Origin of the sequence: Campylobacter sp. CNRCH_2013_0855, from assembly GCF_025773025.1 — a bacterium.
Taxonomy (GTDB): domain Bacteria; phylum Campylobacterota; class Campylobacteria; order Campylobacterales; family Campylobacteraceae; genus Campylobacter_D; species Campylobacter_D jejuni_C.
Window position 1 is genome coordinate 1 of the sequence record NZ_JAKMTE010000011.1, and the last position, 46,100, is coordinate 46,100.

The 46,100-nt window shown below is 28.6% G+C and carries 47 protein-coding genes and 1 tRNA gene; 21 read left to right on the top strand and 27 right to left on the bottom strand.

The window, feature by feature from the left end:
- From L8X40_RS06540 to L8X40_RS06550, 3 genes are all read right to left on the bottom strand, one after another.
- The coding region (locus L8X40_RS06540; protein WP_263667561.1) for a lytic transglycosylase domain-containing protein at nt 1–571 on the bottom strand (571 nt) is incomplete at its 3' end.
- A gap of 68 nt (nt 572–639) precedes the next feature.
- The gene (gene recJ / locus L8X40_RS06545) at nt 640–2,211 is read right to left on the bottom strand and encodes a single-stranded-DNA-specific exonuclease RecJ (protein ID WP_263667562.1); all 1,572 of its coding nucleotides are present in this window, start codon (nt 2,209–2,211) and stop codon (nt 640–642) included.
- Nucleotides 2,201–3,838 (bottom strand): CTP synthase, encoded by a 1,638-nt coding sequence (locus tag L8X40_RS06550; RefSeq protein WP_087699096.1) that lies wholly within the window; start codon nt 3,836–3,838, stop codon nt 2,201–2,203. The genes recJ and L8X40_RS06550 overlap by 11 nt, the downstream gene beginning before the upstream one ends.
- Before the next feature lie 99 nt (nt 3,839–3,937).
- On the opposite strand from L8X40_RS06550, the gene thyX reads away from it, so the two are divergent.
- Entirely contained in the window at nt 3,938–4,570 is a 633-nt protein-coding gene (thyX, locus tag L8X40_RS06555; protein ID WP_087699097.1) for an FAD-dependent thymidylate synthase, read from the top strand.
- A 14-nt stretch (nt 4,571–4,584) separates the two neighbouring features.
- Here thyX and L8X40_RS06560 read toward each other — a convergent pair whose 3' ends face one another.
- From L8X40_RS06560 to dnaA, 13 genes are all read right to left on the bottom strand, one after another.
- The gene (locus tag L8X40_RS06560) at nt 4,585–4,794 is read right to left on the bottom strand and encodes an alkylphosphonate utilization protein (RefSeq protein WP_039617052.1); all 210 of its coding nucleotides are present in this window, start codon (nt 4,792–4,794) and stop codon (nt 4,585–4,587) included.
- A 9-nt stretch (nt 4,795–4,803) separates the two neighbouring features.
- Complete coding sequence (locus L8X40_RS06565) at nt 4,804–5,445, bottom strand: porin family protein (RefSeq protein WP_263667563.1); 642 nt, start codon at nt 5,443–5,445, stop codon at nt 4,804–4,806.
- A gap of 53 nt (nt 5,446–5,498) precedes the next feature.
- Nucleotides 5,499–5,885 (bottom strand): preQ(1) synthase, encoded by a 387-nt coding sequence (gene queF, locus L8X40_RS06570; protein WP_039617048.1) that lies wholly within the window; start codon nt 5,883–5,885, stop codon nt 5,499–5,501.
- A gap of 44 nt (nt 5,886–5,929) precedes the next feature.
- Nucleotides 5,930–6,682, bottom strand: coding sequence for an urease accessory protein UreD (locus tag L8X40_RS06575; protein ID WP_263667564.1), 753 nt, complete (start codon nt 6,680–6,682; stop codon nt 5,930–5,932).
- 1 nt (nt 6,683) lies between these two features.
- On the bottom strand, nt 6,684–7,283 hold the full coding sequence (gene ureG, locus L8X40_RS06580; RefSeq protein WP_263667565.1) for an urease accessory protein UreG: 600 nt from the start codon (nt 7,281–7,283) through the stop codon (nt 6,684–6,686).
- Nucleotides 7,284–7,293: 10 nt separating this feature from the next.
- A complete protein-coding gene (locus L8X40_RS06585) occupies nt 7,294–7,962 on the bottom strand; it encodes an urease accessory protein UreF (RefSeq protein ID WP_263667566.1) in 669 nt (222 codons plus the stop codon).
- A gap of 2 nt (nt 7,963–7,964) precedes the next feature.
- Nucleotides 7,965–8,432: an urease accessory protein UreE gene (locus tag L8X40_RS06590; RefSeq protein WP_052243344.1), complete on the bottom strand. Its 468-nt coding sequence runs from the start codon at nt 8,430–8,432 to the stop codon at nt 7,965–7,967.
- A complete protein-coding gene (gene ureC, locus L8X40_RS06595; RefSeq protein ID WP_261545340.1) occupies nt 8,432–10,129 on the bottom strand; it encodes an urease subunit alpha in 1,698 nt (565 codons plus the stop codon). The genes L8X40_RS06590 and ureC overlap by 1 nt, the downstream gene beginning before the upstream one ends.
- Nucleotides 10,126–10,797, bottom strand: coding sequence for an urease subunit beta (gene ureB, locus L8X40_RS06600; protein ID WP_039617037.1), 672 nt, complete (start codon nt 10,795–10,797; stop codon nt 10,126–10,128). Before ureB ends, ureC begins: the two co-directional genes overlap by 4 nt.
- 47 nt (nt 10,798–10,844) lie before the next feature.
- A complete protein-coding gene (locus L8X40_RS06605; protein WP_214100504.1) occupies nt 10,845–11,372 on the bottom strand; it encodes a zeta toxin family protein in 528 nt (175 codons plus the stop codon).
- A gap of 7 nt (nt 11,373–11,379) precedes the next feature.
- Entirely contained in the window at nt 11,380–13,698 is a 2,319-nt protein-coding gene (gene gyrB / locus L8X40_RS06610; RefSeq protein ID WP_115644741.1) for a DNA topoisomerase (ATP-hydrolyzing) subunit B, read from the bottom strand.
- Nucleotides 13,699–13,707: 9 nt separating this feature from the next.
- Nucleotides 13,708–14,775, bottom strand: a complete 1,068-nt coding sequence (dnaN, locus tag L8X40_RS06615) for a DNA polymerase III subunit beta (protein ID WP_039617031.1) — start codon at nt 14,773–14,775, stop codon at nt 13,708–13,710.
- A 132-nt stretch (nt 14,776–14,907) separates the two neighbouring features.
- The gene (gene dnaA, locus L8X40_RS06620; protein ID WP_214125671.1) at nt 14,908–16,236 is read right to left on the bottom strand and encodes a chromosomal replication initiator protein DnaA; all 1,329 of its coding nucleotides are present in this window, start codon (nt 16,234–16,236) and stop codon (nt 14,908–14,910) included.
- A 122-nt stretch (nt 16,237–16,358) separates the two neighbouring features.
- Here dnaA and ruvC point away from each other — a divergent pair, with 122 nt between their 5' ends.
- Entirely contained in the window at nt 16,359–16,835 is a 477-nt protein-coding gene (gene ruvC / locus L8X40_RS06625) for a crossover junction endodeoxyribonuclease RuvC (protein ID WP_039627288.1), read from the top strand.
- A gap of 2 nt (nt 16,836–16,837) precedes the next feature.
- On the opposite strand, the gene L8X40_RS06630 is transcribed toward ruvC, so the two are convergent.
- Nucleotides 16,838–17,470, bottom strand: a complete 633-nt coding sequence (locus L8X40_RS06630) for a hypothetical protein (RefSeq protein ID WP_087699106.1) — start codon at nt 17,468–17,470, stop codon at nt 16,838–16,840.
- Nucleotides 17,471–17,590: 120 nt separating this feature from the next.
- Here L8X40_RS06630 and L8X40_RS06635 point away from each other — a divergent pair, with 120 nt between their 5' ends.
- From L8X40_RS06635 to L8X40_RS06660, 6 genes are all read left to right on the top strand, one after another.
- Nucleotides 17,591–18,211: a DUF305 domain-containing protein gene (locus tag L8X40_RS06635; RefSeq protein ID WP_087699107.1), complete on the top strand. Its 621-nt coding sequence runs from the start codon at nt 17,591–17,593 to the stop codon at nt 18,209–18,211.
- A 452-nt stretch (nt 18,212–18,663) separates the two neighbouring features.
- Nucleotides 18,664–19,830, top strand: a complete 1,167-nt coding sequence (locus L8X40_RS06640; protein ID WP_263667567.1) for a DNA cytosine methyltransferase — start codon at nt 18,664–18,666, stop codon at nt 19,828–19,830.
- Nucleotides 19,831–19,842: 12 nt separating this feature from the next.
- Nucleotides 19,843–21,312, top strand: coding sequence for a DNA cytosine methyltransferase (locus tag L8X40_RS06645; RefSeq protein ID WP_263667568.1), 1,470 nt, complete (start codon nt 19,843–19,845; stop codon nt 21,310–21,312).
- Between the two features lie 55 nt (nt 21,313–21,367).
- Nucleotides 21,368–21,994, top strand: a complete 627-nt coding sequence (locus L8X40_RS06650; protein ID WP_114640746.1) for a hypothetical protein — start codon at nt 21,368–21,370, stop codon at nt 21,992–21,994.
- Entirely contained in the window at nt 21,991–23,250 is a 1,260-nt protein-coding gene (locus tag L8X40_RS06655; protein WP_263667569.1) for an McrB family protein, read from the top strand. Before L8X40_RS06650 ends, L8X40_RS06655 begins: the two co-directional genes overlap by 4 nt.
- Nucleotides 23,243–24,448 carry an LlaJI family restriction endonuclease gene (locus L8X40_RS06660; RefSeq protein WP_263667570.1) on the top strand — a complete coding sequence of 402 codons (1,206 nt, stop codon included), beginning with the start codon at nt 23,243–23,245 and terminating at the stop codon, nt 24,446–24,448. The genes L8X40_RS06655 and L8X40_RS06660 overlap by 8 nt, the downstream gene beginning before the upstream one ends.
- On the opposite strand, the gene L8X40_RS06665 is transcribed toward L8X40_RS06660, so the two are convergent.
- The 4 genes from L8X40_RS06665 to L8X40_RS06680 all read right to left on the bottom strand — a co-directional run bounded on the left by L8X40_RS06665 (nt 24,429) and on the right by L8X40_RS06680 (nt 27,225).
- Entirely contained in the window at nt 24,429–24,566 is a 138-nt protein-coding gene (locus L8X40_RS06665) for a hypothetical protein (RefSeq protein WP_232017389.1), read from the bottom strand. The two genes, L8X40_RS06660 and L8X40_RS06665, sit on opposite strands and share 20 nt — an antisense overlap.
- A 175-nt stretch (nt 24,567–24,741) precedes the next feature.
- Nucleotides 24,742–24,817, bottom strand: a tRNA-Val gene (locus tag L8X40_RS06670).
- Nucleotides 24,818–24,862: 45 nt separating this feature from the next.
- Entirely contained in the window at nt 24,863–26,053 is a 1,191-nt protein-coding gene (locus tag L8X40_RS06675) for a replication-associated recombination protein A (RefSeq protein ID WP_261545331.1), read from the bottom strand.
- Entirely contained in the window at nt 26,050–27,225 is a 1,176-nt protein-coding gene (locus L8X40_RS06680) for a DUF945 family protein (RefSeq protein ID WP_214100499.1), read from the bottom strand. The genes L8X40_RS06675 and L8X40_RS06680 overlap by 4 nt, the downstream gene beginning before the upstream one ends.
- 131 nt (nt 27,226–27,356) lie before the next feature.
- Here L8X40_RS06680 and glmM point away from each other — a divergent pair, with 131 nt between their 5' ends.
- From glmM to hemJ, 3 genes are read left to right on the top strand one after another with little or no spacing between them, the layout of a single operon-like run.
- A complete protein-coding gene (glmM, locus tag L8X40_RS06685) occupies nt 27,357–28,694 on the top strand; it encodes a phosphoglucosamine mutase (protein WP_039629248.1) in 1,338 nt (445 codons plus the stop codon).
- A complete protein-coding gene (lspA, locus tag L8X40_RS06690; protein ID WP_263667571.1) occupies nt 28,687–29,142 on the top strand; it encodes a signal peptidase II in 456 nt (151 codons plus the stop codon). The genes glmM and lspA overlap by 8 nt, the downstream gene beginning before the upstream one ends.
- A complete protein-coding gene (gene hemJ, locus L8X40_RS06695; RefSeq protein WP_039619499.1) occupies nt 29,136–29,585 on the top strand; it encodes a protoporphyrinogen oxidase HemJ in 450 nt (149 codons plus the stop codon). Before lspA ends, hemJ begins: the two co-directional genes overlap by 7 nt.
- A 25-nt stretch (nt 29,586–29,610) precedes the next feature.
- Here the strand turns inward: hemJ and L8X40_RS06700 are convergent, their stop codons facing one another.
- A complete protein-coding gene (locus tag L8X40_RS06700; RefSeq protein ID WP_261530159.1) occupies nt 29,611–30,948 on the bottom strand; it encodes a coproporphyrinogen III oxidase family protein in 1,338 nt (445 codons plus the stop codon).
- Nucleotides 30,949–31,022: 74 nt separating this feature from the next.
- On the opposite strand from L8X40_RS06700, the gene L8X40_RS06705 reads away from it, so the two are divergent.
- Nucleotides 31,023–31,214, top strand: a complete 192-nt coding sequence (locus tag L8X40_RS06705; RefSeq protein ID WP_039619495.1) for a mini-MOMP protein — start codon at nt 31,023–31,025, stop codon at nt 31,212–31,214.
- Between the two features lie 18 nt (nt 31,215–31,232).
- Here L8X40_RS06705 and L8X40_RS06710 read toward each other — a convergent pair whose 3' ends face one another.
- The 5 genes from L8X40_RS06710 to ccoG form a co-directional block, all read right to left on the bottom strand.
- Nucleotides 31,233–32,675 carry an efflux transporter outer membrane subunit gene (locus L8X40_RS06710; RefSeq protein WP_263667572.1) on the bottom strand — a complete coding sequence of 481 codons (1,443 nt, stop codon included), beginning with the start codon at nt 32,673–32,675 and terminating at the stop codon, nt 31,233–31,235.
- The gene (locus L8X40_RS06715; RefSeq protein WP_263667573.1) at nt 32,668–35,790 is read right to left on the bottom strand and encodes an efflux RND transporter permease subunit; all 3,123 of its coding nucleotides are present in this window, start codon (nt 35,788–35,790) and stop codon (nt 32,668–32,670) included. Before L8X40_RS06715 ends, L8X40_RS06710 begins: the two co-directional genes overlap by 8 nt.
- A complete protein-coding gene (locus L8X40_RS06720; protein WP_263667574.1) occupies nt 35,790–36,887 on the bottom strand; it encodes an efflux RND transporter periplasmic adaptor subunit in 1,098 nt (365 codons plus the stop codon). Before L8X40_RS06720 ends, L8X40_RS06715 begins: the two co-directional genes overlap by 1 nt.
- Nucleotides 36,888–36,973: 86 nt before the next feature.
- On the bottom strand, nt 36,974–37,597 hold the full coding sequence (locus tag L8X40_RS06725) for a TetR/AcrR family transcriptional regulator (RefSeq protein WP_263667575.1): 624 nt from the start codon (nt 37,595–37,597) through the stop codon (nt 36,974–36,976).
- Between the two features lies 1 nt (nt 37,598).
- On the bottom strand, nt 37,599–38,972 hold the full coding sequence (gene ccoG, locus L8X40_RS06730; RefSeq protein WP_263667576.1) for a cytochrome c oxidase accessory protein CcoG: 1,374 nt from the start codon (nt 38,970–38,972) through the stop codon (nt 37,599–37,601).
- A 185-nt stretch (nt 38,973–39,157) separates the two neighbouring features.
- On the opposite strand from ccoG, the gene rpsU reads away from it, so the two are divergent.
- From rpsU to L8X40_RS06775, 9 genes are all read left to right on the top strand, one after another.
- Nucleotides 39,158–39,370: a 30S ribosomal protein S21 gene (gene rpsU, locus L8X40_RS06735; protein ID WP_002780697.1), complete on the top strand. Its 213-nt coding sequence runs from the start codon at nt 39,158–39,160 to the stop codon at nt 39,368–39,370.
- A 42-nt stretch (nt 39,371–39,412) separates the two neighbouring features.
- Nucleotides 39,413–40,018 carry a LysE family transporter gene (locus L8X40_RS06740; RefSeq protein ID WP_087699121.1) on the top strand — a complete coding sequence of 202 codons (606 nt, stop codon included), beginning with the start codon at nt 39,413–39,415 and terminating at the stop codon, nt 40,016–40,018.
- A gap of 72 nt (nt 40,019–40,090) precedes the next feature.
- Nucleotides 40,091–40,708, top strand: a complete 618-nt coding sequence (locus L8X40_RS06745; RefSeq protein ID WP_039619476.1) for a UPF0323 family lipoprotein — start codon at nt 40,091–40,093, stop codon at nt 40,706–40,708.
- A 9-nt stretch (nt 40,709–40,717) separates the two neighbouring features.
- Complete coding sequence (locus L8X40_RS06750) at nt 40,718–41,890, top strand: glutathionylspermidine synthase family protein (RefSeq protein WP_214136253.1); 1,173 nt, start codon at nt 40,718–40,720, stop codon at nt 41,888–41,890.
- A complete protein-coding gene (locus tag L8X40_RS06755) occupies nt 41,890–42,822 on the top strand; it encodes a D-2-hydroxyacid dehydrogenase (RefSeq protein ID WP_214100495.1) in 933 nt (310 codons plus the stop codon). Before L8X40_RS06750 ends, L8X40_RS06755 begins: the two co-directional genes overlap by 1 nt.
- A complete protein-coding gene (locus L8X40_RS06760) occupies nt 42,812–43,303 on the top strand; it encodes a YajQ family cyclic di-GMP-binding protein (RefSeq protein ID WP_087699127.1) in 492 nt (163 codons plus the stop codon). Before L8X40_RS06755 ends, L8X40_RS06760 begins: the two co-directional genes overlap by 11 nt.
- The gene (locus tag L8X40_RS06765) at nt 43,300–43,779 is read left to right on the top strand and encodes a hypothetical protein (RefSeq protein ID WP_087699129.1); all 480 of its coding nucleotides are present in this window, start codon (nt 43,300–43,302) and stop codon (nt 43,777–43,779) included. Before L8X40_RS06760 ends, L8X40_RS06765 begins: the two co-directional genes overlap by 4 nt.
- Nucleotides 43,780–43,787: 8 nt before the next feature.
- A complete protein-coding gene (locus tag L8X40_RS06770; protein ID WP_087699131.1) occupies nt 43,788–45,500 on the top strand; it encodes an ATP-binding protein in 1,713 nt (570 codons plus the stop codon).
- Nucleotides 45,501–45,562: 62 nt separating this feature from the next.
- Nucleotides 45,563–45,982 (top strand): PepSY-like domain-containing protein, encoded by a 420-nt coding sequence (locus L8X40_RS06775; RefSeq protein WP_087699133.1) that lies wholly within the window; start codon nt 45,563–45,565, stop codon nt 45,980–45,982.
- The last annotated feature ends 118 nt before the right edge of the window (nt 45,983–46,100 follow it).

Genomic DNA, 46,100 nt, shown 5'->3' on the forward strand with positions numbered 1-46,100 from the left:
TTTTTGCTAATAAAACTCTATATTGTTCTTTATCTACATTTATCAAAAGAGAAGCAAGCTTAAAGGCTCTAAATTTTTCCATTACAAAAAGATCTTTACTGTCCTTTAAAACTATAGCAACTAAATTTTTCATTACTTTATCAAGCCAAATATTTTTATATTTATCATTTGCTGAATGGTATCTTCCAATGGCATTCCAACTAAAACCATGCTTTTGTATAATCTCATGAAGCAATCTTGCTGCTGTGTCAATATTTACACTAGATTTTACAATCTCTTTTTCACCAATTCCATAGCGTTTTAAATGAATACTATTAATTTGCATTAAACCATAATCTCTTGTTTGATTTTTATTTTTACCGATGATATTATGCTTATATGCAGCATTTTCTGTTAAAGCTATAGCCTTAAGTAAAGCCATGGGTATATTATATTTTCTAGCTGCAGCTTTAAAATCCCTGTCGTATTTATAAAAATTTTCAGGTATATAAGTATCGCCTATAAAAATTTTTGTATCAAAAGCAAAAGTAAAATTAAAAAACACTGCTAATAATAAAATCTTTTTTAACATTTTACTCCTTTGTAGTATTTATGCTATAGCAAATTTATAAATAAAAAATATGTGAATAAGTTAATAAATTATCTAAGAATTTCTTTAATAGTAAGTTGAGGAGTAATTAAACCTCTAAAGTTATTTTTTGAAACACTAGCTATAAAATCGATGTTTTCCCCAATTTCTGGCTCATAGTCAAAGTTAAAAAATAAAGCCTCTAAAGTTTTATTTCCTTGTGTTAAAATAAGCTTCATATGATTTTCCTCTTTACCAAGTCTTCTTTTATTTTTTACAAAAAGCTTATCAAATTTAAAATAAGGTCTTGGGTTTTTATGTCCAAAAGGTTCAAAAAAATCTAATATTTCTAAAAGCTCAAAATCAACTTCATTTGGATCAATACTACCCAAAACTTCATCTGTATTGTAAAAATCATCTTTAGGAATATTTTGACAAATTTCATAAAGCTTATTTTTAAAAACACTAAATTTTTCAAGCTCAACTAAAATTCCAGCTGCACCTTTATGTCCACCATAGCTTAAAACAAATTCTTTAGCTTGCTCTATAATATTTAAAATATCTATCCTACCTACGCTTCTAACGCTAGCTTTAGCCTTTTGTTCACATTCTGAAAAAACAAAGGCTGGCTTATTAAAATGCTTTGCTAAACGACTTGCAACTATACCCAAAACACCCTCATGCCAGTTTTGTCCATTAACAATAATCACAGGATCATTTTCATCAACTTGTTCTAAACACTGCTTAAAAAGCTCGCGTTCTTCATCTTTACGGCTATTATTATAAGTAATGATTTGCTCTAAATAACCCATAACCTCATCGATATTTTTAGAATGCAAAAATTTATAAGAAATAATCGCATCATCCATTCTACCTGCACTATTAATCAAAGGTGCAATTAAAAAACTAATATTATCAAGCTCAAATTTATCCTTACCAAAATACTGCTTAATCGCTTTAAATGCCACTCGTTTTGAATCATTAATGCACTCTATGCCTTTCCTAACTAAGGCTCTATTTAAGTCTCTAAGCTCCATCATATCTGCGATAATTGCGATAGATAAAAGCTCTATAAATTTACACATATTATAATTAATCTTACACACTTCTTTTATCGCAGCGACTAAATACCAAGCCACTTGAGCCCCACAAATTTCAATATCAGGAAATTCACAATCTTGTTGTTTAGGATTGATAATCGCATAAGCTTTTGGTAAAGTAGCTGGAGGCATATGATGATCAGTAATGATTAAATCAATTCCTTTTTGCAAACAAAGCTCTGCTGCATCAAATGCTGCTATACCATTATCTACAGTGATGATTAAATCTACCCCATCAAGTTCATTGATAATTTCTTCATTTAGACCATATCCATCTTTAAAACGATTTGGAATTTTTACTACATAATCAAAACCAATATCATCAAAAAATTCAGATAAAATCACACAAGAAATTACCCCATCTACATCATAATCCCCAACAATAGCAAGCTTTTGATTTTTCTCAATCGCTTCTTTAATACGTAAAGCACCCTTATAGACATCTTTTAAACAAGATGGCATAGGTAAATCACAAAGCTTTACATGCGTATCGTTAATAAAACGCTGATGTAAAATTTCTTTTATTTTGGCTTTATTTAGCATGATTTGTTAAAGATGCCTTGATAAAAGAAAAAATAGCTGGATTAACTCTAACTAAGCGTGAAGTGAATTCAGGATGAAACTGCACTGCCAAGAAAAATGGATGATCTTTAAGCTCCACAGCCTCAACCAAACCTTCATTTTCCCCGCTTATAATAAGCCCGTTTTTCTCAAACATTTCTTTATATTTTGGATTAGCTTCATAGCGGTGGCGGTGGCGTTCTTTTACGCTTTTTTGATTATCATAAACCTTACTTAAAAGTGTATTTGGCTTAATATGACACTCATAAGCTCCAAGACGCATAGTTCCACCAAGTGGAGTTTTACTTGTTCTAATTTGCTTTTCTCCACTTGCGTCAATAAATTCATCAATCAAAAAGATGATAGGATTTTTACAATTTGGATTAAATTCATGAGAATTTGCATCTTCTAGTTTTAAAACATTGCGTGCAAATTCCACTAAAGAAAGCTGCATACCCAAACAAATTCCTAAAAATGGAATTTTATTTTCTCTTGCATATTGTATGGCTTTGATTTTTCCTTCTACCCCACGATAACCAAAACCACCTGCTACTAAAATCCCACTTACATCTTTAAAGCTTTCTTCGATATTTGCATTTTCTAATTTTTCACTATCGATCCATTTTAAATTTACTCTCGCATCAAGTGCTGCACCTGCATGGATAATGGCCTCTGTTAAACTTTTATAGCTTTCTTTTAAATCTACATATTTTCCTACAAAAGCAATGCTAAGTTCATTACTTGGAGCGATGACTCTTTTTACTAAAGAATCCCATTCGTTCATATTTGGCTTTAAATTTTGAAGATCTAATAAACTTGCAATAGAGTTTAAAATATCTTGTTTTAAGAAATTTAGTGGAATTTGATAAATACTAGCTGCGTCCACACTTTCTATAACACAGTTTTTTTCAACTCCACATGAAATTGCGATTTTATCTTTTAACTCTCTATCTAAAGATTTTTCACTTCTACAAATAATCATATCAGGGCTTATACCTATACGGCGTAATTCTCCCACGCTATGTTGAGTTGGTTTTGTTTTAAGCTCTCCTGCTGCTTTGATAAATGGCACTAAAGTCAAATGAATATTAATAGCATTGTATTTACCCACTTCAAGCTTTAAAGCTCTAATGGCTTCTAAAAATGGTAAGCCTTCTATATCTCCTACTGTACCACCTATTTCAACAATTAAAATATCTTTATCAACTCCAGCCTTTTTAATGCGATCTTTTATCTCATCAACTATATGAGGAATTACTTGTATGGTTTTTCCTAAGTAATCTCCTCTTCTTTCTTTTTCTATAACACTTTGATAAACTCTTCCTGTAGTAAAGTTATTATCCTGAGATAAACTCTCATTTAAAAACCTCTCATAATGTCCTAAGTCTAAATCTGTCTCAGCTCCATCATCTGTAACAAAAACTTCCCCATGCTCTAAAGGACTCATCGTACCAGGATCTACATTAATATAAGGATCTGCTTTTAAAATACTTACTTTTAAACCTGAATTTTTTAAAATAGTAGCTATAGAAGCTGCTGCTATACCTTTTCCTAATGAGCTTAAAACACCGCCGGTTACAAAAATATACTTAGTTTGTTTTAATTTCATAAAATAGCCTTATTTCTTTTTTTGAAATTATAACGAATAAAAAATTTTATTTTTATAAACATTTGTGTAAAATTCAATTATTTTTGAAGGAATTTTTCGATGAAAGTCACATTATTAAATCATACTCCACTTTCTGTATGCTCTCATGCAACAAGAACATGTTGGCAAAGTTTTGACAAAGGCGATTGTGGTGGCGAAAAAGATAAAGAATTAATTGATCGAGTGGGAAATAAATTCAAACATGCTTCAACCTTAGAGCATTTAAACTATACTTTTTATATACAAGGTATTTCAAGAGCATGCTTACAAGAAGTCGCAAGACACCGCCACACCAGTCCTAGTGTCAAAAGCACAAGATATACTTTAAAAGAACTAAGAAATGAAAGTGAATTTAAAGAAAATGACTTTGAAAATGCTAAAAGATACTTGGTATTAACCGGAAATGAAGTGGTAGATAATGCAAGTATCAAAGCTTTAGAAAATCTGCGTTTGATTTTGCAAAATAGTATTAGTTTAGACATAGCAAAATACTGCTTACCAGAAAGCTATAAAACAGAATTAACTTTAACGATTAATGCAAGAAGTTTGCAAAATTTTATTACTCTAAGAAGCTCAAAATCAGCCCTTTGGGAGATAAGACAACTCGCAAATGCTTTATTTGAAAACTTACCTGAGGAACATCAATTTATTTTTAAACATTGTGTTTATCAAGAAGAAAATTCCCAAGATTGATTGGGAATTTTTACTTATATTTTTTTAAGAAATTCAGTTTTTAAAACAATCACACCAAATTTATCTACCTTAGCTTCAATTTCAGTGTCTTTGTTTGTAAGCTTAATATTTTTTATAGTCGTGCCACGCTTTAAAGTAGTACTTGCGCCTTTAACCTTTAAATCTTTAACAACACTTACACTATCACCTGCATTAAGTTCAGTTCCATTTGCATCTTTTGGCATATATTCTCCTTAGAATTTATAAGTATATCCTAGATATAAACCATAATTTGTTTGTTTAGGATCATAAAAATTTGATGAATTAGCAGTGCTGAAATTTCTTGTATCATAATGAGTTTGTTCAGCTTTAAAACCAAACTCAATTTCATTTGCTTGATTTAACTCATACAAAGCACCGATTTTTGCCCCATACGTATAACCATCAAAGTCTTGAGATAAAGATAAGAAACTTGTTTTTAAAGTCATATCCGTTCTTGCATAACCGCCATATACACCTAAAACTGCTCTTGTTTTTTCAAATATTTTTGGAGTAAAATCATAACCAAGCAAAAACTTATGTGTAGTAAATTCTCCATCAATTTTTAATCTTGTAGTGTTGATTACATCACTAAATTCACTTGAATAATTATAAGCACCATAAAGTCTATGATTTTCACTAAAACGATAACCTATTCTTAAACCAAAAACAGGAACATCGCCTTCTAAATCACCATTGATTTTTTTATTATTTTTAGTATGTTCAAGATCAGATTTTACCTTAGTATGAAACCATCCTGCATCAATACCTAAAAGCAAACCTGAATTTTCATCTGCTAAAGCCAAATTTGAAATCAAAGCCACACTTGCAACTAAACTAAGTAATTTTAATTTCATATTTTCCTCCTTTAAAATAAGACTTAATATATCTTTTTATTTTTAATAAAAATTTAATTTTGTGGCACTACTAAATCAGATCTGCATTCAATCACAGTATGCACATTGCCACGAGGATTAAAATCGCCTACTACTTTTATCCATTTTGGATCAAGTTTTTCTTTTAAAGTATTATAAATTTCATTAATACTTGCTTCATGCGAAACATTTCTATACATAAAGGTATTGATATAAAGTTTGATTGCTTTAAGTTCTACTACTAATTTATTTGGAATGTATTCTAAGTAAATTGTAGCAAAATCAGGATATCCACTACGCGGACAACAACACATAAATTCAGGTAAAGTGATTTTAATCACATAATCATTTTTTGCATCATTTGGCCAAACTTCCATATTTTCTACACTAAATTCTTTGATTTCTTTTTCACCATATCGCATTTATAATCCTTAGTTTTTTTAAAACTTTATAATACCACAATATTTTATATTTTATTTTGACAAAATTTAAAAAGCTTATCTTGAAGTAAAAGTAATTTTTCACTTTCATTGCTAAGAATTTTTATACACAAACCCTCATAAAAAAGTTGATTTATATCGTCAAATGAAGCTTTTAATTCTTCATAAAACTCATCGTATCCAAAAAGATAAATACTCAAATAATGCGTATGATTTGCAAAAAAATTTAATTCATTTTCTTTCATATAGGAAGGATTGATTTTAATTTTATCATTTAAAATTAAAATGTTATTTCTATAAATTTGAGTTAAACTCTCATAATTTTTAAAAGCAAATTTTTCATCCATAGCCACTCTACCAAAAATGACAAAATCAACATAAACTAATCTTGAAAAAGAAGCTAGATTGACCTTTGTATTTTGTATAAAATTTGCATTTTCTTGAAGCAAAAGTGGCTTTGGCATATAAAAAAAGCTTGCATTTTCTTCAAGAGTAAAATCAATATTTTTACTTGCAAAAGAATCTTTAGTATCATATACCTTTTCATAACTTTGTGTGAGTATAGCGGTATTTGTACTTTTCTTACATATGATTTCAAAACTTAAATGATCCTCTTTGAAAATTCCAGCACTAGAATTTAAAACATATATACTAGTTAATTTTTTATCATAAAAATTCCTCATAAGCTTAAAAGGAGGTGTGAAAAAAGAATTTTTTATGATAGTTTTTTCATTGATAGTATCTAATGTAAGTTGAAAAACACTCTTTTGAGCAAACAAATCAATCCTTTAAAAGTGTGTATTTTTTAATCCAAGCAATGATTTCATCTAAACCTTCTTTAGTTTGAAGATTGCTCATGATAAAGGGTCTATCTCCACGCATTTTTAAAGTATCTTCTTGCATGATTTTTAAAGAAGCATTCACATAAGGAGCTAAGTCTATTTTATTGATAATCATTAAATCAGATCTACAAATAGCAGGACCACCTTTGCGTGGAATTTTTTCTCCTTGAGCAACATCTATAACAAAGATAAAAAAATCCACAAGTTCGGGTGAAAAAGTCATCGATAAATTATCTCCACCACTTTCTATAAAAATAAGATCTAAATCACTAAAACGCTCTTGTAAAAGTTCAACAGCTTCAAGATTACAAGAAGCATCTTCTCTAATGGCTGTATGAGGACAGCCTCCAGTTTGTACTCCAATGATTCTTTCTTTTTCAAGAATACCTTGTTTGATTAAAAAATTTGCATCTTCATTTGTATAAATATCATTCGTAATCACAGCCAAAGAAAGTTCATCTTTTAAAGCTTGGCATAAATTTAATACCAAAGCTGTTTTACCACTACCTACAGGACCACCTATGCCTATTTTAACCATTATAACCCTTTTAAGAAATATAAATTTTAAATGCTAAATTTTGGTGTTTTATACCCAAATAATCATTTAAGATATTGTGATTTTCACACCAATCATTTAAAGTTAAATTTTGTAATTTAGAAAGAACCTTTTGAAAATCTTGCTGTAGTTGAAAAAGTAAAATCTGCCCTTCATTTTGTGACAAAGGCACAATTTTCACAAGAATATTAATAAAATTACTCATTAAAGCAAATAAAAAACTTTCATACATAAAATCAAGCTCATTATCTTTACAAAATAAAGCATACACAAAAGGATAAATAGGAGTTTGATTTCCTTTAATGTATTGATTTAATAAAGGATTTGATAATCCATAAAGATTGACATTTTTTACAAAGCGTTTAGCTAAAAAAACATAAGCTTGACTTTGTTCTTTTGCAACTATACTTGATAAAAACTTTCTTTGATAAATTAGTAAATTTTTTACATCATTTGCATTTTCATAAGCTATTTTCAAAGCTAAAAGTTCAAAATACAAAATATTAGAATAAAGCTGAGTTTTTAAAACTTTTTTTGCATCTTCTATATTTTTTATATAAGCAAAATTCACATAAGATTCTAAACCAAAAGAATGTGAAAAAGCTCCTATAGGAAAAGAAGAATCACTAATTTGTAAAAGTAAAAAATTTAATTTATTCATCTTTATTCTTTAATAAGTTTAAAATTTGGATCAACTTGGATAAAACTTGGCATATCAAGCATATATTTTGGCTCTAAAATTTCCTCACATTTTTCGTATTTTATATTAAATTTTTCTAAAAACCTTATGATAGAGTTTTGCTCTAAAGTAAGAAGTTTATGATCTTTATAAAATAAATTTAAATGCATATTGCCCACTTGATAACTTATTAAAGCAAGGTTGTATTCATTTTCTATGTGAATTTTTAAAACCTTTTCAGGTTTGATTTTCACTAAAATCAAAAAATCCTCATCATATAAACAATCATTATGATTTAAACCTTTATTATCAGGCATTTTTATAGCGACATCTAGTCCTTTTAAAGTCGTTGTTCTTAATATCTTTTTAAAAGTATCAAACCAACTAAGCTCTAAAAAATCGCATTCTTTATTTAAATCATAATGCGTTATTTTATTTTGAAGTAAAATCATCAAATCATAAAATATTTTCTAGCTAAAGCTAAAGAATCAACACTCTTAGAGCTAATAAGCTCACCATTTATTTTTACTTCATAAGTTTGTGGATTTACTTCTATATCTTGAACTTTATCATTAAATTTCAAATCTTTTTTAGTGATATTTCTACAATTTTTTACCGCAACACATTTTCTTTTTAAACTTAATTTTTCAGGTATATTAGCATCTAAAGAAGCTTTAGAAACAAAATGTAAAGCATTTTCATTTAAATTTGCTCCAAACATTTTTTCATAGATAATAGGCTCAGGCGTTGGGATAGAAGCATTAGCATCGCCTATTTTTGCACCTACTATCAAGCCACCTTTTAAAATAAGCTTTGGTTTTACTCCAAAAAATTTAGGTTGCCAAAGCACTAAATCAGCAAATTTTCCTACTTCAATAGAACCAACATAACTATCAATCCCATGTGCAATAGCAGGATTTATAGTGTATTTTGCTATATAGCGTTTAATGCGGAAATTATCATCTAAATCATTATCTTCTTTTAAGGCACCAAATTCTTTTTTGCATTTATCAGCACTTTGCCATGTTCTTAAAATCACCTCACCTACGCGTCCCATAGCTTGAGAATCACTACTCATAATGCTAAAAACACCCATATCATGAAGTTTATCTTCTGCTGCTATAGTTTCAGGACGAATTCTACTATCTGCAAATTCAACATCTTCTTTGATTTTATTATCTAAATGATGACAAACCATAAGCATATCTAAATGCTCATCAATGGTATTTTTAGTAAAAGGCATAGTAGGATTAGTACTTGCAGGTAAAACATTTTCAAAACCTGCCATTTTAATAATATCAGGAGCATGGCCACCACCTGCACCTTCGGTGTGAAAAGTATGGATAACTCTACCATTAATAGCTTTAATCGTATCTTCTACAAAACCTGCTTCGTTTAAAGTATCTGTATGAATAGCTACTTGTATATCCATTTCATCAGCTATATTTAAACTAGCATCAATCACACTAGAAGTAGCACCCCAATCTTCATGAATTTTTAATCCACATGCACCAGCTATAATTTGCTCTTTTAAAGCATTTTTATTACTTGAATTTCCTTTACCTAAAAAGCCAAAATTCATAGGGTAATTTTGCGTAGCTTTTAACATAGAATGTATATGATAAGCCCCACTTGTGCAAGTTGTAGCATTTGTTCCCTCACTTGGTCCTATACCACCTCCTATCATAGTAGTAACACCACTATATAAGGCACATTCAATTTGAGTTGGGGAAATAAAATGTATATGAGTATCAATACCACCTGCAGTTACTATTAAACCTTCTGCACCAATAATATCTGTATTTGTGCCTATAATTAAGCTAGGATCAACTCCATCTTGTATATCAGGATTACCTGCTTTTCCTATACCTACTATATAGCCATTTTTTATCCCAATATCTGCTTTATAAATACCGGTATAATCAACAATCAAAGCATTAGTTAAAACTAAATCCGGAAAGTCTCCCTCACTCACACTTTGAGCCATACCATCTCTGATATTTTTACCACCACCAAATTTAACTTCTTCACCATATAAAGTATAATCTTTTTCTACTCTTAAAATTAAATCTGTATCTGCTAATCTTACTCTATCATTAGTTGTTGGACCATACATATTTACATAGTCTTTTTTGCTAATCTTAATCAAAGAAATCCTTTCTCTTTTGCTTTTGATAAAGCTTTAGTTTTATTTTCATCATTGATAAAATCATCACAAAGATTATTAAAACCTAAAACCTTTTTTAAACCACCAAATTCTATTAAACTTACTGTTTTTTCTTCACCTGGCTCAAATCTCACACTTGTTCCTGAAGCGATATTTAACCTTTTTCCATAAGCTTTTTCTCTATCAAAAGATAAAAAGCGATTAACTTCAAAGAAATGAAAATGCGAGCCAACTTGTATGGGACGATCACCTTTATTGCTTACTTTGATTTCTATAGAAGTTTTATTTTCATTAAGCACAATAAATTCTGATGATAAAAATATCTCTCCAGCTTTTATTTTATCATCATTTGCTATAGGTTCATGTATAGTAACTAATTTTGTGCCATCTTCAAAAGGAAGTTCTATTTGAATTTCATCAAGCATACTTGCAACACCATCAATCACATCTTCACTTGTAAGTAAAGTTTTTCCTATGCTCATCAATTCACTTACACTTAAATTTTTCCTTGCAAGTTCCATTAATTCATAACATATATAAGCTAAAGCTTCATTGTAATTTAATTTTATTTTTTGCTCTTTTCTATCTTTAGCTATTTTCCCTGCGTAATGAAGCATTAATCGTTGCAATTGCTGCTGAGTAAAATGCATTTTAATCCTTATAATTTTTTAGATATTATATAACTATTTACTTACTTTTAGGCAAAAAATTCTATTGCATTTTTTAATTCAGCTTCATAGTCTTTTTGAATTTCTATGAAAGGAAGATTTAAATTTTCACATTGAGTTTTAAGTTTTTGATGATTTAAAATAAGAGTGTTTATTTCTTCTTTTTCACTAAATAAACGCTTTTCTATAATATTTTCATTTTGATAGATTAATGCATAATTTTGTAAAATATATTCTTTTGAAAAAACGATATAAAGTATTTTAACATCAGAATGATTTTGAAATTTTTGTAGCTTTTTTGGAATAAGATAAATTCCTTCAATGATTAAATTTTGTTTATTTTCTATACAAGTTTGAATTATACCATCTACAATAGGAAATAAAAACTCAGCTATTTTTTCATCCTCATCTACTTTAAAAGGAAAATTTTTCATTCCTTTAATCAAACCCATTTTTAGATGATCTAAACTCAAATAAGGATAAGAAAATTTTTCAAGAAGTTTTTGAGCAAGCAAGGTCTTACCACTATGACCTTGCCCTCCAATTAAAAAAATCATTTAAAGATTAAACATCCAAATGCTTAACATCTTTAGCATGAGCTTGTATATACTCACGGCGTGGTTCTACATCATCGCCCATGAAAAGGTTAAAAGTATCATTTGCTCTTTGAGCATCTTCTATGGTAATCTTTAACAAACGACGATTACTTGGATCCATAGTTGTTTCCCAAAGTTGTTCAGGATTCATCTCACCAAGACCTTTATAGCGTTGTATATAAGCACCTTTTTTAGCATTTTTTTCAACTTCATCTAAAATTTCTAAAATATCTTTATCAAATTTTAAATCTCTATCTTTAATTTTTTGATAAATATAATTTGCCTCTTCATATAAAGGATTAGCAAATAAATCATCATTGATGATAAGCTCTTCTAAACCATTTTCAGTTTGCACATAGACACGAATTTCATTTTCATTGATATATGAATTTAAGATATTGTGATTTTGTTTTTCTAAAAATTCTTTTATAACTTTAAATAATTCTTCATTAGAAGCTTTTATTAAATCAGGATTTTCTATCAAATATCTAATCACTGAAATTACATTAAATCTTTTTTCTAATTCTTTTAAAACACTTCTATAAGCTGCAACGATTTTTAAAAAATCTTTTAAATCATTTAATCCTATACCTTCATAAGTAGAGCTTTCTATACCTGTTTCGATCAAATAATCATTTAAAGCTTTTTCATCTTTTAGATAAATTTCTTTTTTCTGACCTTTTTTATAGCGGTATAAAGGTGGTTGAGCTAAATAAATATGTCCATTTGTTACAAGATCATTCATAAAGCGGAAGAAAAATGTCAAAAGCAAAGTTTGTATGTGAGAACCATCCACATCAGCATCTGTCATAATGATGATTTTATGATATCTTAATTTTTCTATATCAAACTCATCACCGATTCCACAACCAAAAGCTGTGATCATATTTTGAATTTGCTCACTTTTTAAAATTTTATCTAGCCTTGCTTTTTCAACATTGAGTATTTTACCTCTTAAAGGTAAAATCGCTTGGAAAGTTCTTTCTCTACCTTGTTTTGCAGAACCTCCCGCACTATCACCCTCAACTAAATAAATTTCACTTTCACTTGGATCTTTACTTTGACAATCAGCTAATTTTCCTGGTAAAGTCCCTACACTTGAACTTTCTTTTTTTCTTGTTAATTCTCTAGCTTTTTTAGCTGCTTCTCTACCACGAGCTGCCATTAAAGCTTTATTCATAATAGCTTTTGCTTCGATAGGATTTTCTTCAAAGTATTTTGTCAAATACTCAAAAGAAGCCTTAGAAACTATAGGTCTAACATAGCTTGAACCTAATTTTCCTTTAGTTTGTCCTTCAAATTGCGGTTCAGGTACTTTTACACTTACAACTGCTATTAAACCTTCTCTTACATCATCACCTGTGATTTTAGAATCTTTCTCTCTAGCACTAGCATTTGCTTCAATGTAATTACTAATAACACGAGTTAAACCCATTCTAAAACCTGCTTCGTGCGTTCCACCATCTGGAGTTTTAATATTATTTACAAAAGAAAGTAAATTTTCACTATAACTATCATTATAAAGCAATGCTACTTCAACATTTACATCTTCTTCATCTACATTAAAAAATATAGCCTTAGTTAAAGCTTGTTTTTTATTTAAATCTGTAACAAACTGACTTATACCACCTTCAAAATGAAAACTTTCTGCTTTTCCTACGCGGTTATCTTTAAAATTTATAGTAATTTTTGGATTTAAATATGCAAGTTCACGAAACCTTTTAGCTAAAATTTCATAATCAAAATCAGTCACTTCAAAAATTTGGTCATCTGGCCAAAATTCTATGATTGTCCCTGTTTTTTTACTTTTACCTATGGTTTCAAAATTGCTTGTAACTTTACCTTCTGAAAATTCTTGGCGATAAATTTCTCCATCTCTATGCACTGTAGCAACTAATTTTTTTGATAAAGCATTTACAACGCTCACACCAACCCCGTGTAAACCACCTGAAACTTTATAAGTATCTTTATCAAATTTTCCACCTGCATGAAGCACGGTTAAAACTACAGTTAAAGTAGGGATATTTTCAGTAGGGTGAATTCCCACAGGAATTCCTCTACCATTATCACTTACTATACAAGAACCTTCTGTGGTGATTTCTACATTAATCGTATCACAAAAACCTGCCATAGCTTCATCGATAGAATTATCCACTACTTCATAAATCATATGATGAAGACCGCCTATGTTGGTATCACCTATGTACATACCAGGACGTTTTCTAACAGCTTCTAAGCCTTTTAAAACTTTAATATTTCCTGCGCCATAATTTTGATTTTCTTGCATTTATTTTCCTTATAAAATAACTGGCATAATTACAGTTTGTAATTCTTCACTTGAAACTAAAAATGCCATATGAGGTTCATTTATGCTAAGTTTGAATGTTTCACTTTCAATAGAATTTAAAAAGTCAGTGATGAATTTATTTTTAATGCAAAGATTAAATTCCTCATCTATATTAAGTTCCATTTCAAGTTCAGTTTTTGCTTCCATATTATCTAAACTAATACCTTCAAATACAAGTTTATCTTTATGGAAATTTAATTTCATTTTTTCAGTGATTACATTGATTTTTTTCAATGCATCCATAAATTCCTCAGTTTTAAAAATAAATTCTTTTGTGATATTTTTTGGAATTACTCTTTCATAATCAGGGAATTTATCATTAATAAGTTTTGTAAAAAACTCAAAATTATCATTTTTTGCAATCAATATATTTTCATCATAATAAATTTCAATTTTTTCAAAAAAGATTTTTTGCATTTCTAAAATAGCTTTTTTAGGAATGCAAAGGTTAAATTCTTTTTCATTTGTTTTATTTAGTGTAAAAACTGCTAAGCGTTTTGTATCTGTTCCTACAAAGCTGATGTGAGTAGTTTTTATATCAAGTAAAGCACCATTTAAAGAATACTTTGGATTATTTGTATCAACTGCAGGTAGGATTTTTTTCAAAGATCTACTTAAATCACTTGAATCAATATCGAATTTATCTTTTCCTTCAGTGCTTGGAAAATTTGGAAAATCTTCATAATTAAACATAGGAAGTTTATATTTAGTTCCTTTTTGTCTAATAAAAAGGAAATTTTCTATGGTTTCTAAAACTACATCTTCGTTATTTAAACTTTTAATAATATCTAAAATACTTTTAGCATTAGCAGTTGCAAAACCTGCACTTTCAACTTTGATTTTTTTGATTTTATAATTAATACCTATTTCATAATCACTTGCTCTTATGATTAGTTTATCTTCAACTACTTCAAAAAGTAAGTGAGAAGCGATGTTGCTTGAGTCTTTTTTATCTACATAAGAGTTAGTTAAAACTATGGCAGATTCTAGAGTGTTTTTATTAATGCTAATTTTCATTTTTACTTCCTTTGTTTTTTAAATTTATTTTATCATAATAATAAGCAATGTGAAAATGTGAAATGCTTTTTAAAAGTCTTTTTTTATAGAAATTTTACTCGTAGAATAAAATTTTTTGTTTTTCACTTTTATTCACAGGGTGCTTTTTATTTTTGTCAAAATTTTATTTCTTAATTCTTCTACTATGGCTTTTAAGTTTTCATTTTCACTCATTAGTTCTTGAATTTTTTTAATATTATGTGAAATGGCGGTGTGATCTTTCATATTAAAAAATCTAGCAAGTTGAGGCATAGACATAGTTGTAAGTTCTCTTGCTAAATATATCACAACCCTTCTTGCCATAACGATATTTTGTGTTTTTTTGTTTGATTTTATATCATTTGGCTTAAGATTATAGCTTTTTGAAACATCAGCAAGTATATCTTCAACACTGATATTTTCTTTTGTTTCTTTGATGTGGTCTTTCATAAAGCTTTTAACGACTTCTAAAGTGATTTCTTGGTTAAAAAGTCTTGCTTGAGCATTTAAATTTGTAATCATTCCTTCTATTTCTCGGATATTATCTCCCATTGAAGTAGCGATGTAACTTATGACTTCAGACTTGAGATAAATAGCATTAAATTCGCATTTTTTCTTAATAATTGCGATTTTTGTATCAAGCTGAGGTGGAGTGATATCTGCGATGATCCCATTTGCAAAGCGACTTTTTAAGCGTTCTGTTATGCCTTTTAACATATTTGGAGGATTATCACTTGTCATAATGATTTGTCCGAATTTTTCTTTGATTTCATTAAAAGTAAAGAAAAATTCTTCTTGAATTTTATCTGTTTTACCTAAAAACTGCACATCATCAATGAGTAAAACATCGCAATTTTTGTATTTTTCATGAAATTTACTCATGGTTTTATTATTTAAATGCATGGTAAAATCATTGATAAAATTATCACTTGTAGCATAAATAACCTTATATCCATTATCCAAACACACATTTCCTACAGCTTGAAGCAAGTGAGTTTTTCCAAGTCCTGTAGGGCCATAGATAAAGATAGGATTGTATAATTTTCCAAGTTTGCTTTTATCGGTAATGGCTTTGCAGGTCGCATAGGCAAATTGATTAGAATCCCCTACAACAAAGCTTTCAAAAGTAAAAGAAGGATTTAAAATAGTGCTTTGAAATTTAATCTGTGAAATATCTGTAGAAAAATGTTTTTTCTCTACCTTTTGATCATTTGTGATGATTTTAATTTGAGGGTTAATTCCTGTTTTTACTTCATAAAAATAAGCTAGTTTTTGTGCGTATTTTGTTTGTATAAATTTAGCTAAAAAATGATTTGGTGCGATAAATACTAAGATATTATTTTTACTTAACTTTTCACTAAATTGTAAGTGAGAAATGTAAGTATTGTATTCGTTATTGCTAATTTCAGTTTTAAATTCAAGTAAAAAATCTTTTATATTCATTATTTTTCTTATAAATTATGATGTAAAACTTAAAATTCTAGCTTATTTTTTATAAAAAATGGTTAAAATTATTCACATAAAAATTTAAATTTCACATCTATGTGAATAAAAAGGTGAAAAGTTTGAAAGTTTTAGGGATAGATCCTGGTTCTAGGTATTGTGGATATGCTATTGTAGAAAGGATTAATAATAAAAATCAACTCATAGAAGCAGGGCTTATCAAAATCAAACCTAATGATTTGCAGTATCAAATCACAGAATTATGTGAAGGGCTTGATCTAATCTTTAAAAATCATCAATTTGATGAGGTAGCTATAGAAGATATATTTTTTGCTTATAATCCAAAAACGGTTTTAAAATTAGCACAATTTCGTGGAGCTTTGAGTTTAAAAATTTTACAAATTCATGGAGAATTTGCAGAATACACACCTTTACAAGTGAAAAAAACGGTAACAGGTAAAGCAAAAGCTACTAAAGAGCAAGTAGCTTTTATGGTGAAAAGATTGCTTGGAATTTCAAAAGATATTAAGCCACTTGATATTACTGATGCTATTGCAGTGGCCTTAACGCATTTAGCAAATTTGAGAGTAAAAAAGTGATTTTATTTTCCACTACCTATGAAATAAATTTCAACATCATGTAAAAGTTTTTCACATACTGCTGAATCAGTGCTTTTTTCTACTACTAGGTTGATGTGATTTTTGGTATCTCTAAAGCTACCTGCAGATTTTGAATTTTTTAATTCTAATTTTTGATTATCTTTTAGGTATTTGATAGTTATTACAAACTTATGCGCTGCGCTTGCTTCGCCTAGATTAGTTTCTATTAAAACATTCATATTTGATGCTTTTGCTAAAGTTGCTTGGGTTTTATTAATCACTTCTTTCATTCTTCTATTGAGTTCTAAAATTCTTGAAATGAATTTATTATCTATACTTTCAAATGCGATTTTTAGTTTATTCATGATTTCTTGATTAGTAGGCTTATCAGGAGCTACATACACCATATAAAGGCCGTTTTTAATATCTACTTTAGTGCTTTTTGTATCACGCCCACTACCAAAAATTTTAATATAAATGGCATTATCAAGATATACTCTATCTATCATAGGTCCATAAATTTCATATTCTCTTTTTCTTACGATTACTTCTCTTGCGGCTACTTGAATTTTTACTGAACAATCATGAATTATAGGTTCCATTTCTTTTTTTATCTCAAGTAGTTCTCTAAGCATTTTCCATCCTTGTGTATTTTTAAATAAATTATAACAAAAAAAAATTGAATTTTTTTGTTAATTTTAGTTTGTGATATTTTTATATATTTTTGATTTTAAATTAAAAGTTTAAGGAAAAAAATGAAAATAAAAACTATAGTTTCAAGTTTAGTTTTAGCAAGTGCTTTATTTGCTGCAAATTCTCACCATGCTCATCATGGAGTTTCTGGAAGTATTTCATCACAAATCATGATGAGTATGCATGAACCTATGATGAAAAATCCTTTAGTACAAAGCAATGACATAGAAAGAGATTTTTTAGCTAATATGATTCCACATCATCAAGGTGCTATTGATTCATCTAAACTTTTACTAGAACATACTAAAAGTGAAGAGATGAAAAAAATCGCTCAAAATATCATCAAAGCTCAAGAAAAGGAAATCCAAGAATTTCAAGAAATTCTAGATAAAAATCTTTATACAAAAACTCAAATTGATGAAGAAACTTATAAAAAATTCGTTCAAGAAGAAAAAGAGTTAATGCAAAAAATGATGATTTTAATGAGTTCGGTTAAAGAAAGCAAGAACATCAATAAAGACTTTTTAGAAGCGATGATAGCACATCATCAAGGTGCAGTAGATGCTTCAAAACAAATTTTATTTTACTCTAAAGACAAAACTATCACTGATATAGCGAAAAAAATCATCTTAGATCAAGAAAAAGAAATCCAAGAATTTACGAATTTGTTAAAATATATGTAAAAATAGGTAGTTTAGTAAAACTACCTAGATATCATTTTACATTTTCATAGATCATATTAAACATTGTGTTGGCTATTTTGTCTTTAAAATTATTAATTTAAATAACTTTTTAATAGTTTTCAATTAATTGATAATTACAAAACAAATAAATTATAAAATTGATATAATATAATAAATTTATATAGTTTATATTTTTTTATGATTTGTAATGTATAATCACAAAATAATAAAATATAAAATTTGAAATTAGCACAAATTATTTATAAAATTCATAAGTGTATTAAAGTAAGAGCACTAAAAATATTATAAAAAAATTGCAGAAAGTTTATATAGAGTATTTAGAGAAATTTATGAGTCACTTACTATGAAAGTGGTTTGATATATTATCATAATTAAAAGATAATGATATATTGCAAATTATTAAAGAATGAATAAATGGTAAGAATATAATAATGAAAAAAAGAACTTTTATAGATTTATTTGCGGGTGCTGGTGGAATGGCAGAGGGTTTTTATCAAGAGGGTTACACGGCTCTTACTCATATAGAATCTGATAAATATGCTTGTTTAACACTACAAGAAAGAATGAGACATTATGGATATTCTCAAAATGAAATTAATAAAATACAGCCTACTGATATAACAGATAAAAATATTATAGAAATAATAGAGAATAATATCAGTAAAACTACTGGTGTTGATATAATTGTAGGTGGTCCACCTTGTCAATCTTTTTCATCACAAGGCAAGGCAAGAGATCCATTTGGCATGAAAAAAGATCCAAGAAATTATTTATATGAAAATTATCTAAATATATTAAATTACTTTAAACCAAAATTTTTTGTATTTGAAAATGTTAGTGGTATATTATCTACGAAAATTAAAGGTAATTCTATAATAGAAAGCATATTTAATGGTATGAAAGAAAACTATAGAATTATTGAAGATAAAGATGTGATTTTGTTAAATGCAGTTGATTTTGGTGTTCCACAAGATAGAAAAAGAGTTATTATTATAGGTGTAAGAAAAGATTTAAATATTGAACCCAAGAATATTTATGATGATCTTAAAAAAATTACAAAAAAAATAGATAAGACAACTGTGAGAGATGCTATATCTGATTTACCAAAATTAAAACCATCAGAGGGAAAGAAAACTATAGTTTATAATCCAGTAAAAAAATCAAATTATTTAAAGTTAATTAGAACAAATGATTATAAACTCTTGCACGGACATATTGCTAGAAGTAATAATGAATTAGATAGAAAAAGATATCGCCTTATGGCAAAAAACAAATGGAATTTATTAGAATTATATGAAAATGAGCCAAATTTAGTACATACAAAAAAAAGGTTATTTAATAATAGTTATTGTGTTCAATATTATGATGCTCCATCAAAAACAATTATTGCACACTTGCATAAGGATGGTCATCAGTTTATTCATCCTGACTATACACAAGAGAGAAGTCTTACTCCAAGAGAAGCTGCAAGACTACAGAGTTTTCCCGATGATTTTATTTTTCCATGTTCTATTACACAACAATTTAAACAAATTGGTAATGCCGTTCCACCTTTAATGTCTAAATATATAGCTATGATTTTAAAAAAATATTTATAAATGAGGTAAAAAATGTTTTTTAAAAATGTTGCAAACTTAAAAACAGCTCAAGAAAAAAAATATTTTTTGGAAAATATTGAAATAATTAACCGCTTTGCAGAAAAAACAAAAGAATTACATAATCTAAACACCATAGTATTAAAAAATGATGATATATATAAACAATTAGAATATATGGGAATTATCAAAGATGAATATGAAATTGATATTTTAAAAAAGATACTAAAAAAAGATTACAATAGATTGATGAACAGTATTTCTATATATACAAGTAATAAAAACTTTTTTATAGATACTATTGATAAATTTTCAAACAAATATAGAAAATCTTTGCAGGCAAAAAAAACAAATAAATCACCTGCAATTATTGATTTATTTTGCGGTGCAGGTGGTTTTAGTTATGGTTTTAGTAGAATGGGTTATAATATATTAATGGCAAATGATATTGATAAAGATGCTTTAAGAACTTATAGTTTTAATCATCCTGAAGTAAATTCATCTCGTATAATTAATGGTGATATAAGATTAATATCCCAAAATATACACAAATATGTAAAATCTCAAGTAGATATAATTATAGGTGGCCCACCTTGTCAATCTTTTAGTAGTGCTAATCAACAAAGAGTTATAGATGATCCTAGAAATGTTTTGTATAAATACTTTGCAAAATGTGTAAATAATTTAAAACCTAAATTTATAATAATGGAAAATGTGAAGGGCATGCTAAAAGTAGCAAATCAAGTAATAGAAGATTTTGACAAAATAGGTTATATGGTCAAATATAGGTTATATGATGCGACTAATTTTTCTGTTCCACAAAAAAGAATTAGGTTAATTTACATTGGTATTAACAAAGAGTATGCAAGAAAACAAAATTTAGATGTAGATATAATTATGAGTGATATTGAAAATGAAATAATAAAAAATAGAAAATTTGTCTTAAAGGATGCTTTGGATAATATCGATAGCTTGGTTTGTCCAGACAAAAAAAATCAAACAGAAACTGATGACGAATCTGGCTCAAAGATTTCTATTAATAGACACAAAAACAATGAATATTTAAATTTAATAAATGATAGTAATATTTGTTCATTTATATACAATCACAAGGCACGTTTTCAAAATGAAACAAATTTAAAGATATATTCACTATTAAAACAAGGGGAGGATTCTACAGCTGAAACAATAAAAGATATTATGCCTTATTCTATCAGAAGTCATATATTTAAGGACAAATATTTTAAACTGATAGAGAATGAGCCTAGTAGGACAATTACAGCACACTTAAAAATGGATTGTCACTCACACATCCATCCAACTCAAATTAGAGCTATTACACCACGAGAAGCTGCAAGAATTCAAAGTTTCCCTGATGATTATTTGTTTTTTGGACCATACCTAAAAACTTATATGCAAATAGGAAATGCCGTTCCCCCTTTAATGTCAAAGGTATTTGCAAAAGTATTTAAAAAGTATTTATAATAAAATAAGTATTTTTTTATTAGAATACACAAAAATATATTTGTTTGGTTGACCGATGAATACACATTTTATTATTGCAACAAGACAATTAACTGGATATTCAGGTTCTGATTTATACATAAATCTTAGTTCTATAGATACAATTGAAAAGTTATTTAGCAAAGTAAGCAACTCTACAGCATTTACTATTAATGATAAAAAAACATCATATGATAGTAGAAATAGAATTGCATATTTTGAAATATTTGATCCAATTTTAGAAAAATATTTTCAAGTACACATAAAAGACAATAGACATAGAGATGGGCTATGGTTTAGATTAACTAATTATATAAAATATCAAAAAATCACACCAGGTCAATTTTTAGTATTAAGCCTAAATATTAATAAGTGTAATGCAGAAATATCAATATATAGTTTGGAGTTTTACAGATATATTCTTCAAAAACATGAAAAATACTATGTTTTAATGTCAGAAATAAATTCAAATGAAAATTATGATATAGTGGCTGAAAATTATTTAGCAAATTTTAATATATTAAGAACGGATACTTTTATAAATAAATGGCATGGCTCCTTTATTACTTATAAGGCTGATTCTTATTCAAAAAAATATATTGGCATTCCATATGATATTAATTTAAAATGCGATGAATTTAATGAGATTGGAGATATAATATGAATATATGGATTTATGCATTAAAGAATGACATAGAAATTAAAGATATAGAAAACTATAAAAATATTTTGGTAGGCGATATTATTTTTGGCTATATACAAATTATCGAAAGTGGAGGTTTTTTTATTGTAAAAAAACTTGTGAAGAAAGAAGATGGTCAAGTTGAAGAAAATGACATAGAATCAATCAAAGTAGATTTACCATATAGTATTATGTATTGTTGTAAGGGAGGTAGATTTTTATACAAACTACAGAAAAAAGAAATTAATTTCTTGTTAAATGAAAAAATATTTGATGATAGTAAAAATAAAAAAGAAATTGATGAAAACATAAGAGAAAAAGGTGGAGAAAATATCATCTTATATGGTGTGCCAGGTAGTGGTAAAAGTCATACTATAAAAACAAAGTATCCAAATAATGAGTATACCTTTGAAAAATTAGTTTTTCATCCTGACTATTCATATAGTGATTTCATAGGACAGATAATGCCTATTGTAAAAGATAAAATCGTAAGTTATGATTTTATACCTGGACCTTTTACAAATATTTTAAAAAAGGCATATAATGATCCAAGTGGAAAATATGTTTTAGTTATTGATGAAATAAATCGTGGTAACGCTCCTGCAATATTTGGTGAAGTTTTTCAACTACTTGATAGAGATAAGAATGGCAATAGCGATTATGCGATAAACAATGAAAATATAGCAAAGATAGTTTATGGTAAGGACAATATAGAAAAACCTATTAAAATCCCATCAAACTTATGGATAATTGCCACAATGAATACAAGTGATCAAAATGTCTTTACACTTGATACTGCTTTTCAGCGTAGATTTTCTATGCAGTTAGTTAAAAATTCTTTTGATAAAAAAATACAAGAGTTTGAAAGTGAAGAAAAATACAATGAATATAAAAATTTTATAGATAAGAAAATTTTAAATACTGATGTTTCTTGGCAAATATTCTGTAAAACCATAAATTCAGTAATCTCTGACAACGAAAATGATGTTAACTCAATGGAAGACAAAAGACTTGGTGTATTTTTTGTAAGAAATGATGACCTAGAAAGTAAAGAAAAATTTGCTCACAAAGTTTTAAAATACCTTTGGGATGATGTTTTTAAATTTGACAAAGATAAACTTTTTAATAAAAATAAATGTCATACACTAGAAGAAGTCATCGAAAGATTTGTTGACAAAAATGGAAAATCTCAATTTGATATTTTTATCGATGATGTTAAGGCTATGTTGTATGTTTAATTTAAGGGAGCATTGCTTTATAGATAATGAATTAGACGATAATTTTGTTGGTATTAGAAGTAAAGAAAATAAGCTTCAAATTTGCTTTCCATTAGGGATTAACTTAGATTGTGATGACAAGAATATAAGAGCAGATATTAGAAAGCTAATATCTGTACTTTTAAAATTTAATAAATCTCATACAAAATCTTATTTTATAGATAATAAAAATGAACAGATCGAGCAATCATTTCCACTTATTGCGTATAAAAATATCATAGAATATTTTCTTTCTCACGGTTACTATACCGAGCGAGAAAATATCTATCAAACCACTACAAAAGGTAAGATAAACTTTGCTAGAACGATTAATAAAAATCGCCCTAATATCCAAAATAATAATTCTGTAATTTATATGCAGTTTCAAGCTAAAAAAAATCAAGCCAATAAAAATGGGTTAATTACAGCTATAAATAGATATTGTGTTTATGAGGCATTTTGTAAATTTGGTTTTGCTTACAATTCATTTATGCCACCAAAATACAACTTACCAATAGATAAAAATCAATGTCTTTATGTTTTGCAAAGTAAATTAGATAATACATTTGATGATAAAAAACGATTACTTTTTAGTTCTATGAGAGATATGCTTTTGCAAAGCGATAAATCCTTAAAAGAGAGCGAGTTTAAATTTGGAACAACGGTTTTTCATACTATTTGGGAAAAGATGATAGATAGAGCATTTGGTGTTGCAGATAAGGATGGATACTTTCCAAAAACTCAGTGGAAATTAAAATATGCAGATAATAAAGATAATAACTCATTACAACCTGATACTATTATGATTGATGATGACAAAATTTATATATTAGATGCAAAATACTACAAATATGGTGTAAAATTAAAAGGATTGCCACAAAGTAGTGATATAATTAAACAGGTAGCTTATGGCGAATATGCAGAATATCGAACAAAAAATAAGAAGATATGTAATGTTTTTTTGATGCCGTATAACAAACAAAATAATAATTTTGAAGTTAAAATAAATGGTATTTTTGAAAATATTGGAAAAGCTACTATTGAATGGAAAAACAGCAAAAGCTACACGGAAATTCAAGGCCTCTTAGTAGATACTAGATTTTTAATTTATAATTATGATAAGATTGGTTCTACACATAAAGAACAATTAATTACAGCAATTAGCGATATTGGCCACTAGGATATACAAAAATATAAAGCTCTTTTGGATTACCTACAGCTTTTTTGTATCGTTTATCACTAGGTTTTAAATTTCTAATATCTTTATCTTGTAAGCTTTGTTTTGCTATGTTTGCCATTATTTTCCTTTAAAGAACCCTATTAGGTTTTAAGAACCCTAATAATGACCTTAATTAATTGAAAATAATTATAACACAAAAGAAATTAATTGAAATCAAAGATCATTTAGTTTGTTTATATATAGCATTTTGAAAGCATTTTTTGGAAATTAAAGAAATCGAAAGAAATAAAAAATGGTGGCTCCGATTGGACTTGAACCAACGACCACCACCATGTCAAGGTGGTGCTCTACCAACTGAGCTACGGAACCAAAAAATGAAAATTATATAAAAATATTTTTACATTGTGCTTAAAATCACTTTTTAACTTTTTTCATATCATTTAGCCACAAGTCTAGTTGTGCTTCAAAACCTACGCCTTTGCTATGATAAAATTTCAAATCTTTTTCTAGGTATCTTTGCTTAACCCATCCTCCAAAATCATGTGGGTAAAGGTAGTTTTTTCTTTGTGGGTTGTTATTATCAAGGTAAGGAAGTATTTTTAACGCAGGGTTGTTTTGCACATAATTTAGCGCTTCATTTATAGCAAGATAACTTGAATTTGACTTAGGCGAACTTGCTAAAAATACCACACATTGTGCTAAGATGATCCTAGCTTCAGGATAGCCTATGTTTTTTACTGCTATGAGTGTGCTTGTGGCTAGATTAAGTGCTTGAGGGTTTGCATTTGAGATATCTTCACTTGCAAATATCACTAATCTTCTAGCGATGAAATCCGCACTTTCGCCCCCATCAATTAATCTTGCAAGATAATACAAACTCGCATCTACATCACTTCCTCTTAAGCTTTTTATCATAGAACTAGCTAGTTTATAGTGTGTGTCTTTACTTGAAGTGCCATCGCTTAAAACATTTGCTCTTAATTTTTTCAAAGTTTCAAGCGTGATATGAGTGCTATCTAAAGCCAAAGCAAACTCGCATAAATTTAAAAAACTTCTTGCATCATTTGCACTAGAAGTGATTAAAAAGTCTTTGGCATCATCATCGATTTTACATTGGAGTTTTTCTTGCACTTTTATAGCAAGTTTTTCTAAGTCTTTATATTCTAAACCTTTAAATTCAAAAAGCATACTTCTGCTTCTTATGCCTGAAGTTAAAGTAAAGTAAGGGTTTTCAGTGCTTGCACCTATGAAAAGGCATTTTTGATTTTCCAAAGGGATTAAAAGCATTTCTTGCTGGGTTTTTGAAAGCCTATGTACCTCATCAATAAAAATCAAAGGTTTATATAAAGAATTTTCATATTTAGCTAGTATTTTTCTAAGCTCTTCAAGTTTAAAATTCCCTCCATCAAACTCATAAAAGTCTAGTTTATACTCATACGCTATAGCCCTTGCAAAAGAGGTTTTTCCACAACCTGCTGGGCCAAAAAATATACTATGAGGGAGTTTTGAAACTTGTATGAATTTTTTAAAAATTTCTACCAAATTTTCTTGTCCTAAAACCTCATCTAAAGTTTTAGGACGAAAAGTTAAACTTAAATTTGTCATTGTGGATTTATGGTAAGTCTTTCACCATTAATGATAGTTGTAACATCACTTTTATTAGAATCATCATAGATAAAATCAAGCACATAAGAGCCATTATTATCTACAAAATAAGTATCAAAATTTGCAAAATCAGGCCAAATTTGACTAGGAAGAATTTCAGTGTTTGCATGCAATTGTGATTTTATATTATTTTCAGTGAAAATAGTTTGTCCATTTGCGTCAAATTTTTTACCTTCTTTTTCAAAGCTTAGGTTATTTAAGATGATTTGAGGGTTTGCTTTTAAAAACTGACTTGCTAAAAGCATCATAGAAAAAATATCAGTATTTGAGTTTTGCACTAAACTATCATAAGCTTTTTTAGAAAGATTATTAAAATTCATATCTAAATTAATGTTATTTAACATAAAGTTTTCATTTGCAAGGTTAAATTTAGCTAAATCTAGTTTTAAAACACTATCATAATCATTTTGAGCATTTTGAGCTGTTTTTGCAAAAATTTTTAATTTATCAAAGTCAAAAGCAATGGAACTTATAAAATTAACGCTATCAATGCTTATATTTTGCTCACTATTTCTACTAGGACTAAAAATATCATTAAAACTTAATTTTTGTATAGGAAATTCAGAAATTTTGATATTTTTTGCTTCTAATTTTTCTTCATGAGATAGTTGTTCTAATAAAATATAACCTAGATTAAGCTCCATATTTTTTACAAATTCTTCAGAACCTGTAATCTTAAAAGATGTATTATTTAAAACTAAATTTGTATCATTGCGCGTAAAATTAATATCATTTATTTTTGCATTGATGTTAATGTCTCCACCTTTTGCGCTAACTAAGATTTTAAAGATTTCTTCATTTGGGAAAATACCTTTTAAGTCTTCATTTTCATTTAAAATAGAAACGATAGCATTATTACTTGCAAAAAAATTATTAGAAAAATCCACATTCACTTTAAAACTATAAGGTAAGTCATTCAGTGTAGCTATAAAACTTCCTTTGGAATTTAAAAGTCCTTTGGTATAGTTAGCATCTTCAACACTATAATATGCTGTATCTTGACTCATTTGAGCAAATATTTTTCCATTGATAGAGTTAATGTAAGAAGCTGAGGCAAAAAACCCTATAACTAATAAAACAACTACTACAACCCCTGCGATGATTTTTTTCATTCATTTTCCTTAAGTGAAATTTTAGAAATTATATATTTTTATTACTAACTAATGCTTATAAAATTCTCACATTTATACATTACTTAACTTTTTTTCTTATAATTGCACTATTTAAAATCAAAGGTAAAAAAATGAAACTTTTTGGAACAGATGGAGTACGTGGTAAAGCAGGGGAGTTTTTGGATTCATTTTTAGCCATGCGTTTGGCTATGGCTGCTGGAATTTATTTTAAAGACAAAGCTCTTACAAACAATATCTTAGTAGGAAAAGATACAAGAAGAAGCGGTTATATGATAGAAAATGCTATCGTTTCAGGGCTTACTTCTATAGGTTATAATGTTATAGAAATAGGTCCTATGCCAACACCTGCTATTGCGTTTTTAACTGAAGATATGCGTTGTGATGCAGGGATTATGATATCAGCTTCGCATAATCCTTACTATGATAATGGTATTAAATTTTTTGATGCCCATGGAAATAAACTTGATGAGCAAGCAGAAGCAAAAATAGAAGAAATTTATTTTAACGATAAACTCATAGAAGAAGCAAGAACAACAAAATCACAAATTGGTCAGGCAAAAAGAATTGATGATGTGATAGGAAGATATATTGTTTCTATAAAAAATTCTTTTCCTAAAGAGCTGACTTTAAAGTCTTTACGCGTTGTGTTAGATGTGGCTCATGGAGCTTCTTATAAGGTAGCACCTACGGTTTTTAAAGAACTTGGTGCAGATGTGATTGTGATCAATGATAAGCCAAATGGTTTAAATATCAATGAAAATTGCGGGGCTTTACATCCTTTAAATTTAGCTTTAGAAGTAAAGAAATTTAGAGCAGATGTGGGTTTTGCTTTTGATGGGGATGCGGATCGTTTGGTTGTTGTGGATGAAAAAGGCGAAGTAGCTCATGGAGATAGTCTTTTGGGTGTTTTAGCTTTATTTTTGAAAAAACAGGGCAAGCTAAAATCAAGCGTGGTTAGCACTATAATGAGTAATGGTGCTTTAAAAGAGTTTTTAACTAAACATAAAATCACACATGAAACTTGCAATGTAGGCGATAAATATGTACTTGAAAAACTCAAAGAATGCGGTGGAAATTTTGGCGGGGAGCAGAGTGGGCATATTATTTTTAGTGACTATGCAAAAACTGGAGATGGTTTGGTAGCTGCTTTACAATTTAGTGCTTTAATGTTAAGTGAGGCAAAAAGCGCAAGTGAAATTTTAAATCAAGTTAAGCCTTATCCACAACTTTTGCATAATCTTAAAATTTCAGAGAAAAAAGACTTAAGCAAGCTTGCAGGCTTAGAAGAATTGAAAAAAGATTTAGAAAAAAAAGGAATTGCTAGTTTGTTTAGGTATTCAGGTACAGAAAATTTAATACGCTTATTACTTGAAGCAAAAGACATTAAGCTTTTAGAAAAAGAAATGAAAGCTGTTGAAAGCTTTTTTATGAAAGCATTGAATGCTTAAAATTTTATCTTTAAAATTTTGGCTTGTTTTTGCTTTAGTTTTTATACTAGATCAAGTAAGTAAGTATTTGTTTTTGCAAGGGCTTGAGTATAAGGGTGAATTTTTTGATTTAGTTTTAACCTATAATACCGGTGTAGCCTTTTCAATGTTTGCATTTTTAGGAGAGTATTTAAAATACATACAGCTTGTTTTTATTTTGGCTTTGTTTGGGTATTTGCTTTATCAAAAAGAATTTTTTAGAACACATTTGATCGCTTTTGCTATTATGTTATCTGCTGGGTGTTCTAATTTACTTGATCGATTTGTGCATATAGGTGTGGTGGATTTTGTATTTTGGCATAAGTGGTTTGAATTTGCTGTGTTTAATTTAGCTGATGTGATGATAAACATTAGCGTAGCTTTGATTTTAATAAAAGAAATTTTTAATAAAAAAGGAGAAAAATGTTAGATTTTTTAACTGACTGGTATTTATGGATTAAAATGGTGCATTATTTAGCTTTTGTTTCTTGGATGGCTGGATTGTTTTATTTACCAAGACTTTTTGTATATCATACAGAACATAAAGACAATAAAGGCTTTGTGGAAGTGGTAAAAATTCAAGAAAGAAAATTGTATTTTTATATCCAAACACCTGCTATGATTGTAACTTTAATAAGTGGTAGTTTAATGCTTCATGCTAATAAAGCTTTAATGGTTGGATCAGGATTTATGCATGCTAAATTAACCTGTGCTTTGCTTTTAATTATTTATCATTTGCAAAATTATTATTATTTAAAACAACTTCAAAATGATACTTGCAAAAAAAGTGGGAAATTCTTTAGAGCTTATAATGAAATTCCAACGATATTATTTATAATCATCGCTATTATGATGGTGGTAAGACCATTTTAGTAAAAAGCCTTAAAAAAAAGGCTTTTTATCCTTTAAACTCCATGCTTTTAAAATCAAGTGGATCAACATTTTCTTGCATGATATTTATGCGTTCTTTATCTTGTAAGCGTTTATCATCTCTAAATACAGCACGCACTAAATCCATACCTGTGTAAAAATCTTTCATTAATACCATAAACAAATAACATCCAAATTCACTTGTATATAAAGTATTGTTTTCTTTTTTTATAGCCTTGCTTAATTTAAGACCTAAAAGTTCTATAAAAAGATCTTTTTCTAAATTACATTCTAAAGTTTTATTAAATTTATCAATTTCGATTTTACCAGTAAACATTTCGGTTAAAAAGACATATTTGATGATTTCTTTTTTACTAAAATTAGCTTTAGCAATATTTGCATTTTGTTTTTCCTTGATGAGCTTAGAATAATCATTTAAATTAAAAGCATTGATTAAAAGCTCTCCATCTAAAAAGCTAAAAGCCCCGCTTCCTACACCCAAATACTCATGATGGCTACTTACATACTCATCATTAAAGCTACTTTTTTCTAAAGAAAATGACCACGCATTATTTCTTTCATAATCTTTGAAAAAATCTACAATGATTTTATAAAATTCAAATTCATTATCTTTAAAACTTACTCCTAGAGTTTTTGCGATATTATCTTTTGTGAGGTTTGATTTCATCAAAGGATAAGTTGTGATTTGTTGAGGTTTTAAGTTTTTGGCTATTTCTAAGTCATTGAGTAATTGTTCTTTGGTTTGAGAAGGAAAATTAAAAATCAAATCAATACTCATGATAGGAAGCACACCTATGGCTTTAGAAAGCTTTTCTTGAAGTTCTTTGCTAGAGCCAAATTTATGATACCTTGCTACTTTTTTTAAAGTATCATCATCAAAGCTTTGTATACCACAACTTAAACGATCTATAAGTCCTTTAAACATTTCTAACTTTTTAGGTTCGATATGATTAGGGTCAGTTTCGCAAGAAATTTCTTTGATGTTAAATAATTTTTTGCAAAGTTCTAAAGTTTTAGCAAGCTCTTCTTCATTGATTAAAGTAGTGCCGCCACCCACATACATAGAAGTAAAATCAAATCCTTTGTCTTTGATTTGTTTGATTTCTTCTCTTAAACTTTCAAAATATCTTTTTGCTAAATCTTCATTGTAATAATACTTATGAAAACTACAATATGGGCAAAAAGTATGACAAAATGGTATGTGAGCATAAAGCATATAAGATTTTTTTGGATTAACTTTTTTTTCTTGTCCTTCTTTTAAAAGTTTCACATCAAAACCATTCTCTAAAGATTTTTGCATAGCCTTGTGTGAGTAAGAAAGAGCTAAGTTTTGTAAAAAATTCATATTTTTCCTAAAATTTCATTTTGTAGTTATTTAAAAAGACTATAATTGTATCATATTTTTACAAAGGCTTTATAATGAAAAAGATTTTTATAGCATTTTTTGTATTTTTGTTAGGATTTATAAGTGTGTCAAATTCTGCACCTTTAGATGAAATTTTTCAAGATGTTAATGTTTCAGGTAGTATGCGTTATCGTTTTGAGCATAATAGCCCAAAAGATAGAGGAAATAATAATTTTAATCAAAGAATTCAAATTCAAATGCATTAACAACTAAGCCTTAAAGACTTAGTTGTTATAAAAGTTTTCCTTTAAGTTTTCTTCCATAGCTTTGATGTTTTCTTTTGATTCTTCTTTAGCGTTAAATCCTCCACCAAAAGCTTTCATAACATCTACAATAGAATTTGCAAGCTCATAAGATGAGTTAGTATAAGAAAGTTTAGCATTTAAATAATTTCTTTGATCTTGTAAAAAATCAGCCAAGTTAATCACGCCATTTTCATATCTTAAGGTAGAAATTTCATAAATTTTACTTTGGGCTAGAAATAAATTTTTATAATTTTGCTCATTTTCATAATAGCTTTGGCGGTTAAATAAAGCAAGTCTTATCTCTCCAAAAGCTGTTTTTAAGGTGTTTTCATATTGTAAAAATGCTTCATCTTTGGTAAGCTTTGCAATATTAACATTATTCATAATCTCACCCCAATGAAAAATCGGCATTGCAAAATTTCCAGCTACATTCCAAGTATTGCTTCCATGTTTGACTAAAAGATCTAAATCATTACTTTGAAAACCCAAAAGTCCTGTTAAAGAAAGGTTTGGTAAAAATGCAGTTCTAGCTACTCCAACAAGATAATTTTTTTCTTCTAAAATTTTTAAACTAGCTTGTACATCAGGTCTTTGAAGCAAAATTTCACTGCCAATGCCCTCGGGTATGCTAAGTTCGTATTGTCCTATTTTTTTATACTCTATGCTATTATAAAGTATATCATCAATATCATTTGAAGTTAGGATTTTTAAGGCTTTGGTATTAGCCTCTTTTTGAATTTTAGCGTTTGTGAGTAAAACTCTTGAATTTTCAAGCTCAGCTTTAAATTTGTTAAGCTCATACTCACTAATTACTCCAAGTTTAAAATGCTCTAATTTTAACTCATAAGTTTTTTGATAACTTTGGGTTGTTTCTTCTAAAATTTTTACTTGCTCGCTTAAGCTTGCTAGGTTAAAATAAGTTTTTACTACATTAGAAATTAAGCTCAATCTTGCGCTTTCATAGTCAAACTCACTAGCTTGTAATTTTGCTTTTGAAGCACCATAAGTATCTCTGTATTTACCCCATAAATCTACTTCATAGCTTAAATTTAAACCCATGTTAAAATCATTACCATAAGCAAATTCATTGCTTTTATTGCTTGGAGCATTAATGCTAGTTTTTCCTCTTGCTCCGCTAGCGCTTGCATCAAGCTTAGGAAGTAAATCGCTTCTTGCTATACCTAAAGTTTCATAAGCTTTTTGTAAATTCATATATGCAATTTGCAAGTCGTTATTATTTTTTAAAGCTTGATCGACTAAGGTATTTAAATAATTATCATCAAAAGCTTTCCACCACTGTTTATTAATGCTAATATTTTGGTCTAAACTTTTAGTGTAATTTACATCTTTGATTTCTAAATTTGGTTTTAAACTGCAAGCTGTTATTAAAAAACAACTTGCAAAAATTATTAATTTACGCATTGATTTTACCTCTTTTTTTATCAAGCCATTTATTAAAGCTTTCTAATAAATAGAAAAATAAAGGTACAAAGAAAATGGCTATAGTAGAAGCTGCTATCATACCTCCTATAACACCCGTGCCTATTGCATGGCGACTTGCACTTCCTGCTCCATAAGCAAAGTACAAAGGTAAAATACCACAAATAAATGCTAATGAAGTCATTACAATAGGTCTAAATCTTAATTTTGCTGCACTAATAGAAGCTTCAAAAATACTTTTTCCTTTTTTAAGATGTTCTTCCATAGCAAACTCAACAATCAAAATGGCGTTTTTAGCTGAAAGTCCTATTAAAAGTAAAAGTCCTGTTTGAAAATATATATCATTTTCTAAGCCTCTAAGCCATACAAGAAGTAAAGAGCCAAACACCGCAAAAGGCACAGCAGTGATTACTGCTAAAGGCATAAGCCATCTTTCATACTGAGCTGCTAGGATTAAAAATACAAATAAAAGCCCTAGTATAAAAGCTACTTGACCTGCACCACTACTTGTAACTTCTTGATAAGCTGAACCTGACCAAGCAATAGAATAATCCTCTCCTAAAGTTTCTTTGGCAACTTGAGCAATAGCATCAATAGACTGTCCTGAAGTATAACCAGGTGCAGGATCACCTTGTACTAGTGCTGATGGGAACATATTAAAACGTTTTACATCATCAGGCCCAACGCCTCTATGAAGTGTTAAAACACTATCTAGAGCTATCATAGAACCATCTTTTGATCTAACAAAAATATTTTTTAAAGCATTTTGTGTATTTCTAAAATCTCCAATTGCACTAATATTTACACGATAATTTTTTCCAAGCATAGAAAAATCATTTACATAGTAAGTTCCTATCGTGGCATTTAGTGTGCTAAATACATCTGCTAAATTTAAACCATAAAGCTTTACTTTATCACGATCAATTTCCAATTTTAATTGTGGAAAATTAGTATCAAGTGTAGTTCTTACATTCGCAAGCTCAGGACGTTTATTTGCTGCTTCAACTAATCTATTTACATCAACTTGAATTTCTTCATAACTTTTACCTCCACGATTTTGTACATACATTTCAAAACCACCAGTTAAACTTAAACCTTGAATTGGAGGTGGATTAACAAAGAAAGTTTGAAAATTTGGATTTAAGAAATATTGTTTATTATACATACTAGTTAGATCAAAACTATTTGTATCTCTATCATCCCAATTTTTCAAATTTACAAACATTGCACCAGCATTTTCTTTTAAAGAACCTGTGAAAAGATCATAACCTATAAGACCTACAATATCAGTAATATTTTCATTTTTACCGATTTCTTCACCCATTGCATCCATAGCTTGGGTTGTTCTATTGAGAGATGAAGCTGCTGGTAAGTTCACAACAGATAAAAAACTACCTTGATCTTCAGGTGGTACAAGTGAATTTGGTACTATTTTGAATAATCCATATAATCCGATTAAGAATATGAAAAAAATCAAGACAAAGCGTATAGTTCTTTTTAATATATAAGCAACTCCTGCGCCAAAAACTTCAGTTGACCAATCAAATATATCATTGAATTTTTTTACTAAGTAAAATGGCTCCCCTTCATTTCTTTTTAAGAAAATTGCACATAAAGATGGAGTTAGTGTTAATGCTACAAAACCTGAGATTGCAACTGAAATAGCTAAAGTGATGGCAAATTGTCTTTGAATTTCTCCTACAAAACCGGATATAAATGAAACAGGTATAAACACCGCACAAAGCACAAGAACGATAGAAACAACAGGTGCAGCAACTTCATCCATTGCTTTAATGGCTGCTTCTTTTATGCTTATATTTGGATCTTCATGCATGATTCTATCGATATTTTCAACTACTATAATTGCATCATCAACAACAATACCAATAGCTAATACCAAAGCAAAAAGTGTAAGAAGGTTGATACTAAAACCTAAGACATATAATCCCGCAAAAGTTCCCAAAATAGAAACAGGTACAGCAATCATAGGTATGATAGTAGAACGGAAATTCTTCAAGAACAAGTACATTACAATCACAACTAAAATGAGTGCTTCAAAAAATGTTTTTACAACTTCTTTGATAGAAGCTTTAATAAATATAGTTGTATCATAAGGTACTTTATAGGCTAAACCTTCTGGAAAGCTTTTTGAAAGCTCTTCAAACTTTTTCTGTACTAACTCAGCTGTACTTACTGCATTTGCTCCAGTTTGTAAGAAAATTAATATAGGAGTAGCATCGCTTCCATTTAATCTACCTTTAAATGTATATTCTCTTGAACCTAAAGAAACTTCTGCAACATCTTTAAGTCTTAAAAAAGAGCCATCGCTATTTGCTCTTATAATAATATTTTCAAATTCTTTTGTGTTTTTTAACCTTCCTTGCATAGTTACTGAGTATACATAAGGTGATCTTTCTACCACAGGTTCTTGACCTATCTTACCAGTAGCATATTGAGCGTTTTGTTCATTTACTGCAGCAATAACATCTGTTGCGGTCACTTGATATTTATTTAATAAATCGGGATTAAGCCAAATTCTCATAGAATAATTTCTTGAGCCGATTGCTACGGCATTACCTACACCAGGAACCCTAGCAAGATCATCTAAGATATTTAACGCAGCATAATTATATACTTCAAGTGAATCCATAGAACCATCAGGAGAATATAAAGTAGCAACTTCTAATATACTTGAACCAGTTTTTCTTACACTAACACCGGTTTTTTTAACATCTTCAGGAAGTCTTGCCATAGCAGCTGAAATTCTATTATTAACATCAACTGTCGCTTGGTCAGGATCTGTACCTATATTAAAATATACACTTAAACTCATATCTCCTGAAGAACTTGAAGTTGATTCCATATAAATCATATTTTCAACTCCGTTGATTGCATCTTCAAGAGGAATAGCCACTGTTTGAGCTACTGTTTGAGCATCAGCACCTGAGTAATTTGCACTTACTTTTACAACAGGTGGGGTTAGAGAAGGGTATTGCTCTACAGGTAAAGAATATAGTCCTATAATACCCGCTAAAGAAATGATAATAGCTACAACAGAAGCAAATACAGGTCTTTCTATGAAAAATTTAGAAAACATTATTTATTCTCCATTACGCTAACACTTGCACCAGGGCGGATTTTTTTGAAGTTATTTAAAATAACTTTATCGCCATTTTTTAAGCCCTTATCAATGATTGCTTTATCAGAAGTTTGATAAATAACATTCACATTAGTTTTAACTACTTTTCCATCTACTAGAGTATAAACATAAGTAGCACTATCATCTTGTAAAAGCGCAACTTGAGGAATTTCAAAACCATCTTTTTGAACAAAGCCTTCAACATGAACATTTGCAAAAGAACCAGGCATTAAACTTGAGTTGTTATTGTCAAAAATAGCTTTTGCTTTTACCCCACCACTATGGGTGTCTATAACACTATCTATAAAATATAATTTTCCATTAAAAAGCTCTCCGCCAACATTAGCTTGCACTTGGATATTTTCTAATTGCCAGTTGCCACTTTGTAGATTTTTATTCATATTGATTTTATCAACATCAGAAATATAAAAGTCTGCAAAGATAGGGTTAATGTTTGTAATACGCACAAGCTCAGTTGATGAAGCATTTACATAATCACCCACATCCATTAGCGCATCTCCTAAAACCCCATCAAATGGAGCACTTACTACAGTGTATTTTAAGTCTAATCTTGCATTAGCAAGTTTTGCTCTAGCACTTTCTAAATTAGCTTTGGTAGAATTAAATTTAGCCAAACTTGCGTCAAATTCTTTTTGTGAAATAGCATTTTTTTCTATTAAAATTTGATCTCTTTTGAAATTTTTTTCAGCATCATCAAAATTAGCTCTTGCTACTAAAGCTTCCCCATAAGCCATATTTACACTTGCTTGGTATTTATCAGGCTCTATGAGAAAAAGTTTATCACCTTTTTTAACAGCTTGGCCGCTTTTGAAGTATTTTGCTTTGATTTCGCCACTTACTTTAGGTTTAATTACTACATCTAATTCAGTGCTTAATCTTGCAGGATAGGTAAATTCTAAAGGTAAATTAGAACTTTGCATAGTCATAATACTTACAGGTTGGGGAGGGAGTTGTTTAACTTGTGCATTCTTATCATCTGAGCATGCCACAAATATAAGTGAAGCACAAGCTAGGGTTAAAAGTTTTGTTTTCATTGGTTTCCTTAAAATTATTTATTTAGCTAAACGAAAAAAGTAATTTATATTACAAAAGATATAATTATTATTTTATCAATCTTTAGTTAATTAAAATTAACAAGGCCTTGAGTAAAGAGTTTTACGATTTTTTTTGCGTGATTTTGTTGCTCTTTTTTACTCATTGAAACTTTATTTTCAAAAGTGCTTTGTATAAAAAAAGTTCCTCTAAGCATAGCACAAAATGTATAACTTAAAAATTCAGCATTTTTAGCTAAATTTTCATTTTCTTCTTCAAATCTTTTTTGAAGTACATATTCTACTTCTTTTCTATTGTCTCCTTTAAACCATTTGCCAAAATCAAATTTTTCATTATAAATTTCTGAATATATAAGTCTTACTATGGCTATGGTTTTAGCGTCATTAAAAATCCCTAAATAAGCTTTTGCAAATTGATGTAGAAATTCTTCTAAACTAGCATTGACTGAAAGTTGCATATTTTTGTTTAAAATAGCTAGAAAATGATTTTCTGCAAAATCATTTAAAACCGCTTCAAATAAACCTTCTTTATTTTTAAAATGCTCATATACACAAGAAAAAGATCCACCAGCTTGTTTGATGATATCTTTAAGATTAGTTGCTTCGTAGCCGTTTTCTAAAAACGACTCCGCAGCAATTTGTTTGATTTTTTCAAGCCTTGCTTGAGATTTTGAAGAAAGTCTTTTTTCCATTTTAGTGTTTTTTATGCTCTATAATTGAGTTTTTAGGATACACAAAATTACTTTCTCTTGTGATTATGATGTTTTTATCATCAAGTGCATAAGCTTTGATAGTTAAAGGTATTACTGTATCTTTTCTATCATTATCAGCTAGTTTTTTAGTAGCTTTTAAAACAACTATATGTTTATCTTTTTCACCAGCTTTTAGTTTAAAAGGTTTTTTAGGTCTAATGATTTCTATACCATCTTCAAAGTCTTGTAATTTTACATCAAAATAATACTCATGAGTTTTATTATCTGTATTTTGGAATAAAAATACATAAGCATTGGTGATTAATAAATCTCCATCATGTGTTTTTCTTACTTGATAAAGCTCGCTAGAACGATTGATGTTTAAAAGCATATTTTCTTTTTTACTTCCCATTAAAACTAAGGCTACAAAAACACCACATAAAACCACTAAATATCCAATAGTTCTAAATCTAAAATATTTTACTTTTTCTCTTGTTTCAATGGCTTTTGCACTAGTCCAGTTAATCAAACTAGGGCGATCAAATTTGGCTTGAATTTTTGAACAAGCATCGGCGCATTCAAGACAGTTAATACACTCAAGTTGCATTCCTTGACGTATATCTATATGTGTAGGACAAATTTTTACACAGGCTTCACATCCTATACATTCACCTTGTGGTGGTTTTTGATAAAGTTTGGTATGCCCATCATAAATCACACCACCTCTTTTATCATCATAGATTACTTGAATAGTATTATTATCAAACATTACAGATTGAATTCTTGCATAAGGACATACATAAACACAAAATTTTTCACCCAAATACACTATATCAAAAGTAAAGACTAAAGAAGCACAAAATAAAATCCCCAAAAGCAATAAATGATCAGCAGGATTTTGAATATATACAAAAAAATCTTCAGGCGGTACAAAATACCATAAAAATGCACTCATCATTAATAATGAAAAAAGATAGAAAATCACAATACTTAAAACTTTTTGGACAAAAAATCCATCTACTTGTTTTTGTTTGTTTGCTGTGCTTTTATGAATTTTAAAGATTTTTGTTTGTAATAAATCTCTATAAATAACTCTAGCAATAGTTTGAGGACAGCTCCAAGCACACCAAATTCTTCCTGCTAGAGTGGTAATAAAAAGTATAGTTAAAAACATGCCCATGATAACAAATGGCATTAAATAAAGCTCTTGGGTATCAAAAGCAATAAAAAACAAATTAAGCTTTTTATGATCAAAACTTAATAAAAAGAAATGATTGTCATTAATTTTTATAAAAGGTAGTATTATAAAAATAATCATAGAAATGATATAGGCTATATACCTTTTTTTAGTATAATTGGTGATACAAGCACTCATTTTTATTTTCCTTAAAAAATGTTTTTTAAATTGTAGTACTAGAAAAATTAAACCAAACTTTGTCTTATATTAAGAATTTATGTTTAATTTTTATTTATGTAATTATTACAAAAATAAATTTTATTTTCAAGTGAAATTGTGATATAATCCCTTTTTAATTTTATTTAAGAAAGGTGGTGAGGGTCGTGCCAGGAATTAAGGTACATCCTAACGAGTCTTTTGATGAAGCGTATAGAAAATTCAAAAAACAAGTAGATAGAAATCTAGTTGTTACTGAAGTTCGCGCTAGAAGATTTTTTGAGCCTATGACTGAAATTCGTAAAAAACAAAAAATTTCAGCACGCAAAAAAATGCTTAAAAGACTTTATATGCTTAGACGCTACGAGTCAAGACTCTAATACCAAAAAGCCGAGAAATCGGCTTTTATTCATTGATTATTTATGTTTCTTTGGATTTTAATCATTCATTTTTTTGGACTTATTTTACCAGGACCTGATTTTTTCTTAGTAAGTTCATATGCATTAAGAGAAGGAGTTAAAAGTGCTTTAAAGGCAAGCTTGGGGATAAGTTTAGCCGTTAGTGTATGGATTATACTTTCTATACTTGGTTTGAGTGCGATTTTCCATCAATTTCCATTTTTGCAAATTGCTTTATCAAGTTTTGGGGCTTGTTATCTTTTATATTTAGCTTATGGAATTTACAAAAATGCAAAAATAGGTAATATAAAAGTTCAAAAAACTCATATATCTGCATTTTTAAGTGGAATGATTACAAATTTATCTAATCCTAAAGCAATTTTTTATTTTGCTAGCGTTTTTGCAAGTTTTGATTTTACCCAAATGCGGTGGATGTTGATAGTTTTAATTTTTGTTTTGATTTTAGAAACTATAATTTATTTTTCTTTGATTTCTTTATTATTTTCTAAACCTTTCATGGTAAGAATTTATCAAAAGAACTTAAAGCATATTGATTATTTAAGTGCTTTTATATTTTTTGCTTTTGCTGTGTTTATTTTGAGTAATAATTTAATGGCTATGATAAATTAAGGCAATTAATTTTTATTAATACTTTTTTTGTTAAAATCTTATTAAGTTAAACTTATAAATTTAGGAAAGATTATGAAACATATAAAAACTATACTTAAGCTTAGTATGATAAGTGGTATTGCCGCAATAAGTGCAGGTGCTTTAAGTGCATGTAGTAGCAATGCAAGTGATTCTAATAATGCATTGAGTCAGGCAGCAAATACTCAAGGTGCTTTTGTTATCATCGAAGAAACTGCTCCAAATCAATACAAAATCAAAGATCAATTTCCAAGCGATGAAACTAGGGTAGTTTTAAAACAACTTGATGGTACAGAAAGAGTTTTAAGCAAAGAAGAAATGGATAAATTAATCCAAGAAGAAGCTGCTAAAATAGACAATGGTACTTCAAATTTAACAAATCCAAATAACGCTCAAATGAGTAGTGGAGGACTGTCTTTAGGTGAAACATTGCTTGCGAGTGCGGCTGGTGCTATACTTGGTAGCTGGATAGGCTCAAAACTTTTTAATAACCAAAATTTTGCAAACCAGCAAAGAGGAGCATTTTCAAACCAAAGTGCTTATCAAAGAAGTGTAAATAGTTTTAATAAGGCAAGTACAAGTGCCACTTCAGGCTCAAGTGCGAAAAAATCAGGCTTTTTTGGTGGTGGTTCTAAGGCTACTTCAAGTTCTTCTAGCTCTTTTGGATCCTAAGGGTGTAAAATGAATTTTTTAAAAGTAAATCCTTTAGAAAAATCTTACTTAGAACAAATAGGCTTTTCATGGCATACAGATAATGATGGAAGTGATTATTTAGATTCTAACTTAGTTTGTGTGAGAGAAAATGAAGCAAATGCATATTATGAAGCAGTGAATGAGCTTTATGATATGTTTGTAGCTGCTGCGCAAGAAGTGATTGATAATGATCGTTTTGATGAACTTGGAATTCCTTTTAATTTAGTTGATGCGATTAAGATGAGTTGGGAAAATGATGTGCATTGGCATTTATATGGAAGGTTTGACTTAGCAGGTGGGCTTGATGGTAAGCCTATAAAGCTAATAGAATTTAATGCTGATACTCCAACTTCTTTATTTGAAAGTGCTATTTTACAATGGGCTATTTTAAAACAAAACAACCTAGATGAAAGCTCGCAGTTTAATAATATATATGAAGCCCTAAAAGATAATTTTAAAAGACTTATCACTTTAGAAGAAGATGTAAGTGAATTTGAAAAGTATTATGAAGGTTGGAAGATATTATTTTCTTCAATCGCAGGTAGTGATGAGGATATGATTACAACCAAGCTTTTAGCACACATTGCTAGTGAAGCAGGTTTTGAGAGTGAGTTTTCTTATATAGATGAGGTGGAATTTTCGCCTGAGGGTATTTTTAAAAATGATGTAAATTTTGAGTATTTTTTCAAGCTCATTCCTTGGGAGAGCATAGCCATAGAAGAGGGTGAGCTTGCTATGCTTTTAACTCAAATCATGCAAAATCAAAAAGCAATCATTTTAAATCCTGCTTACACTTTATTGTTTCAAAGTAAGGGTATAATGAAAATTTTATGGGAGCTTTATCCAAATCATCCTTTATTGCTTGAAACAAGCGATCAACCTTTAGTGGGTAAAAAATGTGTTAAAAAGCCTGTTTTTGGTAGAGAAGGAGCCAATGTTTCTATTATAGAAGCTAATGGAGATGTAAGTTTTGAAACAAGCGGAGATTATCAAAACAATCGCTTTGTGTATCAAGAATTTGCTGAGTTTAATCAAAATGAAAGTAATTATTACCAAGCAGGGGTTTTCTTTGCTTATGAGGGTTGTGGATTAGGTTTTAGAAAAGGCGGATTAGTGCTTGATAATTATTCTAAATTTGTAGGACATATAGTAAAAGATTAATGAAAATAGTATGCTTAGATACTGCAACTTTAGGTGGAGCGGATTTAACGGTTTTTGAAAGTCTTGGCGAGTTTGTGAGTTATGATTTAACTTCTAAAGATGAGGTTATTGCAAGAATAGCTAATGCGCAAGTTGTAATGATAAATAAAATCATCATTGACAAAGAAGTAATAGATAATACTAACTTAAAACTTATTTTACAACTTGGTACAGGGGTAAATAATATAGATGTAGCTTATGCAAATTCTAAAGGTATAGTGGTAAAAAATGCCGCTAGTTATTCCACAAAAAGTGTTTTAAGTCATACCTTTGCTTTGCTTTTTGCTTTTTTAAATCAAATTCCATATTATGATAAATGGAGTAAAGAAGGCAAATGGTGTGAGAGTAAAATGTTTTGTGATTTTAGTAAGACTTTGCATACTTTAACCGGTAAAAAACATGGTATTATAGGACTTGGAGCTATAGGTAAAGAAGTAGCTAGGGTTTCTCAAATGTTTGGTTCTAAAATTTGTTATTATTCTACCTCAGGGGCTAATAATAATGATGAGTATGAAAAAGTAAGTCTCGAAGAGCTTTTAAAAACTTGTGATGTAATTAGCATACATGCGCCTTTAAATGATAAGACAAAAAATTTATTAAGTAGAAAAGAATTAATGCTTTTAAAAGATGATGCTATTTTGATTAATGTAGGGCGTGGTGGAATCATCAATGAAGCAGATTTAGCTCAAGTTATGAATGAGAAAAATATCAAAGTAGGACTTGATGTGCTTGAAATAGAACCCATGATTAAAAATCATCCTTTGCTTGGTATAAAAAATAAAGAAAATTTAATCATCACTCCACATGTTGCATGGGCAAGTGAAGAATCCATACAAAATTTAGTCCAAATTGTATTTAATAATCTTAAGGAGTTTATAGAAAATGGCAAGTGAACATAGTTTTGATATTAGTGGGGAAATTGACAAACAAGAGCTAAAAAATGCTTTAGAGCAAGCTAAAAAAGAGCTTGATAGTAGATATGATTTAAAAGGTATTAAAAGTGAAATAGAGTTAAATGAAAAAGAAAGTGTTTATAAGCTTATTTGCTCTAGTGAAACAAAGCTTGAAGTGTTAAAAGATATTGTTATTTCAAAGCTTATTAAAAGAGGGATAAACCCTAATGGTATTAAAGAGCTAAGTAGGGAAAGCGGAGCAAATTTTAGACTGAACTTAAAAGTTAATGATGCTATTGATGCTGATAGTGCTAAGAAGATTAACAAAGCTATAAAAGATAGTAAGCTAAAGGTAACTTCAAGTATTAGAGGTAATGAAATTCGCGTAGTTGGCAAGCAAATTGATGATTTGCAAAGCGTGATGAAAATAGTAAAAGAACTCAATTTAGAACTTAATATTAGTTTTAAAAATCTTAAATGAAAACTTTACTTCAAATAGTTTTTTTGTGTTTTGTGTGCGTTTTTTTAAGCTCTTGTGCTTTAAAAAGCAAAACACAATCACAAAGTGCTTATATTATTTTAAAAACCCCAGAGTTTAAATTTGCTGATTATGGTTTTTTATATGAGGGAAAAAATTTTACAAGTTTAGAGCTTTACAGTGCTTCTAAAGCCTTGCTTGAATTAAAAATTAGCGATAAAATTTGCGTTAATGGTATATGTTATGCAAAAACATATTTTAATAAAAGATTTTTTAATAATGAATATTATGATGATTTTTTACAAGATCTAATCTATAAAAAACCTATTTTTTATGGAAAAAATAAACAAACTACCTCTTGTGGTTTTACTCAAAAGATTATAAGTAACAATTATGATATTTTTTATGAGGTTTGTGATAAAAATATGAGTTTTAATGATAAAAAATCCAAAATCAAATTTAGCATAAGGTTAATATAAAGGAAAATATGAAAGATTTGAAACTTTTTCTTAATGATACTTTTAAAAGCAATATTTATAAAAACTTACAATGTAGCGAAGATGAAATTTTAATTTTAAAGCATTTATGCAAAAATTATTTGCAGGCAAATGCAAGCATTAATGCTTACAATCTTCTTAGCGAAGTTTTTAAAAATGATGAATATGAGTATTTAGATCATTTAAAAGATCTTAAAAATCTTATAGAAAAAGGTTTTATTGTTCAAATTTTTTCTGATTTTAAATCGAGTAAAAATTCAAGCTTGCTTTTAAATTTATTACAATGTGAGTTAAGTTTAAGTGAAGTTTTCTTGCAAGTTTTAGAAAATAAAAACATACAAGATTATATGCAAGATCAAATTTATGAAGATCATATTGCGTATTTAAAAGATGAATTTTTTAAAATCGAGCTTTATCAAAGATTGCGTTTTTTTGCTAAAAGCTCTCAAAGTAAGAATATTAAAAAAGATATAGCTATATTTGAAGCATACATTAAAGAGCGTATAAAGAAAAGTAAAATTTCTAATGTTTTAGCAGAGATTTTTAAAGAATATGCTTTAAATGATAAAGAATGTTTGATATTTATTAGTTTGTTAAAAGAAGAGTATTTGTTAAATACTGAAAATTCTTATAGTAGAGATTTTAATTTTTTACTTCATTTAATCAGTGAAGATGAGGCTCAAAAACAAGAAAATAAAGCCTTATTAGAAGAAGATTCTAAGTTGCTTAGTTTAAATCTTTTAGAATACGATGAATTTGTTAATTCTTTGGGTGATATCACTAAGATTTTTTATTTAAGTGATGATATTTTACAAAGAATTATTAACTTTAAAGAACCAAAGAAAAATAAAAAAATTAAACTTCAAAATTTAGTTAAAGAACAAGATATTTTTGAGCTAATCGAGCCAAATATCAATATAAATGATGTTATTATGCCCCAAAGCACTAAAGATCTATTAGAAAGCATATTAAAACAACAAGATAAAAAGGTTTTAGAAAGATTAAATAAATGGGGTATAAAAACTAATAAAAATATAGAAGCTAAGATAATTTTTTATGGTCCTGCTGGTACTGGTAAGACTATGAGTGCATTAAGTATGGCAAAAGCTATGAAAAAATCCATTTTGAGTTTTGATTGCTCGAAAATTTTAAGTAAATATGTGGGTGAGAGCGAGCAAAATGTAAGAAAAATTTTTGATACTTACAAAGAACTTTGTCAAACAAGCAAGCAAAGTCCTATTTTGCTTTTAAATGAAGCTGATCAATTTTTAAGTACTAGGGTAGAAAGCAGCGCTGGTGCTGATAAAATGCATAATCAAATGCAAAATATTTTTTTAGAACAAATTGAACGTTTTAGTGGAGTTATCATAGCTACAACAAACTTTTTAGAAAGTTTAGACGTGGCTTTTTCAAGAAGATTTGAGTATAAAATCGAATTTAAAAAGCCAAATTATGAACAACGCTTAATGATATGGCAAAAAGCTTTGCCTAAAAATGCTAAATTTGATGATAGTTTTGATTTAAAAAATTTAGCTTCATATGAATTAAGCGGAGCTCAAATTGTAATGGTGGTTAAAAATACAGCTTTAAAAGCGGCTATTTCTAAAGATGGTATTTTTAAAATGGATGATTTTTTGCACACTATAGAAAAAGAAATAGAATCTTCATTTGATAAAAATAAGATAGTTGGTTTTAAAAATTAAATTCACATAAATTTCACAAGTAAACAATATCATTCTTTCAACTTTTATTTAAAGGAGAAAAAATGAAAATGAAATTAATGTTAGCTGGCTTAGTTTGTGCAAGTTCTATGTTCGCAGATATGGTTGTTAGTCCAAGTGCTTTGCCTCAAAAGGCTCAAGAGTTTTTAAACACTCATTTTAAAGGTGTAAATATAGGCTATGTAAAACAAGATGTAGATTCTTATGAAGTAAATTTAGTTGATGGAACTGAAATTGATTTTATCATTAATGGCGACTGGAAAGAAGTTGATGGTAAATACAAAGGTATTCCAACAGGATTTATCCCAAAAGAAGTTATTGCTAAAGTACAAGCAGCACAACCAAATGCAACTATTGTAGAAGTAGATAAAAAAATCAATGGTTATAAATTTAGAACAAACAATATGATGGAGATTTATACAGATTATAAAGGTAATATTTTAGGTCAAAAATTTGATGATTAATCACCTAAAATCTCATATTACTTAAACTAAACCCATTAAGGGTTTAGTTTAATTATTTAAAACTTCTTCTTCCTAGCATCCTCTAAGATATCATTAGCTATTTTATTTACATTATCAG

Bases quoted from the DNA above. Each gene is read 5' to 3' on its own strand.
- recJ (WP_263667562.1), bottom strand. From the start codon at position 2,211: ATGCTAAATAAAGCCAAAATAAAAGAAATTTTACATCAGCGTTTTATT.
- L8X40_RS06550 (WP_087699096.1), bottom strand. From the start codon at position 3,838: ATGAAATTAAAACAAACTAAGTATATTTTTGTAACCGGCGGTGTTTTA.
- thyX (WP_087699097.1), top strand. From the start codon at position 3,938: ATGAAAGTCACATTATTAAATCATACTCCACTTTCTGTATGCTCTCAT.
- L8X40_RS06560 (WP_039617052.1), bottom strand. From the start codon at position 4,794: ATGCCAAAAGATGCAAATGGAACTGAACTTAATGCAGGTGATAGTGTA.
- L8X40_RS06565 (WP_263667563.1), bottom strand. From the start codon at position 5,445: ATGAAATTAAAATTACTTAGTTTAGTTGCAAGTGTGGCTTTGATTTCA.
- queF (WP_039617048.1), bottom strand. From the start codon at position 5,885: ATGCGATATGGTGAAAAAGAAATCAAAGAATTTAGTGTAGAAAATATG.
- ureG (WP_263667565.1), bottom strand. From the start codon at position 7,283: ATGGTTAAAATAGGCATAGGTGGTCCTGTAGGTAGTGGTAAAACAGCT.
- L8X40_RS06585 (WP_263667566.1), bottom strand. From the start codon at position 7,962: ATGAATAAATTAAATTTTTTACTTTTACAAATTAGTGATTCTTCTTTT.
- L8X40_RS06590 (WP_052243344.1), bottom strand. From the start codon at position 8,432: ATGATTTTACTTCAAAATAAAATAACGCATTATGATTTAAATAAAGAA.
- ureB (WP_039617037.1), bottom strand. From the start codon at position 10,797: ATGCATTTTACTCAGCAGCAATTGCAACGATTAATGCTTCATTACGCA.
- L8X40_RS06605 (WP_214100504.1), bottom strand. From the start codon at position 11,372: ATGATTTTTTTAATTGGAGGGCAAGGTCATAGTGGTAAGACCTTGCTT.
- gyrB (WP_115644741.1), bottom strand. From the start codon at position 13,698: ATGCAAGAAAATCAAAATTATGGCGCAGGAAATATTAAAGTTTTAAAA.
- dnaN (WP_039617031.1), bottom strand. From the start codon at position 14,775: ATGAAAATTAGCATTAATAAAAACACTCTAGAATCTGCCATAGTTTTA.
- dnaA (WP_214125671.1), bottom strand. From the start codon at position 16,236: ATGAATATAAAAGATTTTTTACTTGAATTTAAAACTGAAATTAGCAAT.
- L8X40_RS06630 (WP_087699106.1), bottom strand. From the start codon at position 17,470: ATGCTTAGAGAACTACTTGAGATAAAAAAAGAAATGGAACCTATAATT.
- L8X40_RS06635 (WP_087699107.1), top strand. From the start codon at position 17,591: ATGAAAATAAAAACTATAGTTTCAAGTTTAGTTTTAGCAAGTGCTTTA.
- L8X40_RS06640 (WP_263667567.1), top strand. From the start codon at position 18,664: ATGAAAAAAAGAACTTTTATAGATTTATTTGCGGGTGCTGGTGGAATG.
- L8X40_RS06645 (WP_263667568.1), top strand. From the start codon at position 19,843: ATGTTTTTTAAAAATGTTGCAAACTTAAAAACAGCTCAAGAAAAAAAA.
- L8X40_RS06650 (WP_114640746.1), top strand. From the start codon at position 21,368: ATGAATACACATTTTATTATTGCAACAAGACAATTAACTGGATATTCA.
- L8X40_RS06655 (WP_263667569.1), top strand. From the start codon at position 21,991: ATGAATATATGGATTTATGCATTAAAGAATGACATAGAAATTAAAGAT.
- L8X40_RS06660 (WP_263667570.1), top strand. From the start codon at position 23,243: ATGTTTAATTTAAGGGAGCATTGCTTTATAGATAATGAATTAGACGAT.
- L8X40_RS06665 (WP_232017389.1), bottom strand. From the start codon at position 24,566: ATGGCAAACATAGCAAAACAAAGCTTACAAGATAAAGATATTAGAAAT.
- L8X40_RS06675 (WP_261545331.1), bottom strand. From the start codon at position 26,053: ATGACAAATTTAAGTTTAACTTTTCGTCCTAAAACTTTAGATGAGGTT.
- L8X40_RS06680 (WP_214100499.1), bottom strand. From the start codon at position 27,225: ATGAAAAAAATCATCGCAGGGGTTGTAGTAGTTGTTTTATTAGTTATA.
- glmM (WP_039629248.1), top strand. From the start codon at position 27,357: ATGAAACTTTTTGGAACAGATGGAGTACGTGGTAAAGCAGGGGAGTTT.
- lspA (WP_263667571.1), top strand. From the start codon at position 28,687: ATGCTTAAAATTTTATCTTTAAAATTTTGGCTTGTTTTTGCTTTAGTT.
- hemJ (WP_039619499.1), top strand. From the start codon at position 29,136: ATGTTAGATTTTTTAACTGACTGGTATTTATGGATTAAAATGGTGCAT.
- L8X40_RS06700 (WP_261530159.1), bottom strand. From the start codon at position 30,948: ATGAATTTTTTACAAAACTTAGCTCTTTCTTACTCACACAAGGCTATG.
- L8X40_RS06705 (WP_039619495.1), top strand. From the start codon at position 31,023: ATGAAAAAGATTTTTATAGCATTTTTTGTATTTTTGTTAGGATTTATA.
- L8X40_RS06710 (WP_263667572.1), bottom strand. From the start codon at position 32,675: ATGCGTAAATTAATAATTTTTGCAAGTTGTTTTTTAATAACAGCTTGC.
- L8X40_RS06715 (WP_263667573.1), bottom strand. From the start codon at position 35,790: ATGTTTTCTAAATTTTTCATAGAAAGACCTGTATTTGCTTCTGTTGTA.
- L8X40_RS06720 (WP_263667574.1), bottom strand. From the start codon at position 36,887: ATGAAAACAAAACTTTTAACCCTAGCTTGTGCTTCACTTATATTTGTG.
- L8X40_RS06725 (WP_263667575.1), bottom strand. From the start codon at position 37,597: ATGGAAAAAAGACTTTCTTCAAAATCTCAAGCAAGGCTTGAAAAAATC.
- ccoG (WP_263667576.1), bottom strand. From the start codon at position 38,972: ATGAGTGCTTGTATCACCAATTATACTAAAAAAAGGTATATAGCCTAT.
- L8X40_RS06740 (WP_087699121.1), top strand. From the start codon at position 39,413: ATGTTTCTTTGGATTTTAATCATTCATTTTTTTGGACTTATTTTACCA.
- L8X40_RS06745 (WP_039619476.1), top strand. From the start codon at position 40,091: ATGAAACATATAAAAACTATACTTAAGCTTAGTATGATAAGTGGTATT.
- L8X40_RS06750 (WP_214136253.1), top strand. From the start codon at position 40,718: ATGAATTTTTTAAAAGTAAATCCTTTAGAAAAATCTTACTTAGAACAA.
- L8X40_RS06755 (WP_214100495.1), top strand. From the start codon at position 41,890: ATGAAAATAGTATGCTTAGATACTGCAACTTTAGGTGGAGCGGATTTA.
- L8X40_RS06760 (WP_087699127.1), top strand. From the start codon at position 42,812: ATGGCAAGTGAACATAGTTTTGATATTAGTGGGGAAATTGACAAACAA.
- L8X40_RS06765 (WP_087699129.1), top strand. From the start codon at position 43,300: ATGAAAACTTTACTTCAAATAGTTTTTTTGTGTTTTGTGTGCGTTTTT.
- L8X40_RS06770 (WP_087699131.1), top strand. From the start codon at position 43,788: ATGAAAGATTTGAAACTTTTTCTTAATGATACTTTTAAAAGCAATATT.
- L8X40_RS06775 (WP_087699133.1), top strand. From the start codon at position 45,563: ATGAAAATGAAATTAATGTTAGCTGGCTTAGTTTGTGCAAGTTCTATG.